Genomic DNA, 55,831 nt, shown 5'->3' on the forward strand with positions numbered 1-55,831 from the left:
TGGCCACCAACGCGACCAAGTACGGGGCGCTTTCGGGCCCCGCCGGGCAGGTGCGGCTGAGCTGGACGGTGGACGAGCGCGGGCCGCGAGCTCGGCTCTCGCTGGAGTGGCGCGAGTCCGGCGGGCCCGCGCCGCGGCCGGGCCTGCGCGAGGGCTTCGGCACGCGGCTGCTCACCCGGGCGGTGAGGGCGCAGAGCGGGGCGACGTCGGCGCTGGAGATGACGCCCGACGGCGCGCACTGGCGGGCGGCGTTCGAGGTCTGACATGATGGGGCGGTCGATGGAGCCAGAGGATACGGGATGCGGGTGACGCGGTTGGGTTGGGGCGTGAAGCAGAGCTTCCGGGCCTATGTGGAAGGCTCGGGCGGGTCGATCGCGATGGACGGCGGGGCGGCGCGGGCCGGCGACGGGACGTTCGTGTTCGAGGCCACGCCCGACAGCGATCTGGCGCTGGACGGCGGCGCGCTGTCGGGGACCGGGCGGTTCGCGGGCAAGCTCGTGTTCCAGGCGCACGGCGGGCTGCTGTCGGTGACGCTGACCGATCCGTGGGTGGAGCCGGCCGGCGACGGCTGGGTGCTGTCCATCGCCGAGACGGCCACGCGGCGCACGGCCATCGCCAAGCTGGGCGCGGTCGAGGGCGGCGCGCTGTCGGCGGCGACCACCCTCGACGGCATGATGATCCTGGGCGACCACTATCCGCCCGGCACGCAGCTGGATCCGGTGTCCCTGTCGTGACCGTCCTCATCACGGGCGGGACCAAGGGGATCGGGCTGGCCATCGCCCGGCATCTGGCGCCGCGGGGCGAGCCGCTGGTGCTGGGCTGGCAGGGCGACGAGGCGGCCGCCCAGGCCGCGGTGGCCGAGCTGGGCCCCCTCGCCCGCGCCGTCCGCGCCGACGTGGGCGACGCGGGCGCCTGCGCGCGGCTGGTCCGCGAGGCCGGTGAGCTGGAGGGCGGCCCGCTGCACATCGTCCACAGCGCCGCCGCGATCTATCCGACCGCCCTGCTCGAGGCCGACCTGACCGCCTTCGAGGGCGCCATCCGCACCAACGGGCTGTCGCTGCTCTACCTGGTCCAGGCCGCCCTGCCCTGGCTGGCCCCGGGCTCCAGCATCGTCTTCATCTCCAGCGCCGGCGCCCGCCAGGTCCTGGCCAACTACGCCGCCCTGGGCTGCGCCAAGGCGCTGGCCGAGAGCCTGATCCGCTACCTGGTGCCCGAGCTGGCGCCGCGCGGCGTGCGGATCAACGCCGTGGCGCCGGGACTGGTGGCCACCACGTCTGTGGCGAAGATGGCGGGCGGCGAACAGGCCGCCGAACGCGTGCTGGACCGCGGCGCGCGGGCCAATCCCTCGGGGCGCCTGGCCGAGGGCGCGGACTATGCCGCCGTGGTCGACTTCCTGCTGGGCGACGGCGCCCGGTTCGTCCAGGGCCAGGTGATCCACGCCAACGGCGGGGCGTACGTGCCGGCGTAGGGTTGGGGAACCCCGAGATACACGAAAGGGGCCGTGCCCGCCCGGCCCGCGCAGCGGGCGATCATGCCTCGGAAGATGGGGAACCACGGACCATCACGGACCATCGCGGACGCGCGGCCTCACCGTCCGTGATGGTCGGTGATGGTCCGTGGTCGAACAGGATCGAAGGCGCCGCTTCGCGGCCTGGGGCTGGCCCGCCCCATCCGTGAAATCCGTGAAATCCGTGGTTCCAAGGTCGGCGGGCGCCGGGGTCAGGCGGAGTCCGAGACGGGAACGTCCGGGGCGTCCGCCGGGCCGGCGTCGGTGTCCGCCGACTCGCCCGGCGGCCAGTGGATCCGGTGGTCGGGGGCGCGGGGCTGCGCCGGCGCGGGCTCGGGATCGTAGGGCGGGTCGGGCAGCTCGCGCCACCGGTCGGCCAGCCGCCGGGGCAGGCCCAGCACGCGGGCGGCGTGGCGCACCACGGGCTCCAGCTCGAAGTCCAGGAAGTCGGGCTGGTCCCACCAGTCGTCCAGTTCGCGGTCGAAGCGATGGACCATGGCGGTGTGCACGTTGCGGCTCTTGTCGGCGACGGCCCAGCTCATCCGGCTGACGGCGGTCTGCAGGTCGGTCACGCGCGAGGCATGGGCCAGCTCGTCGGGATCGGGCGCGGGCCAGGGATCGGCGTCGTCCTTCAGGGCGACCGCGGCCTCGCGGGCGGCCATCCAGGCCTCATGCTGGGCCTCTTCGCGCGCCGCCTTGGCGCGCTCGGTCTTCACCCGGCTGAGCAGCGCCAGGCACTGGCGCATCGAGCGGGTGGCCCGGACGTAGGCGCGGGTGAAACTGCCGATCTCGTCCACGTCCTCGGCCGTCATCGCCTTTTCATGCAGGCGGCGGGCGAGCACGAGGTCCATCCTGGCCGCCTCGGCCAGCATCAGATCCTCGTCGAAGACGTCGGGCGTGGACATGCTCAGGAGTGAAACACCGCCCTACGTCAGATTCGGTCATAGGTGGGGGTTGGAGGCGCGGATTTTTTGCGGGCGGGGCGGTGGTGGGCGGGGTCGCCGCCGGTGACCGGCCGGGGCGGGAACCCCGGATTTCACGGATGGGCCCAGCCCGCCCGGCCCGCGCAGCGGGCGATCAGGCCTCGGAAGATCGGGAACCACGGACCATCACGGACCATCACGGACGCGCGGCCTCACCGTCCGTGAGGGTCGGTGATGGTCCGGGGTCGAACAACATGGAAGGCGCTGCTTCGCGGCCTGGGGCTGGCCCGCCCCATCCGTGAAATCCGTGAAATCCGTGGTTCGAGACGACGCCGTCAGGACGTCTCGGGGCCGCTGACATTAGCGGTGCCTTAGGCGGATAATGCGCCGCCTTGGGTCGCGCATCTGCCAGACGTCAGGTCGCCGTCCTCGAAGATGCTAAGGCATTGCTGTGCAACCCGAGCCCAATCGCGCTAAAGGCTGAGTACGTCGCAAGCTCCACCATAGCGGGTTAAAGCTCCGTTGATCCCGACCAGCCTTCATGACGGAATTCAACTTGCGCTGGATGCGCTAGTGGCTCAGCGAATGGCCATGCTGATCGGCGCGGGCCTCTCCATGGCTGAGCCCAGCAAGCTCCCCAGCGCATGGGAACTCGCTCAGAGTGCGAAGGCGAAGTACACAGCCCAATGGGGCGGGACCCGCCCTCCGTTACCAGACGATATAGACAAACAAGCGGACTACTTCTTCGCCCGTAACGAGCTTCAGACGATCTACTTGTCGACCTTGATCGACAAACACGCCTTCGCCGCTCGTCCCAACGAAGGCCACGACACAATCGCCGACCTGATGTTGTCGAAGGCTGTGCAGGCCGTTGTGACCACCAACGTGGACGAGCTAATCGAGCATGCCGGCCACACGATCTACGGTCAAATTGAGTCAGCCATCGATGGCATCTCGATTGCTGCGTTCTCCCCGGAAACAGTCCCGCTATTGAAAATCCACGGCTGTCGTCGGATTGACTGGCTGAATACGATCTGGTGCACAGGTCAATTGCCATTTAACCCTGTAAAAGATCGCGTTACTACCGGCGCTACGTGGATCCAAAACAAGTTCGTAAACCGTGACATTTTGATAATCGGATACTGGACCGATTGGGACTATCTCAATTCAGTCGTGGATAGCGCACTAAATGCAGTAAATCCGTCGCGCGTTATCGTCGTAAACTCGGCCGATGCCGCCACATTCCCAGAAAAGGCAAAGTCTCTATATGACCTAGGCACGAGAGCCACGAACGGCTTCTACCATGTTCAAGTATCAGGCACGGAATTCCTCGCGGGCCTTCGGCGGATGTTCTCACAGCGCTTCATCCGCATTGTCCTACAGTCCGGCAAGGAGGACTTCGAGGACCAAAGGGGCACGCCTCCCAATGCCGCCTGGCTGGAGCCAGCAACAGCGGACAACGTCTCTCTCTGGCTTATGCGTCGCGACCTACTCGGATGCCGGCCAAATGCACCGGCGGAGTCAAGCACACCCCCCACCGAGCCCCTGTTGGGACTTACGCTTCTCGAGCTTCAAGCTGCCGGAGCGACCGCCGAGGGGCCCTGCTGGCGACTAAACGGCAGCTTGATCAGGGTCCTTCGGACCCCAAACCAACTGTTGCACAAAGCAGAGGCGATGTACGATGGCGATCTAGCCCCAGTGGTTGCGTCCGATTTTGTCGTAGCTGTAGGCGCACAATCTACCGCGCTTCCGCCGAGCATCGCGCGAGGCGGCGGCACGGCGTCAATTGCGCGAACATCCGGCAGCACTTGGCTTAGCTACGGCGACGCCAAGGCGGAGTTTGGACTATGAGCACACCCAGAAGCGAGGCAATTCGTTCTCTACGGGCTAGCGGCTTCGACATTATTGAAGACGCGGCCGAAAATTCCATCAGCTTCGAGAATGACAGCGTTCTAGGTTTTGCGATATTTTATGCAACGGCCAAGGACTTGCTGGAGGGATGGACGACCGCCACAGAAAAGATAATAGCGAAACATCAGTTCGAGCTTCGCATGGCTGGCGCGAAAGCGTGGAATACATATGCGTTACTAATAGCCGAACAAGACCCAGCAGGTCCCGAGGCCATTGCACTGAGTCTTGTTGAAGAAGACCTCTCCGGCTTCAGGAAGATCGCGAGGGCAGGCTGCGGTTCGCCTGCCGAGCTTAACCGCGCGTTGTTACCCCTACTCCCCTTACAGAGTTCACCAGCTCTGGAGGCCGTAGACAGCCGCCTTGAGGTTCGGCTGCGTGCGACCGAACTTGCAGCACCTATACTGGAAGCATTCCTTTCGGACGCCGACGAACAGGTCGTTCTCCAGCTCTTGGAGCAGGAAGGATGAGGCTACGCTACGTTGAAGTATCGGGATTCCGAGGATACCGCGATCTGGTGCGAATAGATTTTGCTCCCGGGTTCAATATCATTGATGGCCGAAATGGAGTCGGTAAGAGCACGGTGTTCGATGCAGTCGAGTTCGCGCTAACAGGCGAACTGACTAAGTACGATGGTGCAAAAGCGGCAGGCCAAAGTGTCGCAGACTATATCTGGTGGATCGGCGACAACGCCCCTCCGCAGGGTAGATACGTCGAAGTCGCCTGGACAAACGACATCGAGGACTACGTCATTCGACGGACGCCCCTCGACCCAAAGGATCACAACGTAGCAAGTAATCTTGTCCACGCGCTAACAGATTCTTCTCTAGCACCTGACGCGCCACTATCGCAGTTGTGCGCATCCACTATCATACGAGATGAACATATTGCCAGCCTGAGCCTCGACCTGAAGGAGACGGAGCGCTACGCACTGCTGCGACAAGCAATCGGTGCGACAGACGCCGAGACGTGGATTGCGCGCGCCGCAAGAATATCTGCCCAAGCAAAGCGCAAGCGGGAAGCTCTCCAGGTTGAAGTATCAAACTTGGCCAATGAGCTTGCAAACGCGTCTCGTCGCATTGATGAGCTTAGGTCTTCCCTGGCCACCGACAGCGCCCTAGCTGACGCGGCGTCTCGCCTACGTGTGCGCATGGGAGCGCCCAGTCTCACGATTGAACACGTCAGCACGTCGGCCCGGAGTTGGGTTGCCACCGCCCAACTGAGATTACGCGAGTTGCGAGCGCTACTGGACGGGTGGGGTGCCTACGAGAGTTCAAGGGGAGAGCTCGATGCAATCGAGCTTGAAATCGGATCTTTGGAGAAGGACGTAGAAGCGGCGCGGGCGGAATTGGCTGAGTTAGTCGCGCCGACTTTAGCGGAGGCAAGTTCTCAACTTGCCAACCAAGCGCGCGAGCTCCTTTCGCTGATCCGTGACGGGCGGCGGCTTGGCCTAGTGGAACACCATTGCCCGCTATGCGCCGTGGAGCACACCCCGGCGAGCTTTGAGACCGGCCTAAAGAATGCCGAGCAAGCCGCCACAAGGATTGACGCTTTCGCGGCCGAACTCGCGCTGCGCGAACAGGAGTACGCACGTGCGGAGTCCCAGCTTCAAGAAGCCGTCGCCTCCGTGGAGGCTGCCAATGGCCGCCTCGGGAACCACAAGTCCTTCATTGAGGATTTCGAGCGTCGACTAGAGGTTGCGGGCGTCAAGGGTGCCCCGGTTGAACGGGTCCGGCTAGTCGCGCGGCAGTTGGAAGTGGACCTCGCTGCGAGCGAGCGCGACCTTCAGATTGTCGACACCATTCGGCTAAACGGTGAACTGGCGCGCTCGACCCAGTCAGAGGCGATGGCGAACGACCGCCTACAGAAGGGACAACAGCGGCTTGGGAGGGCCCGCAAGGCAGAGTCCAACGCAGCAGCTCTACATGACGCCGCCCGCAGAGCAGCAACTGAGACGCTTGACCTAAGGATCAGTCGCATACTGCCCCTCATGACGGAACTGTATACGCGCCTAAAGCCTCACCCGGTCTGGCAGGACATTGATTACTCTATTCGGGGAGACCTACGGCGATTTCTCACACTCCGCGTCGGGGAGGACCTGAATCCGCAGTTTCTGTTTTCCAGCGGTCAGCGCCGCGCCACGGGACTCGCCTTCCTGCTCTCGATAAACCTCTCCCTGACCTGGAGTCGATGGAGATCCATCCTTCTAGACGACCCAGTTCAACACGTTGATGACTTTCGAACCATTCATTTGGCCGAAGTCTTGGCCCAGCTTGTTACGTCCGGCAGGCAGATCATTTGCGCCGTCGAGGATCCAGCTTTGGCGGACCTCATGTGCAGGCGCCTCCCTATAGCCGAGGTGGGTTCAGCCGCTCGAATGACACTCGCGCCAAATAGCGAAGGCCACCTCAAGCTTGCCAGGTACGACGAACTGACACCGCTTCCTGCTAGAGCGCTCAGAGTGCCGCCGAATGAACTAGCGAGCTGAGACCTAGTCCCAGCGCCCTCAACAGCGACTGCAGCCTGAAACGCTCTGTCGCTGCGGAGAATACGGTGACAGGAGTACTATTCCACGGGGCTTGCCGGCGGGGGGTTCGGGGACACGATACCCAATCCCTCAGCGCGGCTAGTCCCCTGCGCGCTCCGCAATCAGGCGGGCGAGTTCGCGGGTCATCGTTTGGTGCTTTGCGCTGCCAACGAGAACGCGCCAGCTTCCGCGCACGTGATGTTCGGGCAGTCGCGCTCGCAGCCTCGACCTAAAGGCCTTTCCATTCGGCAGGCCGGCATGCCGCGCCATCTCTTCGGCGTTGGTGAACCGCTCGATCATGACGCCACCATAGGACCAATACGGCGAGAGAGTAGTTTCCGCCCCGGGGACATGAAAAGCGCCCTCGCGCGGGGCGCGAGGGCGCTTGGATCGCCGGCGACAGGCACGAGAAGCCGGCGATCGTCTGGGGGCGTCGGGATCAGGCGAGGCTGGCGGCCGTTCTGCGGCGGCGTATCGCGTAGCCGGCTGCGCCGAAGCCGACGAGCATCATCGCCCAGGTGGCCGGCTCGGGGACGGCGCCGGTCGGGGTGTCCACGCCGTTCAGCGAGAAGGCGACGGTCATGTTGGCCGGGTTGTAGGTGACGTTGCGCCCTTCCAGCAGGAAGTCGGTTCCGACCGCGCGGCTGTGACCTGGGGTGGCCGTCTGGTAGACCGGCAGCAGGTTGCTGTAGCCCGCAAAGCGGATCCAATAGTTGCCGGGCCCCACCTGCCAGTTCGCCAGCGAGAACTCGACCAGCGAATTGCCGCCGTTGCCGGCGTTGCCCGGCGCGGCGGCGACGGACGTCGGCGCCGTGTAGTCCTGATAGATGAGCGGATTGAGGATGCCGCCCGTCCCGTTCCTGGCCGGCAGGCCATCCCCGCCGTCGGCGAAGAGGGAGATGGTCATGGCGTTCGCCGGGCCGGTGACCAGGACGAAGGCCTTGTCGAGCGTCTCCTGCGAGCTCAGCGAAAAGCTGGCGAAGACGGCCCCGTACCCCGTGCAGCTGGAGCACAGCATGGTGTTCGTGTCGCCGGCCGTCGCGTAGTTGGGGAAGGATTCGAACACGATCCCCGCCTGAGCCGGGCCCGCGCCGGCCGAGAGGGCCGCGAGTGTGAGGGCCGATACCGCCGCCGCCGTCCTGAGAATGCTCTTCATCTGCCAACCCCTGCTGCCCGCCGCACCCCGGCGGTGAAATGGAACCGACCCTTGGTCCGATCGCCGGAACGCGGGCATTCGATGCGAGGACCGGCGAACCGGCGCCTTCATTGGTGAATCGGAATCCGGCGGGAAATCTGGTCACGAAATTTTCGTTGATCTTGCCGAGCCTGGCGGCGCTCCTCCGAAGCGGACGGCGGCGCGCCGGATTCGGGGACAACGACGTGTCGGAGACCGAGCCTACACTGACGGACCTGTGGGCTGGATTTTCGCGCGGCGACGCGAAGTCCCGCGACGCGCTGCTCAGCCTCTACTACGGCGAGTTCCGCAGGATCGCCCGGCGCATGCTGAGCGGCGACGCCGAGCGGATGCGGTTTCAGCCGACCGACCTGGTGCACGAGGCGGTCATCCGGATCATCGCCGGCGCGGGCGTGGCGGTGCGGGACCAGAACCACCTGCTGTCGCTGGCCGCGCGGGTGATGCGCGTGACCCTGATCGACGAGGTGCGCAAGTCGAAGGCCGCCAAGCGCGGGTCGGTGGTCACCCTGTGGCCCGACGCGCACGAGGCGGCGGCGCCGGCGTTCGAGATCGACGCCTTCGACGAGGCGCTGGCCCGGCTGGCCAAGGTCGAGCCGGAGGGCGCGAGGATCGTCGAGCTGCGGTTCTTCGCCGGACTGACGCTGCCGGAGATCGCCACGGTGACCGAGCTGTCGGAGAGCACCGTCCAGCGCCGGTGGCGCACGGCGCGGGCCTGGATCATCAAAGAGCTCAAAGACCCCGACTGACCGATGGATGTCGAGACCGAACGGCGGGTTCTGAGGCTCTTCGAGGAGGCGCTGGTCTGGCCGTCGCGGGTGCGCGAGGCGCGGCTGGCCGAGCTGTTGGGCGACGAGCCTGAGGTTCTGGCCGCCGTGCTGGCGATGCTGCGGGCCGACGACGCGTCGGCGCTGCTGCCGACCCAGCCGCCCGAACCCGCCGCCTTCGTCGACGATGCGCCGATGCCCGAGCGGATCGGCAACTACCGGCTGGTCGAGGAGATCGGCCGCGGCGGCATGGGGCTGGTCTATCGCGCCGCGCGGGACGACGGACTGTTCGACCAGCAGGCAGCCATCAAGGTGATCCGCCGCCACGTGCTGTCGGGCGCGATGCACGAACAGTTCGCCACCGAGCGACGCATCCTGGCGCGGCTGCACCATCCGCACATCGCCCACCTGCTGGACGGCGGGGTCAGCGAGGGCGGCTCGCCCTACATCATCATGGAGCTGATCCGCGGCGTGCCGATCACCGACCATGCCCGCGACCACGGCCTGGACCTGGCGGGGCGGCTGGCCCTGTTCCGGGACGCCTGCGGAGCGCTGGAGTACGCGCACCGCGAGCTGGTGGTCCATGCGGACGTGAAGCCCAGCAACGTGATCGTCGCCGACGGTTTCGGCGTGAAGCTGCTGGACTTCGGCATCGCGCGGCTGATCGGCGACGGCGCCGCGGTCGCGGGCGGCGCCCACACGCCCGGCTATTCCAGTCCGGCGCGCCGGTCGGGAGAGCGCGCCACGCCGGCCGACGACGTCTTTGCGCTGGGGGTGCTGCTGGAGCAGCTGATCGAGGGCGTGGCCGGGACCGACGCGGACCTGCGCGCCATCGCGGCCAAGGCGAGGTGCGACGACGTCGACGGGCGGTACGGCGCGGTGAGCGAGCTGATCGCCGACCTGGATCGCTGGCGTCGGCACGAACCGGTCAGCGCCCGGGCGCCGGGCCGCGGGCGACGGCTGCTGCTGCTGTGGCGGCGCAACCGGGCGCCGATCGCGGGCGCGGCGATGCTGGGCCTGTTCGCGATCGCCATGACCATCCTCTACCTGCAGGCCAGCGCGGCGCGGGATTCGGCCGAGCAGAGGTTCGCCGAGACGCGCAGCCTGTCGAACTTCCTGGTCCGCGAGGTGGTCACCGACCTGGAGACCATGCCGGGCTCCGGGCCGATGCGCCAACGGATCGCCGAGCGGGCGCGGGTGGCGCTGGAGAAGCTGAGCGAGGTGCCCGGCGCGCCGCTGGACCTGCGGGTCGAGACCGCCAACGCCTATGCCCGCGTCGGCGAGATCCTGGCGGCCGAGGACCTACGCGACGTGATGGACCCGGCGCGCGGCGACGCGGTGCTGGCGCGGGCCGAGGCGTCATTGCGGCGGCTGCTGGCCCAGGCGCCCGACCGCGCCGACCTGCGCCTGTCGCTGGCCCAGACGCTGTATCAGCGGGCGGTCTTCGCGGCGGAGGCGAAGATCGACCAGGGCCGGGCGTTCCGCCGCCTCGACGAGGCCGAGGCCCTGCTGGCGGGCCAGCCCGAGAGCTTCGCCGCCCGCATGGCAGCCGTCCGCACCCGCCTCTTGCGGGCCGACGCCTACAACACCGAGACGCGGTACGCCGAGGGCATCGCCGCGTCCCGGGCCGCGCTGCAGCTGGTGTCCGCGACGCGCGCCGCCACGCCGCGCCAGACGGCCGATCTGGCGCTGGTGCGCGAGCAGGCGAACACCATGATCGGCGACGCCGTCTGGTACGGGGGCGATCCGGCCGCCGCCCTGGGCGCGTACCAGGCCGGCCGCGCCGCGCTGGAGGATCCCGCGCTGGGGTCGGACGTGCGCGTGCTGAAGCGCCGGGCCTACACCACCTTCACGGTGGCCAGCACCCTGTTCGGGCTGGGCCGGATGACCGAGGGGCTGGCCCTGTCGCGGGCGGGGCTCTCCGAGTTCGAGCGCGTGCGCCGCTTCGACGACAGCGCCAGCGCGCGACGCATGGAGAACATCGTGCGCGAGGAATACAGCTACGAGCTCCAGAACACCGGCCAGATCGCCGAGGCCTATCGGCAGAACGACCTGGCCATCGCCGGCTATCGCGAAAACGCCCGGATGCAGCCCAACAACTACCAGGTCCTGCGCGCCCTGCCCGTCGCCCTGCGGCCCTCGGGCGAGATGTACCGCGACACCGGCAAGCCGCAGAAGGGCTGCGAACGCTTCCGCGAGGCCGACGCCATCTGGACCCGCCTGGCCCGGGAAAACCGAGTCAGCGCCTTCGACCTGGGCCACGACGTCCAGCTGATCAAGGCGCGCCTGACGAAGTGTCCCGCCTGAGCGGTTCGGGAACCACGGATTTCACGGATTGGGCCGCGAAGCGGCCGTCACTTCAGCCGCGGAGAGGCGCGGAGACCCCCTCCACCGCTTCGCGGTTCCCCTCCCCCTGTGGCGGAGGAACGTGGGTGCGCTGCAGTGCATCCCCGTGCGGCGGCGTGCAGCGAGCGGCGTTGAGCGGAACCTGCCGGAACACCTGAACCCCTCTCCGGGTTGCCCGTTCGGACCCGGGCTGGCCGGGGATGGAGGGTGCTGTGATCTGGAAGTCGTTCGGATGTGCGCTGCTGGGCGGCGCGGCGGTGGTGCTGGGGGCCGGTGGGGCGCGGGCCGAGGTGTTCGGCGGGGTGGAGTTTCCGCAAGGCGCGATCTCGTTCGCCGATGTGGTGGTGAGCTATCTGCCCGGGCTGGAAGGGGCCGATCCCACGGCGCCGCACCAGGGCGCCGACAATGCGCTGGGGCCGCCGAACTATAACGGCGTCAACAGCTGCGCCAGCCAGGCGGCCTGCAGCTTCGTCTCGCTGGGCGTGGGCGGGGCGCTGGTGCTGCGGTTCACCGACAACCTCCTGACCGGCTCGGACAGCGACGCCGACGACCTGTGGATCTTCGAGGTGGGCCCCGACGTGGAGGACACCACGGTGGACGTGAGCGTCGACGGGATCACCTGGCTGTCGGTGGGCAAGGTGACCGGGAACACCCGCGGCATCGACATCGACGCGTTCGGGTTCAGCTCGAGCTCGGCGTTCTCGTTCGTGCGGCTGATCGATGTGGCGAACGAGGGCGGCCAGAGCGGCGGCACCGTGGGCGCCGACATCGACGCGGTGGGGGCGATCTCGACCCGGCCGCAGACGGCGGTGCCCGAGCCTGCGACCTGGGCGATGATGATCGCCGGCTTCGGCCTGGCGGGCGGGGCGTTGCGGCGGCGGCGGGTGGCCTTGGCCTAGGCTGAGGGGCGGTGACGCTGCTTTTGGAACCACGGAAGACACGGAAGGACACGGAAGGCGGGTCGGTTCGCCTTCCGTGTGTTCTGTGTTTTGCGTGGTTTTGAGATCGGCGCGGCGCGCCCGTAGGCCCCCGCCCTTTGAGGGACGGGGGCCGCCGTTCGGCCGTCAGCGGCGATAGTCGTAATAGCTGCCGGGACGGTCGTAGCGGTCGTGGCGGTCGTTGTCGTTGAGGGCGCCGCCGATCACCAGGCCGATGAGGCCCGAGGCGATCGCCGCCATGACCACGTCGCCGTTGTCCGAGCGGTAGTAGCGGTAGCCCGGACGGGGCGGACCCAGGTTGTAGCGGCGGTAGTCGTCGATCACGTAGCCGCGCTGGCGGTAGTAGGGATAGACCTGCCCCTGGCGCCAGCGGCCGTCGCCGCGGTAGCGGTCGCGGCCGTAGGCGTGGCCGTGACCGCGACGGTTGTCGTAGCGGTCGTACTGGTCGGGGCGGCCGTCGCGGTCGCGGTCACGTCCCCACTCGCGGTAGTCGGGCCGGCCGTCGCGGTCGGAGTCGCGATAGCGCTGGTCGTAGACGCCGCGGTCGTAGCCGCGATCGCCGTAGTAGGGCTGGGCCATGGCGGCGCTGCTGGCCAGGGTCATGGCGGCGGCGGCGGCGCCCAGGATAATCTTCTTCATGTCAGGCCCTCCTTGGCCAATGCCCCGCAATCTACGGGCGGCCGTCTGAACGGGCCGGGGCGCCGGCGTTCAGCGGGGGTTCACCGGCGCGGGGCGGCTGGACAGCCAAACGGCGCGCCATCCGGTGGGATGACGCGCCGCCTTGGTTGCGTGTCGTGCTAGACCTTTGGCCGCCGCTTCCGAGGGACGGGAGAGTCGGCGACGGCCGCCGGTCCGCCCACATAGGCGGCCGGCGGCTGAACCCACGATGAACTGTGGCAGAGCTTGGCGTTGCGGCATCTGGTCGGCGCGCCCAGGCCGGTGCACACAGGTTTCAGTGTCGCGAGTCGGGGCGTTTCGCGTGGTGAGGGGATCGGGAGAGACGTTCTCGGACGAGGCGTTCGCCGCGATCCGGGCGCATCCCGATTTCCGGGCCGCCGTGGAAGGACTGGCGCGGGAGAACCTGGCCAACTACGCCGGCTGGAGCATCTCGGAGCGCTGGCTGCTCAGCGACCTGGGGCGCGCCTCGCTGAGCGGCGCGGCGATGATGCTGGACGCCCTGTTCGACGGGTTCACCCCGGCGCACCTGATCCAGTCCGCGCTCGCCAACCGCACCTGCAGTGAGGGCCGCGCGCGCCACTATCTACGCCGGGCCCTGGCCAACGGCTTCCTGACCCGCGACGATGCGGGGACGCTGCGGCTGTCTCCCCGGATGCACGACGTGATGGGGCGCGGCATCGCGGCCATGATGCACGCCGTCGCACGGCTTGACCCGGGGCTGGCGCACCTGCGCGACATGACGCGCGACACGCCGTTCACGCGGCGGCTGGCGACTCAGATGGGGCTGAACACGGTCGCGCGGCGCGACCTGTTCGTGGGGCCGGACAAGCCGGTGCTGCTGTTCCTGGGCCGCGACGGCGGCTCGCGGATGATGGAGCAGCTCATCGCGGCGCAGCCGGCCGGGCGGTCGCGCCTGCTCGAACGGGCGCCGGTGTCTCAGCGGGCCCTGGCGCAAGGGGCGTTCGTCTCGCGCACGCACGTCGCCCGCCTGCTGGCCGACGGCGAGGCCCGCGGGCTGTTCCAGGCCCAGGCGTGCGGGATGGTCGTGGCGCCCGACCTCAGCGAGGATGTCGAGCGCCACTATGCCCTTGTGCTGGAAATGGCCCGCGTGTCGGCGCACGCGGCGCTGACGGGCCAGGACTAGCGCCCTACTTGGGCTCGCGCACACAGGCGAACTTGTCGACCGCCAGGTCGGACGAGTCGCGATAGGCCTTCACATAGGCGTCCCAGGCCGCGTCGCGCTTGTCGCGCGGCACGCCGGGCGAATCCATGTGGATCGAGACGTACTCGGTTTCCGAGGCTGTGAAGCCCTTGGACATGTCGCCGTTGATGACCGCGCCCACCACCAGCCGGTTCGAGGCGATGCCGTGGCCGCGGTACCAGGCCAGGTGATCGCGCGCGGCGGCCTCGAAGGCGGCCTTGGCGCCCGGCTTGACCGTGCTGACGCGCACCACGACCAGCTGGCCGCCCTTGCACAGGTCGGCCGGAGAGGCGGCGGGCGCGGCCTGGGCGCCGGCGGCGGCGGCGGCGAGCAGCAGGCCGCAGGCCAGCGCGGCGGTGAGACGAATGGACATGATGTTCCCCCGAATGGATCGACGCCCCCAGGCTTGAGCCAACCGGCCCGACGCGGAAGTGCACAAATTTGCAGGTGGCCCGGGCCCCTCGGCGGCGGGTAAGATCAGCAGCTCGCCGTTGCTCGCGATCACGCCCAGTTGGTCGGATTGTCCCCGCGCTACGCATGGAGAGTCCGGGGACGGATGCCCGCTGCCCCGACGAGGCCTTCCACCGAGACGCCTCGCGGATCGGGCGTGTGTGATTTCTCACAACTTTTGGGTGTTGTACGGCGCATCGGAGTTGCAGGGGTAGGCCCGACTGTCGGGGCGTTCAGCGTCCCCGAAACCCCTCGCCTGCCGCGGACGCCCCGTCGCCGCGGCGCGCCGCCAGCAGATGGATCGTGCCCATGACCGCGACGTCCCCCCAATTCCGCTACTGGGTCGATATGGCCCTCGAATGCGTGCGCCGCGACCACACCCAGAAGATCAGCGCGGGCGACCAGCGCGGGCCAGTGCTCAGCGCCCGCGCACTCGGCCTGGCGCTGGGCGCCCTGCACGACATGGCGGCTGCCGGACCGGGTGGAACTCCGATCCTGCCCGTCGCGCCCGCCCCGCCCCCCGGCCCCGCCGTGGTCGCCGCGGCCGCCGCCTGCCACGAAGTGCTGGTGCGCCGCTACCCGAAGCAGCGGGGCCTGCTGGACTCGGCCTGGCGGGACTGGGTGGAGTACCAGAAGCTGACCGGCATCGGCCCGGCGGAGACGGCGGGCCGGGCCCATGGCGTCGCTGTCGATGTGTTCGGCGCCAACGATCCGAACTGGGCGCTACCCGACCAGTACAAGCCCACCGACGCGCCCTACACCCATCAGCTCCCCGACCACGAGCAAGGCCAGGGCTTCGCGGGCGGGATCTGGGGGAAGGCCAATCCCCTTGTGGTTCCCGTGGTCCCGGGCTTCCCGCAACCGCCCAGGGGGGATGCGCACTACGACGCCGACCTCACGCTGGTGAAGGCCAAGGGGCACTGGAACCGCGCCTACGGCGGCCCGAATGGGCGCGACCTGAACGAAGAGCTGATCGGCATCTACTGGGGCTATGACGGGCCGGCCGCGCTGGGCACGCCGCCGCGCCTCTACCTGCAGGTCGTGCTGGAAGCGCTGGACAACCTGGAAGCCCGGTCCAACGGGGCACTGGGCGCGAGCGAGGAGTTGCGTCTGGTGGCCGGCGTGGCCGTGGCCATGGCCGACGCCGGCATCAGCGCCTGGCATTACAAATACAACCCCGCGCACCTGATGTGGCGCCCCGTGGTGGGCATCCGCAAGGCGGGCGGGGCGGCGGCGGATCCGGCCTGGCTGCCCCTGGGCCGCCCCGACACCAACGGAACCGGACAGTACCTGACGCCGAACTTCCCGGCCTACCCGTCGGGCCACGCCACCTTCGGCGCGGCGGCCTTCCAGGTGACGCGCCTGTTCCTGGCCGAAAAGAAGCTGGCGAACTTCGATGCTCAGGGCGTGGACGATATCGCCTTCGACTTCGTCTCCGACGAGTTCGACGGGCGCAACACCGACCCGCGCACCAACGTCCCCCGGGTTCACGTGACCCGTGGCTACGACAGCCTGTGGCGAGCGATCGTCGACAACTCGATCAGCCGGGTCTTCCTGGGCGTCCACTGGCAGTTCGACGGCATCACCACGAAGGATGGCGCGGGCTCGAAGTTCGGCGTGCCAGCCACGCCGGCCGACACGGGCCAGATGGGCGGGGTCTGGCTGGGCGCCAAGATCGCCAATGCCCTGGCGGTGCAGAAGCTTGGCGTGACGCCCCCGACGGTCACCGCCTCAAGGCTGGCCGTCTAGCCTACCAGGCGCACACCCAAGGCCGGGGACACAGTGCCCAGTCCCCGGTCACGGCGCGCCGGACAGGGAGTTTCGGGGACGGGAGTTTCGGGGACAGCATACCTGTCATCGCTACCTGGCTCTGAGCGTCCTGCTCGCCGCCTGCCCTCTCCACCACCCGCTCTTCGGCCTGCGGCCTCGGCGGGCGGTCCCCCTCTCCCACCGCTGTCGCGTTGGGAGAGGAACGGCGTGTGCGCGGCGCGGACGCCCCTCCACCGCGTTCCGCGGTCCCCCTCCCCCTGCGGGGGGCGAGGACCTACGCCTTCGGCCTGAACCGCTTGTTGGCCGGGAAGCCCTTGGGAGCCAGTTTGCCGGCGCTGGCTCTGCGGCCCGACCATTCCTGCCAGTCGGGCCAGACGCGGGTGCGGCCCGAGGCGTCGACGGTGGTGAGGCCGTCGGGCGACTTGAAGGCGGTGAGGTCGCGCAGGCCGCCCTCGCGGTAGGTCTGGAGCTTCACGCCTTTGCCGCGCGGCATCTCGGGCAGCTCGGCGGCGGGGAAGATCAGCAGCTTGCCGTTGTCCCCGATCACGCCCAGCTGGTCGGCTTCGCCCAGCGCCACGCAGGACAGCGCCGTGCCGTTCAGGACCTGCTTGCCGGCTCTCCGGAAGGCGATGGCCTCCTCTTCCGGCAGGATGAAGCCGTAGCCTTCCTTGGAGGCGAGGATCCGCTTCACGCCGGCCCGGTGAGGGAAGATATCGATGATGCCCACCTTGTCGTCGAGGTCGATCATCAGGCGCAGCGGCTCGCCGTGGCCGCGGGCGCCCGGGAGCTTGTCGCAGCCCAGGGTGAAGAAGCGGCCGTCGCTGGCGAAGATCAGCAGCTTGTCGGTGGTCTCGGCGGGGACCAGGAACTGGAGCTTGTCGCCTTCCTTGAACTTCAGCTCGGAGGGGTCTTCCACGCGGCCCTTGGCGGCGCGGATCCAGCCGCGTTCGGAAAGGATGATGGTGATCGGCTCGCGCACGATCATGGCTTCCAGCGCGGCCTCGGTGTCGATCTGCGGCGCGTCGGCGAACGTAGAGCGGCGGACGTTGAGGTCGGCCAGCTGGGCCTTCGTGTCTTTCAGCCCCTGCCCCACCAGCTTCCACTGGGCCTTGTCGGAGGCCAGCATGCCGACGATGCCGTCGCGCTCTTCGCTGAGCTCGGCGTGCTCGCGGCGGATTTCCATCTCCTCCAGCCGGGCCAGCTGGCGCAGGCGGGTGTTGAGGATGGCGTCGGCCTGGATCTCGGAGAGCTGGAAGGTCTCGATCAGCTTTTCCTTGGGCTTGTCCTCGTAGCGGACGATCCGGATCACCTCGTCCAGATTGAGGTAGGCGATCATCAGGCCGTCGAGGATATGCAGCCGGGCCTCGATCTTGGCCAGGCGGTGGCGGGCCCGGCGGACCAGGACCTCGCGGCGGTGGTCCAGGAACGCGACCAGGGCCTGCTTGAGGTTCATCACCCCGGGCGTGCCGCGGGCGTCCAGGACGTTGAGGTTGACGCTGAAGCGGGTCTCGAGGTCGGAGAGCTTGAACAGGCTCTCCATCAGGACGTCGGCCTCGACGTTGCGGCTCTTGGGCTCGAGCACCAGGCGCACGTCCTCGGCGGACTCGTCGCGCACGTCGCCCAGCAGCGGAGCCTTCTTGCCCTCGATAAGCTCGGCCAGCTGTTCAACCAGATCGGCCTTCTTCACCTGATACGGGATCTCGGTGATGACGATCTGGTACATCCCCTTGCCCAGATCCTCCTTGGTCCAGGTGGCGCGGACGCGGACGCCGCCACGGCCGGTCTCGTAGACGCTGAGCAGGCTGGATCGCGGCTCGACGATGACGCCGCCGGTGGGGAAGTCCGGGCCCTGGACGTGGGTCATCAGGGCCTCGACGCTGCTGTCGGGATCGTCCAGCAGCATCAGGCAGGCGTCGATCAGCTCGCCGGCGTTGTGTGGCGGGATCGAGGTGGCCATGCCGACCGCGATGCCGGTCGAGCCGTTGGCGAGCAGGTTGGGGAAGCCGGCGGGCAGGACGACGGGCTCGTCGTCCGAGCCGTCATAGGTGGGCTTGAAGTCGACCGCGTCCTCTTCGATGCCGTCGAGCAGCAGCGTGGCGGCCACCGTCAGCTTGGCCTCGGTGTAGCGCATGGCCGCGGCGTTATCGCCGTCGATGTTGCCGAAGTTGCCCTGGCCGTCGACCTGCGGATAGCGCTGGGCGAAGTGCTGGGCCATGCGGACCAGGGTGTCGTAGATCGACTGGTCGCCGTGCGGGTGATAGCCGCCCATCACTTCGCCGACGACCTTGGCGCACTTGCGGGCGGCGGCGTCGGGGTTCAGCCGCATCTCACGCATGGCGTAGAGCACGCGCCGCTGCACCGGCTTCAGGCCGTCGCGGACGTCGGGCAGCGCGCGGTCGGTGATGACCGAAAGGGCGTAGGCGAGATAGCGGCGCGAAAGGGCTTCCGACAGCGGCTCGTCGATGATGCGGTCGCCATCGCCGGAACCTGGCGGGGTGGTGTGGACAGTCATGAGCCCTCTCTAGCGCGCGTGGGGATTCGCGTCGCCGGGCACAGCGCCGCGATCCACAGGGCGACGTCATGACGGGGGCGTTATGCGGCCCGCCCGGAGAATCAGCGCGTGTTTAAGCGGGGATTAAGGGGCGGCGCGCGAGGATGCCTGCGACGTCTTGAAGCAGGGACCCTTCAGAAGAAGGGACTGTCCGATCACCAGCCACCCACCCAGCGCCAGCTTCCGTGACGCCCAACCCGTGGCGCCGCCGACCCGCGTGCGGTGGCGGCCCGGGGCGGCGTTCCTGCTGGCGACCGCCCCGCCGAAGGTGAACGTGGGGGCCTGGTTCGCCCTGGCCGTGGCCGTGCCGCTGCTCTTGCTGGCGCTGGCGGCGGGGATGACCCAGGTGGGCGCGCCGCGGGCCGCGGCCTTTGTCGTGACGCTGCTGCTGGCGCCGGCCGTGGTGCTTGCGGTGCGCGCCCTTGAGATCGGCCGGCACGCGCCGAGCGAGGCCGAGGCGCGCGATCAGGACCTGGCCCGCGCCTTCTGCCTGACCACCGGCCAGGCCGTGGGCTTCCTGTTCGTGGTGATCCTGGGCGCGCCGTTCAGCCATGAGTCGGTGGCGGTGGGGCTGGCCATGGCGGGCGCGCCGCTGATGCTGGCCGTGGTGCGGGATGTCTGGTCGCGGGTGTTCCGGCCGATGGAGGAACGCGTCTCGCCGCCCATGAAGGCGATGGCGAGCCGCAACTGGACCCTGGAGTGGGCCGAGAGCCAGAAGCAGACCTCCGAGACCGAGGGCCACATCATCACCGCGCTGATCGCCCAGGTGGTCCAGCCGATCGCCCGGCCGGACGCTCCGGTGACGCTGAAAGTCTCGCCGGTCGCGCCCGACGAGGCCTGGATGCGGGGCGGCTCGCGCCGCCCCATCCCGGTGCGTCAGAACGGCAGCGGCTGGACGTCGGGCTCGACCCAGCCCCGCCGCGCCGTGGGCGCGAAGAGCACGGCCCTGGTCCAGTAGGCGAACAGCCAGTCCGACCGCCCGCAGGGGCCGGCCAGCAGCGCATCCAGGTGATCCGACAGCGGCGTGTCCGGGCGCGTCGCGAGCTGGGCGGCCGCGGCCCGCAGCGACGCCTGGGTGATGGTCTCGTGGTAGCCCTCGGTGTCGGTGTTGGCGACGCCGGTGGCCTCATTGTAGGCGCGGATCAGGCCGGGCATCTCGCGGCAGGCGTCCATGCCGGGGCGCGACAGCAACCACACAGCCGCCGCGAAGTGGGCGGCGTGCGTCCACTCGGGCTTGGGCAGCGTGCAGTCGATGACGCCGCGGGCGATGCGCTCAATGTCGGCGTCGGTGAGAGAGGGTGGCATGTCAGAGCTCCTGTTGGGGGCTCGGCGGGGCCCAAATACGAAAACCCCGCCGGAGCGGGGTTTGCGGATCGCTGGGACCGGACCTCAGGCCGACCGACAGGCGCACGCAAACACCGCCCGGAAGGGGCGCTGCTGGCTGTTGGCCTGGTTGATCTTCCCGAAGGTCATGGCGGCGCTTCTAGGGGCTTGGCGGGCGGACGGCAAGGCGGTTGACGGTTACGTTTACTCATGTAATCGATAGGTGGCGTACGGGCGTAATCTCGGAGTGACCCCATGGCCGCCGACCTGCTGGACACCCTGGTTCGGACCAACCTCGCAGCGGCCGCGGCGATCCTGCTGGTCCTGTTGCTGCGGCGCCCGGTGCGGCGATTGTTCGATGCGCGGGCGGCCTATGCGTTGTGGCTGACCGTCCCGCTGGCGATGGCGGCCAGCCTGCTGCCCCGCCCGGAGGCCGTCGCGATGCTGGAGCCTCTGACCCTCACCGCCGACGCGGTCGCCAGGGCGGCCCCCCTCCCCGCGATCCCGGGCCTGATAGCCTCCGTCCTGGTGGCGGCCTGGCTGGGCGGGGCGCTGTTCGTCGGCGGGATGCTGGCGCGTCGGCAGGCGCATTTCATGGCGGCGCTGGGGCGGCTCTCGCCGGGCGAGGACGGCGTCCTGCGGGCCGAGCATCCGGCGGTGGGCCCGGCGGTGATCGGCGCCCTGCGGCCCCGCATCGTGACGCCGGCCGACTTCGAGACCCGCTTCGACGCCGAGGAGCGCGCACTGATCCTGAGCCATGAGGGCGTGCACCTGTCGCGCGGCGACGGGCTGGTGAACGCCCTGGCGGCGGCCATGCAGTGCGTCTGCTGGTTCAACCCGCTGGTCCATGTGGCGGCGCGGACGCTGCGCATCGACCAGGAGCTGGCCTGCGACGCCGCCGTCCTGGCGCGACACCCGCAACAGCGGCGGCGCTACGCCGGCGCGCTGCTGAAGGCGCAACTGGACGCGCCGATGCTGCCGGTGGGCTGCCATTGGCCCGCCTCGGGAGAGCACCTGCTGAAGGAGAGGATCGCCATGCTGAAGAGCCCCCTGCCCGCCCCCTCGCGCCGGATCGCCGGCCTGGCCGCGGCCGCCCTCGCCAGCCTCACGGCGGCGGGCGCGGCCTGGGCCATTCAGCCCGCGCCCTCGCCCGCGCGGGTGACCGCCGCGCCGGTCTGGATCTCAAGGCCGGACGGGGCGGATATCGCCAGCGTGTACCCGACGGGGGCGGCGGCTCAGAAGCTCGCCGGCAACGTCCTCATGGCCTGCCATGTCGAGCAGGACGGGAGCCTGTCGGGCTGCAAGGTGTTGCGCGAAACGCCCGTCGAGGCCGGCTTCGGCGAAGCCGTCCTGAAGGTCGCCCACCGCTTCCAGATGGCCGCCACCGACCGCGACGGCCAGCCCACGGCCGGAACCGACGTGCGCATTCCCATCCGCTTCGTCGTCCCGCAGTGATCGCCGCCGAACCGCCGCCCGCAGCGGAGGCCGTGGTCGTCAGCCGCCGCGAGAGCAGCGAGGTGGTGGTGTCGCGCGACACCCCGCTGGTGCTGACCAAGGCCGGCCAGCGCGAACAGGCGTTCGTACGACAGGCGATCTTCGTGACCACCTCGCTCAGCCTCACCCGGCCGGGGGGCGAGGCGCCGGCGTTGGACAGCTGGCGCTGGGCGCATCAGGCGTTCCTGCAGCGACAGGTCTGCTTCAGCTCGATGACCGGACTGTTCGCCTGCGCGGAGGCGTCGGTGCAACCGCTGACCGACGCGGAGACCGGCGAGGCGCCGGTCTCGCCGGTCGATCCTGAGGCCGCGCCGGAAAGCGAGGCCGCCCGCAAGCGGCTGGCCGACGGACTGAAGCCCAGGGCGACCGCCCTGTTCGACGCCGACCGCAGGCAGCACGTCGAGCCGATGCTGAAAGCCGCCGGCGTGGTCGCGGCGCGCCGTTGACGGCGATTTTGCCGCACGTGGTGAAGCCGCGTTACCAATTCCCTTTCACCGCGGCTTAAACGGGCCGGGCAAGCTTGGCCGGATGTTGATCGCGCCTCCCCGGCTGAACGTGGGGGCCTGGCTCACGCTCGCCGTGGCCGGGCCCACGCTGATGCTTGCGGCCGCGCTGGGCGCCACGTCCGGCGGGCTCGCGCGATCGGCAGGCATGTGGGAGGCGGTGCTGCTAGCGCCGGCGATCGCGCTGGCGCTGCGCTCGCTGGAGCGCCGCAGGGCGATCGCGGCGCAGGGTCCGGAGCGGTTCCTGGTCGCGGCGTTCGCGCTGAGCGTGGCCGAGGCCTCGGGCGTCCTGATGGCCGTGCTGATGGGCGCGCCGCTGCCCGGGCAGGCGGTGGCCTGCGGACTGACGGTGGCGGCGGCGCCGCTGGCGCTGGCCGTGGCGGCCGATCTGGCGCGGCGGGCCTTGCCCGACTTCTCGCTACAGCCGACCGGCCTCGCGCAATCGCTCTATCAGCCAGACGCGGGCGGGCGGCAGGGGGCGGTTGAGCGGGCCGAAAATGTTCTGTTCAAGGAAATGGCCGGTCAGCTCGAGGCCCGCGCCGATGTCGCCGGCGCCCAGCCCCGACTGGGAGGAGAGCAGGAAGCCCGGCAGGGCGAGCAGGCGGTCCCTGTAGGGCTCGCCGGCGTCGCGGCTGACAGCGCGGCCGGTGCGGGGGCTGACATAGATCAGGTCGTCGAGGCCGCCGGTGGCGGCGCACTTGCTGAGATCGAGGCCGAAGCCCAGGTCCTGGAGCAGGCCGGCCTCGAAGCGGACGAACACCGCCGGCCAGATCTCGGGGATCAAGAACGCCCCGCTGAGCGCCTCGAAGGCGAGGAAGGCCCCCGGATGTGGCTCCCGCTCCGGAAGCGCGCCGGCGGCCACGGCCGCCGCGGCGGCCATCCCCGCGAGCGCCAGTGGATCATCGAAGAGCGCTGCCGGCCCCTCACCCTGGGGCTCCAGGGTCGCCGAGCCCAGCTGTTCGCTGACCCGGGCCCGATAGCGGACGAGGCCGCGCGCGCCGGCCTGGAGATAGGGCCGCATGCGCTTGGAGGCGCCGCCGGCGACGTGGGCGGCATAGCGGCCATGCTGGCGGGTGAGCAGTTCCACGATCGCCCCGGACTCGCCGAAGGCGCGGGCCGAGAGCACGAAGGCGTCGTCGGAGAATTCCATCGCATCAAGCTGTGGGCGCCCGCGGAGGAAATCCAGTCCCCCATCTCGGATGCGGCCGTGGCGATGGATGCGGCGCTGGCGGAACTGCGCAGCCTGCTGGCCGCCTACAAGTCGAAGCTGGTCGTAGAGGACGCGGCGCAGGCGGCCTGACGCGAGCCTTGCGGCGGCGTTGGCGCGTCAGCGCCGCTATTGGACCACGAACCACACGAACCACACGAATGGGTTCCACGGCTCACGGCTCGCTGTCGGTATTCGAGCCCTGTTCGTGCGGTTCGTGTGGTTCGTGGTCAGAAATGACAGCGCCTGCGGCGCGCGGGGCGGCGAAGGCTGCTGACAGATTCTGGCGCGGGGGCGCGGCATAGTCGGGGGCGCAACAGCAGGGAGCGGCGGGGATGTATGTTTGCGGGCTGGTGATCCCGGTGCCGGAGGACGCGATGGAGGCCTATCGCGCCTGGGCCGAGAACGGGTCGGCGTTCTTCCGGGAGTACGGGTGCGTGGAGATCGTGGAGTGCTGGGAGGACTTCGTGCCCGAGGGCAAGGAGACTGATTTCCGCAAGGCGGTGGCGGCGAAAGCCGGCGAGAAGATCGTGTTCACCTGGCAGGTGTGGCCCGACCGCGACTTCTTCCAGGCGGCGGAGGCGAGGATGCACGACGATCCGCGCATGGACTCGGCCGGGACGCCGCCGTTCGACGCCAAGCGGCTGATCCTGGGGTGCTTCTCGCCGCTGGTGACGGTGGGCCGGAGCTAGCGCCCTACTCCGGCGGTTCGCGGCGGCGTTCGCGGTACCAGGCCAGCTGTTCACTGGTGGCCAGCAGCTTGCCGTCGCGGCTCCAGTAGCTGGAGCGCTCGTCCGACGCGCCGCCGGCGCCGACGCGGCCTTCGCACTCGATCAGGATGTAGTCGTCGCCGATGGCGGCGAGTTCGTAGCTCGTCGCGTGCAGGTAGACAGTGAGCGACAGCGTGGTGGTGCTGACCGACATGCCCAAAGCATAGAAGGCGCGCGGGGCCGAGTTGTCGGTGACCATGCCCAGCAGGGCCTTGTCCCAGGGGCCGCGGCGCGAGCGGACCCAGGCCAGCGACCGCGAGTCGGGGCCGGGCTTGGGCGGGAAGCCCTCGGCCGAGCGGCGCTCGAACGCCTGGGCGCCGAAGTGCTCCGAGCCGCCCGGCATGGTGTCGGGGCTGGGCAGGGTCTCGGGCTCGGGCGCGGCCGGCATGGACGCGAAGGCGAACGCCGGCGTATCGGGCCGGCGCGCCATGGTGACGATGGCGTGGACGCCGACCTCGCCGGTGGCGGCGATGCAAACCTCCACCTCCCAGACGCCGATCGAGCCGCCCTGGCGCAGGCGTCGCGTGCGGACCAGCAGGTCCCCCGAGGGCAGAGCCGCCGCATAGGTCAGCGTGATCGACAGCGGCTCGCCCACCGCCTGGGGCTCAGCCTCCATGACCCGGACGGCGAGACCGATCGCATAGCCGCCCCACAGACCGCCGCCCGGATTGCGCCACTCGGGACCGGCGTGGGTGGTCCAGCGCCCAGGGCCGGCGGCGGTGAGGACCATGGAATGGGAGGTAAGGCTCGAACTCATGGCGCCGCTACTAACCGCAGGACGCTAGGTCACGAAACGCCTTCTCCCCCCACGCGACGTCCTGTCGCCGCATCGACGAGGCCCGTGAAACTTTTTTCGCGATGAAGTGGCCCCGTTTCCGGCGGTCCCACGCATCTCCCTCTGACAGCCGGATCCTGTGGTGGGGGATGGCGGGTGCAAGTGGAGACTTCCATGACCGGTTTCGAGTTCTCTAAACTGAAGGGCGCCGCGGCGGCGCTGGCGCTGGGGGCGGTGTTCGCGGCAAGCGGCGCGCAGGCGGCGACCCACGTGCTGAACCTGACGGGCAGCGCGACCAACGTGTCGACCAGCTCCTTCATGTTCGGCAACACGCTTTACGAGACCGGCTTCCTGGAGCTTTCGGGCTTCACGCCCTTCGAGCTGGCCGACGGCGACGATGTCCAGGTGACGGTCACCATCACCGACGGGAACTTCACCCTGCCCGTGCGTGATTTCATGTACTTTGGCCTGAATTTCTCCGATATCTCGGGCGGCGCGCAGCCGACGACCTCGTCGTCGAATGGCCAGTTCTCGTTCGATGGCGGGCCGAACGTGGGCGCGGGTTGCGGCAACTGCACCAGCCTGATCACCTACGTCGAGGGCCAGCCGCTCTCGTTCTCGAGCCTGTTCGCGACGGGGTCGTTCTCGATGAGCGAGCCCTATCAGATCAACAGCGTCACGGTGAGCTACCAGGTGAACAATGCCGCGGTGCCGGAACCCGGCACGTGGGCGCTGATGATCGCCGGCTTCGGGGGCGCGGGGATGATGATCCGCCGCCGTCGCCGGATCGAAGACATGGTCGCGGCCTAAGCCCGACCGACCGAACGACCACGACGGAAGACCGTGCACTCTCGTCGGGGTCTGACGCCACCCGTTGCTAGCGACGGGTGGCGTCCGCGTTTCTGGGGCCGCACCAGCGGGCCTTGGCTTCGCGCAGCAGCTTGAGCGAGCCGGAGTCGTCCACGGCCGCGTAGCGACCTGTGCGCTGAAGGTCGGCGAACACCGTCTCTGCGGTATCGTAGCTGCGGCAGGCGTCAGCGGTGCGCCCCGCGCTCGCCTGCACATCCCCCAACTCGGCCAGGGTCACCGCGTAGTCGCGCGCATGCATCGCCACGCCCGAGCGAGCCGCCATGCGGCCGCGCCGCGCCTCAACCACAGCCTCCAGGATCGGCACGGCCTCCAACGGACGCCCCGAAGCCGCAAGGGCCTGGGCCTCTGCGCTCTCCAGGATTTCAGCGGCGCGGCCCGCGTCGGTGTCAGCCGGATCAAAGGCCACGACGGCGCGGGCCTCGGCCGCACCGAGCTTGAGGATTCTGACCGCCTCGGCGACCTGGCCGACGCCGAGAAGCGTCGTGCCCAATGCCCAGCGCGAGCGTGGAAGCTGGCGAACGACCGTCGGATCGTCCGGCCAGCGGCGAGCGGCCTCCTCAAGAAGCGCCATAGCCCGGCGATAGGGTGCGACGGCAGGCTCAGCGCCCTCCGCGTAGTATATGCTCTCTGCGATCAGGTCCTGCAGGGCGGCGGTCGTGAGGAGCGCCCTGAGCGGGTCGGCCGGCGCGGGGGCGGCCTGGCCGGCGCGGCCGGCGGCGATGGCCTCGCGGTAACGCCCCTGCCAGACGCGCAACGCCGCCATCTCCAGATGCCAGTCGCGCTCGAGATCCCGCAGAGGCGCCCCGGGGTCGAAGATCAGGGTGCGGGCCTCCGCCAGGTAGCGCTCGGTGACGGCGAAGTCATTGTCGATCATGACGACGACGTGCGCCTGGTCCAAACGCGCGCGGGCGCGCAGGCGGCGCCCCGTTTCGCCGGGGATCGCGGTGGCCAGGGCATAGGCGGTGGCCAGGTTCTTCTTGGCCTGGTCGGTCTGGCCCAGGTTGGGGCGGCCCGGGCGGCCTTGGACTTCGGCCAGGCGCAGCAGGCCCCGCACGGACTCGGCCTTCACCTCCAGCGGCGCATCGGGACTGCGGGCCAGGCGGTCGAGGTAGGCCTGGGAGACGCGGGCGGCCTCGATGCGCAGCTTCAGCGAGCGCGGCTGGCGCTCCAGCCGGTCGCCCAGGTCGAACAGCAGGTAGCGGGCCGCGCCGCGCGCCGGTGCGATGCGGGCGCGGGCCTCGGCGCGGGCCTGCTCGGCGCGGATGTAGTTGATGGTGGACACGGTGGTGGCGGCCGAGAGCGCCAGGATCGCCGCCGTGACCAGGCCCACGCCCCAGCGGTGACGGCCCACGAACCGGCGGGCGCGGTAGAGGGCGCCGTCGCCGGCCCGGGCCTGGACGCCGAAGCCGTCACGCCAGCGGACCAGATCGGCGATCAGGTCGGCCACGCTGCCATAGCGGTCGACGGCCTCGTGGGCGCGGGCCTTCGCGATGATGGCCGCGAGATCGGCGTCGGCCGACTTCCCCGCCAGCCCCTCCAGCACCAGCCCCAGGGCGAAGACGTCGTCGGCCACCACGGGCGCGGCGCCGGCGATCCGCTCGGGGCTGGCGAAGTCGGGGGTCATCGGCGACAGGCCCTCGACCTCCTCGCCCAGAAGGCGGGCGATGCCGAAGTCGAGCAGCCGCACCCGGCCGTCAGCGCCGACCAGGATGTTCGACGGCTTGAGGTCGGCGTGGACGATCAGTTGGGCATGGGCGAACTGCACCGCCTCGGCGGCCTGGACGAACAGGGCGACCGCCTCGCGCAGCGGGCGCTCGGCGCAGGCCGCGTCGATCGGGCGGCCGGCGACGTGCTCCATCGCCAGCCAAGGCGTGCCGTCGGGCAGCACGCCGCCGTCGATCAGGCGGGCGATGTTGGGATGCTCCAAGCGCGCGAGGATGCGCCGCTCTTCCGCGAACCGCCGGGCGGCCAGCGGCGCCAGGTGGCTCCACAGCAGCTTCACCGCGACGGTCTGGTCGAACAGCCCGTCGCTGCGCTGGCCGCGCCAGACCTGGCCCATGCCGCCCTCGCCGATCTGCTCGACCAGGCGGAACGGGCCGACCTGTTCCGGTGGCGGGCCCAGGGGCCTGCGTTCGGAAGGGAACTCGGTGGGCATGGCCCGCCCGGCGCCTGCGTCGCTGCGCTCCAGCGCCTCGACGCGCTGCACCACCGCAGGGTCGATCCGGGCCAGGAGGCGCTGGCGATATCGGGCGTCGTCGGGCCGGTCGCTCAGCCGCTCGAACAGCGCCAGCGCCTGACGCTCCTGTTCCGGGTGGGCCTGCTCAGGCCTGGGCGGGGGCAAGGTAGTCGATGAGCCAGGCGCGGGCGGCCTGCCAGCGGCGCTTCACGGTGCGCTCGGGCAGGCCCGTGGCGCGGGCGGTCTCCTCGACCGTGAGGCCCAGGGTGAAGCGCAGCTCGACCACGCGCGCATGCTCGGCGGAGAAGGCCTCGAGCGCGGCCAGGGCCCGGTCCAGGTCCTCGACGTCGACGACGTCGTCCTGCTGGCCGCCCGGAAACTGGGTGACGATGGCGGGCGCGACGCGCTTGGCGGCGCGGAAGCGGCGGGCCTCGTCGATCAGCACCCGGCGCATGGTGCGCCCGGCGACGGCCAGCATGTGGCCCTCGTCGGCGATCTTGCCCGGCATCGACTGGATCAGGCGCAGCGAGGCCTCGTTGACCAGGTCGGTCGGCTGCAGCTTCAGGCGCATGCCGTCGCCGACCATGATCGCGCGCGCCATGCGGCGCATGTCCTCGTAGCACGCGGCCAACAGGCGCTCGTAGGCGACCGGCTCGGCGCCTGCGATCTCATGGTCGGGATTCGTGACGCGCCCCATGGCGCCATTGTTCATCGAACCGGCGCTTCGACAAGGAGAGGCTCGCGGGGCGCGAGAGGAACTCGCCCGGGACGCTAGGCCTTGGGGTCGTCCTTGCAGGGTTCGTAGGCGCCATCGACCCGAAAGTCCCACGCCGCCTCGATCTTGCCCTTCACGTCGGGGTCGAGCTCCTGGGCCTTGCACCAGTCGTCGCGACCTTCCTTCAGCTTGTCCTGGCCGCCGCGGGCCAAGGCGCGACCGTAGAGGGCGGCGGGACTGGCCGCCCAATAGAGCAGCACCTTGTCGAACATCTTCTCGGCATGGTCGTAGTCGCCCACCTTGATGTACAGGTACGCCCGATCGAGCTGCGTCTGCAGGATGTAGGGGTTGAGCGTCGCGGCGTGGTCGCAGTCGTTCAGTGAGCTCTCGCGCCACCAGTTTTTCGACGTGACCCTGCAGAGGCTGGCCCACACCGCAGGGTTCTGAGGCTCCCTGTCGGCGCGTAAGGCGATCTGCTCCGGCGTCAGCATGTCGATAGGCGTGTTCCGCTCGACCTGCTCGACGCCCGTCGACAGCAGCGCAATGACGGCGATGAAGCCTGCGACCCCGCCCAGGAAGATAAGCTGGCGACGGCGGAGCGCCCTCTTGGGGTCGGCATAACGGGTCCACCATCGGACAGAGTCCTCGCGCAACTCGGACCGAACCCAGGATTCGTCGGCCTGGGAAGCTCGGATGAGGCGCATGACCGCCTCCTTCTCGAACCGCGTTTCACGCCCGCCCCGCTTGGGCGGCGGCGCGGTCAGAAGCCTGTAGGCGCGGGTGTCGCGGACCTGGGCGCGGATGTCGCGGACCTGGTTGCGGTCGGTGACGCGTCGGCCCAGTTCCCTCAGGGCCGCAACCTCGCCGGGCACACCCCAGCTGTCCTGGGATTTCTGCCAGCCGAAACGGGTCAGCACCGGCCAGACCATCACGTCGCCCTTGGGCGAGATTTCGAGAAGGGAACGCGCCAGTCCGAGACCGGTGTGCTGATAGACCTCGAGGTGGTCGAGGATCGGCGACCTCAGAATGGTGTCGAGGGCGGCCAGCAACTCCTCTTCCGACCCTTCGCCAGAGGTGGCGCGGGCGATTAGCGTGCGGCAGGCCTCCCAGTGTTCCTGGAGCGGATCAGGCGCCCCGGGGCCCTCGGACGGCGAGGCGGCTGCCGCCTGTGGCGGCGGCGCAGCTTCGGAAGCGGGGCTGCCCTCCTGAGCGGCGTCGGCGTCGACCAGGACGCCGCGCTCGACCCAGACCAGCGCCATTTCGTAGGCTGCGCGCAAGCGCTTGAACGCCTCCGGGTCGTCCTCGGGATGCGTGACTTTCAGGCGCTGGGCGTAGGCGCGGCGGACGGCCGTCCGGTCGGCCCCCGGCTCCAGTCCGAGTTCGGACCAGATCTGCTGCGGCGTCACAGCTGGACCTGGCCTTCGATGCGGTCGAGAGCGCTGGTGAGCTCCTTGCGGTGATGCTCGATCGCGCGGGCGTCTTGGCCGGCGAGCACGGCCTCGAACTGGTTCATCCAGGCGGCGACCGCGGCGCGCTCATCGCCGAGCATGGACTCGAAGCAACGCGCCGCGCGGGCGAGGACCGCGAGGTTGGCCTGATCCTCGCGCGGGTGGACCTTGAGGGCGGCCAGCTTCGCCCGGCGTTCGGCGAAGTCGCTGCTGGAAGCCACGTCGTCGTCGGCGATGACCAGCTCGCGCCGCTCGCCGGTCTCGGGCACCAGGACGTCGACCTCAAGGAGGCCGTTGATGTCGTACGAGAAGCGGCAGCTGACGGCGACCTGCCCGGCGGGACGCGGCGGCACGGGGATCTCGATGCTCCCCAGATGGATGTTCTCGTTCACGAAGCGAGACTCGCCCTGGTAGACCCGGACTGCGATCACCGGCTGGTTGTTGGCCATCGTACTGAACACTTGCTCGCGGCTGGCCGGGACGGTCGTGTTGCGTTCGAGGATCGGCGCGAAGAGGCCGTCGCGGACTCCACCGTTCGGCAGATGCTCGGCCACACAGATGCCCAGCGAGTAAGGGCAGACATCGGTCAGCACCACCTCGTCGAGGGCCGCGTCGCGGGCTTTAAGGCCGGCCTGGACAGCAGCGCCGCGCGCCACGGCCTCGTCTGGATCCACAGCGCTCGACGGAAAGCGGCCGAACATGCGGGTCACTGCGCGGCGGACCAACGGCATGCGGGTGGCCCCGCCGACCAGCACCACTTCCTCCATCTCGTCGACGCGCAGGCGGCCGTCCTGCAGGGCGCGAAGCACCGGCTCGCGCAGGCGCTGAATGAGGCCCTCGGCCCAGCCTTCGAACTCTTCGACCGTGACGGTCAGCTCCTCACGGTGATCCTGCCAGGTCAGCGCGATGGTGGCGCTCGATTCAGACGAAAGGGTACGCTTGGCGCGTTCGGCCAGCGCGCGGAGCTTCTGGGTCAGCGCATCCACGCGCTGGAGCCCCATGCCCAGCGCCGCATCGAAGCGCGCCCGCATGCGGGCGACCAGGATCTCGTTGAAGTCTTCGCCGCCCAGGTGGTTGTCGCCGGACGATGCACGGACCTCGAGCACGCCCTCGAAGATCTCCAGGATCGAGACGTCAAAGGTGCCGCCGCCCAAGTCGAAGACCAGAAAGCGGGTCTCGCGGCCGCGCTCGGCGATGCCGTAGGCCAAGGCCGCGGCCGTGGGCTCGTTGATCAGCCGGTCGACCTTAAGGCCGGCGAGTTGGCCCGCCTGACGCGTGGCCTTCCGCTGCTTGTCATTGAAATATGCCGGGACGGTGATGACCGCCTCGGTGACCGGTTCGCCCAGGAACGCTTCCGCGTCGGCCTTGAGGCTGCGGAGAACGACGGCGGAAAGCTCCTCCGGCGTGAAGTTGACCTGGCCCAGGCGCACCTTCTTCCGCGTGCCCATGTAGCGCTTGAAGGCCGTGGCCGTGACCTCCGGATGAGTGACCTGACGTTCGCGAGCGGCCAGGCCCACGATGACATTGGCCTTCTCATCGACGCTGACCGCCGAGGGCGTGAGCACTTGGCCCAGGCTGTTGGGGATCATGACTGTCTGGCCGTCGCGCCAGATCGCGACCGCGCTGTTGGTCGTTCCCAGGTCAATGCCGACAATCACGCGCACCCCCACCGCGTCCGAAGTGCATGGGACGCGCCCCGCGCCGAATTTGGCGCAACTTGGGCCTCATCGTCACGCTTGTTTTTCGTCTCAGCGCGCTATTGGGGTTGTGCTTGCGCTGGTTCGCAGCGCCGGTGTGTCAGGCGTCGAAGTCGAGGCCGAGGTCGCCGTAGAAGGCGCGTTTGTCGGCCCACTTCTCGTCGACCTGGACGTGCAGGAACAGGTGGACGGGGCGGTCGAGGAGCTGGATCAGCTCTTCGCGCGACTTCTGGCCGATCCACTTCAGCGTCTGGCCGCCCTTGCCCAGCACGATGGGCCGCTGGCTCTCGCGTTCGACGTAGATGGTCTGCTCGATGCGCACGCCGCCGTCCTTGCGTTCCTGGAAGGCGGTGGTCTCGACGGCGGCCGCGTACGGCAGCTCTTCGTGGACGCGCAGGTACAGCTTCTCGCGGGTGATCTCGGCGGCCAGCAGGCGGGCCGGCAGGTCGGCGGTCTGGTCCTCAGGGTAGAGCCAGGGGCCCTGCGGCATGAGGGCGGCGAGACGCGCCTTCAGGTCGTCGACGCCCGAGCCGGTGGTGGCCGAGATCATGAAGACCTCGTCGTAAACGTCTGTCTCGAAGAGCTTTTGGGATATCGCCAGCAACTCGTCGCGCTTGACCGCGTCGACCTTGTTGAGCGCCAGGATCACCTTCTTGCCGGCCTTCTTCAGCCCTTCGACGATGCTGTCGACGTCGATCTGGGCGCGGCGGTCGGCGGGCTTGTCGCCCAACTGGGCGGGGGCGTCGACCAGGTGGACGATGGCGTCGGCGTCCTCGGCCCCGCCCCAGGCGGCGCGGACCATGGCGCGGTCCAGGCGGCGGCGCGGCGCGAAGATCCCGGGAGTGTCGACCAGCACGATCTGGGCGTCGCCGTGCAGCGCCACGCCGCGGACGGGGAAGCGGGTGGTCTGGACCTTCTGGGTCACGATCGAGACTTTTGCCCCGACGAGGCGGTTGGTCAGGGTGGACTTGCCCGCGTTGGGGGCCCCGATGATCGCGGCAAAGCCGGCGTGTTGGTCAGTCATAGCTTTCGGCTCGCCTCGGATTCCACGCCTTCGCGCTTCAACAGCATGGTCTGGGCGGCCAGCTTCTCGGCGGCCTGGCGCGAACCGCCCTCGCCGCGCTCGGCCTCGAAGCCTTTGACGCGGACCTCGACGGTGAAGATGGGGGCGTGCGCGGGCCCGGTGCGGCCGACGACCTCGTAGGCCGGCAGCGGCAGGCCGAGCCCTTGCGCCCACTCCTGCAGCTGGGTCTTGGGATCCTTGGCGCGCGGGGCGTCCACGTTGGCGAATTCCTCGGCCCAGAATTTCTCGAAGAAGGCCTTGGCCGTCTCCAGCCCGCCGTCGATGTAGAGCGCCGCGATCAGCGCCTCGCAGGCGTCGCCCAGCACCGCGTCCGACTTGCGGGCGCCCACCTTGGTGGCGCTGGCCGACAGGCGTAGCGCGGCCGGCAGGCCGGCCCGTTCCGCGGCGCGGGCGCAGGCGTGATAGTTCACCAAGGTGGCGAGACGCTGCGACATCTCCCCTTCCCGCGCGTCGGGATCCAGCGCCATCAGGCGCTCGGCAGCGCAGAGGTTGAGGACCCGGTCGCCTAAGAACTCCAGCCGCTCGTTGTGGCGCACATCGCGCGCGCCGTCGCCGACGCTGGCGTGCGTCAGCGACCGCTCGAGGAGGTCGCGGTCAGTGAAGGTGTGACCGATGCGGCGCTCGAGCTCCTCGACCGCCGCGACCCTCGCATTCATAGGGGCCGCGCATTCATTTCAGCACTTTGAAGAACCGGCTGGGCCGCGCATCCAGCACCCACGTCCAGGGCTTGAAGATCGAGGCTTCCGGCTTCCAGGACAGCAGGATGATCTGGGCCTTGCCCACCAGATGGTCGGCCGGGACCATGCCCACGCCCATGGCGGCGGGCGGCACGCGGCTGTCCGACGAGTTGTCGCGGTTGTCGCCCATCATGAAGTAGTGGCCGTCGGGCACGACAAAGACGTCGGTGTTGTCGAGGTCGCCGTCGGGGCCCATGTCCTGGGTGGCGAAGGTGCGGCCGGTGTCGAGGCGCTCCTGATAGCGGGCGATGTCGCGCTCGAAGCCCATGACCATCGTCTTGGACGGCGACAGCGGCTCGCGGGCCACCAGCTTGTCGTTCACGTACAGCAGGCCGGCGCGCATCTGCACCCGGTCGCCGGGCAGGCCGATGACGCGCTTGATGTAGTCGGTGCGCCCGTCGCTGGGCAGCTTGAAGACCACGATGTCGCCGCGCGCCGGCTGCTGCGCGAGGATGCGGCCCTCGAAGAGGGGCGGGCTGAACGGGATCGAGTGCTTGGAGTAGCCGTAGCTGTACTTCGACACGATCACGTAGTCGCCCTCGTAAAGATTGGGCTCCATCGAGGCCGAGGGGATCGTGAACGGCTGGAAGAAGATGACGCGCAGAACGAGCGCGATCAGCAGCGCGTAGACGATGGTCTTGACGATCTCGATCGTCTCATGGAGCGCACCGGACTTTTCAGGCTGCGCGCTCTGCACGTTGTCACTCATAGGTCATCCCTGGGAGCTTCGGCGTCCCGAAGCGGGTGTCTGGGTAGCTGCTCCCTAGCCGATGAGCAAGTTCGGCGCCCGTGAACATTGCGACATGGGACGAACGGTCACCACGATGTGGGCGGCCAGAGCGGAACCACGAAATCCACGAAATACACGAAAGGGCGGGCCACCCCCGATGCCGCGGAGCGGCTTTCCGACTTGGAAACACAGAACGGAGGCTTCTCCCTCGGTGTGCTTCCGCGGCCGTCTTGGCTCTCGGGAGCTGAGGAGGATCGCCCGCTGCGCGGGCCGGGCGCGCGTCCTTTCGTGTATTTCGTGGATTTCGTGGTTCCTCTCGCACGCCCGGACAGTGGCATAGCCCCTTCTCCGCAACTGGACCGGTGACAGGCCGGCGGCGCGGCCTACATAGGCCTATGCCTCGCGAGTCCCTGCCCCCGCTGCACCTGCTGCTCGCCCTCGTGGTGGTGGCCGTGTGGGGGACGAATTTCGTGGTCATCAAGTGGGGACTGGCCGACTTTCCGCCGCTGACGTTCGCGGCGCTGCGGTTCGCGTTCGCGGTGCTGCCGGCGGTGTTCTTCCTGAAGCGGCCCGCTGTGCCGTGGTGGAACCTGGCGGCCTATGGCGTACTGATCGGCGTGGGCCAGTTCGGCATGCTGTACATCGCCATGACCCATTGGATCTCGCCGGGCCTGGCGAGCCTGGTCGTGCAGACCCAGGTCTTCTTCACCATCGGCTTCGCCATGCTGATCGCGGGCGAGCGGGTGAAGGGCTTCCAGATCGTGGCGCTCTTGCTGGCCGCCTCGGGCCTGGGCTGGCTGATGATCCATACCAATGCCGAGGTGACGCCGCTGGGGCTGGGCCTGGTGCTGATCGCGGCGCTGTCGTGGGCCAGCGGCAACACGGTGGCGCGCGCCGCCGGCTCGGTGAACATGCTGAGCTATGTGGTCTGGGCCAGCATCTTCTCGGCCCCGCCCTTGTTCGCGCTGGCGCTGATGTTCGAGGGCTGGCCCGCCTTCTCGCAGTCGATCGTCCATGCCGACGCCAGCGCCTGGGCCGCCGTGCTCTGGCAATCGGTGGGCAACACGATCTTCGGCTACACCGCCTGGGCCTGGCTGCTGGCGCGCCACCCGGCGGCGACCATCGCGCCGCTGTCGCTGCTGGTTCCGGTGTTCGGGATGGGCGCGTCGGCGGTGATGCTGGGCGAGCCCCTGACCGGCTGGAAGCTGACGGCGGCGGCGCTCGTGCTGGGGGGCCTGGCGCTGAACACGCTCTGGCCGATCCTGCGCCGTCCGGCGGTCAAGGCGGCCTGAGGCCATCGCCCGTTGCGGAAACACGCGCCGACTGGCCGCCTCGGTCGCACCCGCTAGACTGCGCGCAGACGAACGGCGGGGATCAGGATGCCGACACGTGAGACGGTCGAGGCCTTCGTGGCGCAGGTGCTGAGCGGCGCGCACGTCGAGGCGATCCGCGACTGGTACGCCGACGATGCGACCATGCAGGAGAACCAGGGGCCGCCGCGGGTCGGGCGCGAGGTGCTGATGGAGCACGAACGCCAGGCCCTGGCCCGCTCGGCCGGCGTGGCCACCGAGCTGGTCTCGCCCGTGATCGTGGACGGCGACCGCGTCGCGATCCACTGGCGCTTCACCTTCACGTCGAAGTCGGGTCGCGAGACGAGCTTCGAGGAGGTCGCCTGGCAGGTGTGGCGCGGCGACAAGGTGTGGCGGGAGCAGTTCTTCTACGATCCCGCGCAGATGCAGCGGGCGACGGCCGGCGCGGTCTGAGCGCAAATCCGCGCAGACACCCCTAAGGGATCGTCATGGCCGGGCTTGTCCCGGCCACTCAGATACGCGGCGATCGCCGAGAGCGCATGGCGTCAACGCTGCGGATCGCCGGCCAGCGGCGGCGCTTCTGGGTGGCCGGGACAAGCCCGGCCATGACGTTCAAGAAGGGGGTGGAGGCTAAGCGGCCTCGGCGCCGCGTTTGATCGCGGCGAGGCCGGCCCGCATCCAGGTCCCATAGGGCCCGTTGAGGAAGGCGAGCTTCAGCAGGAAGCCGCCCAGGCCGACGCCCAGGAAGCCTGGGAACGCATCGCGCTTCAGCTCGAAGGAATAGGTCCAGACCAGCCGGGTCTTGTCGCCCTGGGCCGTGTAGTGGAAGTCGCCCAGGCCGTAGCGGAGCGGCTTGGCGGCCGGCGTGGTGTAACCCCAGACCACATAGCGGAAGCGCCAGTCGGTCTCGGTGCGGTTGTTGACCAGAACCTGCTCGGTCACGGTCGTGTCGTCGGTGAGGAACACCAGGTGGCGGCCGCCCACCGGGCCGAAACCGTCCGGCGTCAGCGCAAGCGTGTCGGCCACGCCGGGCAGGCCGCCGGCCGCGGGGTGCCGTGCGCTGAGCGGCATGACGTCGACCGCCTCAACCACCTGGGCGAAGGGCCGGTCGATGACGACCTCCTCGACGCGGCTGACGAGCTTTTCAGGCCCCGCCACCGGCGGGTGCGGCGTCTCGACGAAGCCCGCCGGCGGACGGCGGGTGGCGACGGTCTCGGACAAGGGCCCCTCCCCTTGGACTGGCGGCGGCTACTTGATCTTGATGGTCGCCGCGCCCTGCGGCCCGACGACCTCGAAGCTGTCGCCCGACTTCTTGTCCTTGGGATACTCCACGCACTGCTCGTTCGGATCAAAGTTCGATTTCGTGCAGAGCTTTTCGCCGTCGATGCGCCACTCGCCGGTGACCTGGCCGTCCATGGCGGTGAACTTGCCGTCCGGCGTGTAGGTCACGTCGATGTCCATGCCCTGGACCGACAGGACGATGCCCTTGGTCGTCACCTCTTGTAGGGTGCCGGCGACGGCGGGCGTGGCCAGCGCCAGGACGGCGGCGGCGAGCAGAAACTTGCGCATGAAATCCTCCCAGGTCTCATCCGGCCGGGAGCCTACACCCGTTTCACGCGTCGGGTAGCGCCTCGATGATCACGAAGGCCTGGGCGTAGGGATGATCGTCGGTGAGGCTGAGGTGGATCACCGCCTTCATGCCGGGCGGGGTCATCTCCTGCAGGCGGGCCAGGGCGCCGCCCGTCAGCTGCATGGTGGGCTGGCCCGAGCGCATGTTGACCACGCCCATGTCGCGCCAGAAGACGCCGCGGCGCATGCCGGTGCCCAGGGCCTTGGCGCAGGCCTCCTTGGCGGCGAAACGCTTGGCGTAGCTGGCGGCGGCGTCGGCCTTGCGGTCGGAGCGCGTGCGTTCCAGCTCGGTGAAGACGCGCTCCTTGAAGCGGTCGCCGAACCGCTCGAGCGAGTTCTGGATGCGCCGGATGTCGGAGAGGTCGGAACCCAGGCCGAGGATCATGCGGCCTTCACCGCGCGCGCCTCGTCCATGAGCGCCCGCATGCGCTGGATGGCGGGGCCCAGGCCGATGAAGATGGCCTCGCCGATCAGGAAGTGACCGATGTTGAGCTCCATGATCTCGGGGATCGCCGCGACGGGCTTCACCGTCTCGTAGTCGATGCCGTGGCCGGCATGGACTTCCAGTCCCAGCTCGTGGGCCTTGGCGGCGGCGGCCTTCAGGTTGCGCAACAGCGCCTCGGCCTGCGGCAGCCGCTCGCGCACCGCCTGACAATAGGCGCCGGTGTGCAGCTCGACCACCTGGGCCCCGACCGCCTTGGCGGCCGCGACCTGGGCCTCGTCGGCGTCGATGAACAGCGAGACGCGGATACCGGCGGCGGCCAGCCGCTGCACCACCGGCTTGATGGTGTTCTGGCCGCGGACCACGTCCAGGCCGCCCTCGGTGGTGACCTCCTCCCGGCGCTCGGGCACCAGGCAGGCGGCGTGGGGACGGTGCGCCAGCGCGATGGCTTCCATCTCGGACGTCACCGCGCACTCGAAGTTGAGCGGCCGGCCGCGGCGGCGACAGATCACGGCCAGCGCATCGATGTCGCTGTCCGAGATGTGGCGGCGGTCCTCGCGCAGGTGGGCGGTGATGCCGTCGGCGCCGGCGGCCAGCGCCATCTCGGCGGCGCGCATGGGGTCGGGATAGCCCTCGCCCCGCGCATTTCGCACGGTGGCGACGTGGTCGATGTTCACGCCCAGTCTCAGTCTGCTCATACCGTCGGACCTCAAAATTCGAGCGACCATCTTACCTCCCCCGCGCAGCGGCGGGAGGGGTACCGGTCGCCGAGCGCAGCGTAGAGCGACTGGTGGAGGGGGCGAGCCCCACCTTCAGCCGATCGACCAGACCAGTTTGAATCTCGTGGAGGAGGTTCGCCCCCTCCACCATCGGCTCTTCGGCCGATGGTCCCCCTCCCGCCGCTCCGCGGGGGAGGTAGATTCACCCCCGCAGCCGCTTCGAGCCCGGCTCCTCGGCCGGGATGGCGGCGAGTTCGGGCGGGATCTCGTCGGGCGCGTAGGACGGCACGTCGACCGTCGCCAGCGCCACCAGGGGCCAGCCCACATCGGCCTTGCCGCCCGAGCGATCGACGATGCAGGCGCAGCACAGCACCTGGCCGCCCGCCGCCTCGATGGGTTCGACCGCCTCGCGGAACGACCCGCCGGTCGTGATCACGTCCTCGACCACGACCACCTTGGCGCCCGGCGCGATCTTGAAGGCGCGACGCAGCTTGAACTTGCCGTCCTCGCGCTCGACGTAGATCGACGGCACGCCCATGGCGCGGGCGACTTCGTAACCGGGAATAATGGCGCCCACGGCCGGCGCCACGATGACGTCGGGTTTACCAAACTGGGCCTCGATCTTCGCCGCCAGGGCCCGGCAGAGGCGTTCGGTCCGATCGGCGTACTGGAAGACCAGATTCTTCTGCAGGAACATCGGCGAATGCCGGCCGGAGGCCAGGATGAAATGGCCTTCGCGCAGGGCGCCGGCGCCGCGGAACTCTTCGAGGACGTCGTCTGTGTTCATGGCCCCCCATTAACCGGCTCAGGCCGATTTGTCGCGACTTGGTAACCCACTTTCGCAACCGGCCCTTAGCCCGCGGAGCCTAGCGTGCGGGCTGCAACTGACGGGGAACCAGTGGCCTTAACGCGCGTCGACCGTGCGCCCGATCCTTTGGAGCGGAGCGTCTTTCCGGAGGACTTCCCGGAAGGCCTGAAGCCGCGGCTGCGCCTGTTCCTGTCGGTCGATCTGGTGGGCGCCACCCGCTACAAGCAGTCGCGCAACCTTTGGCGCCCCGAAATCCTGAGTTTCTACAGAGACTTCGATTTCATTCTTCAGAGCGAATACCGCACCTTCGTCCAGAGCTACGGGGCGCCGTTGGATCCGCCGCAGTTCTGGAAGAGCAACGGCGACGAGCTCCTGTACGTCTGCGAGCTGACCAGCCTCAGCCACGCCCAGGCGCTGATGCACGTGTGGCTTTGGGCCCTGCACAGCTATCAGCTGAAGCGCGATCCGACCGTCGAGCACCTGGAGGTGAAGTCCACCGCGTGGATCGGCCTCTTCCCGGTGCCGAACTCGGAAGTCTTCTTCCGACGGGGCGGCGCCAGCTTCGACGACGACCTCGCCCGCGATGCCAGCGTGGTGCAGTCGGAACTGCGCGATGAGTGGTACGCCAACCCGACGACGCATTCGATCACCCGCGAGTTCGTGGGCCCCTCGATCGACACCGGCTTCCGGCTGACCGCCTGGGCCACGCCCAACCGGCTGATCCTGTCGGTAGACCTGGCCTTCCTGCTGACCAGCTCGGACCCCTCCGGGGTGAGCCCGCTGTCGCTGCGGCTCAGCGGCCAGGAAAAGCTGAAGGGCGTGATCGACGAGCAGCCCTACCCCACCATCTGGATCCCGGTGGGCGGTCAGGGCTGGGGCGGCGCCGACGGCGGACCCGTGGTGACCGACCGCGCCACGATCCGCTCGTACTGCGAGGCGGTGATCGAGCAGAACTACAGCTCCATCACCCCCCTGTTCCTGGGCGAGAGCGAGGCGGCCTATGAGTGGGTGCCGCAGTACATCCTGACGCGCATCCTGAAACACTGGGAAGAAGAGATCCGCCACCGCGACGAGGTGACGAAGGTGGTGCGGCTGGACGGGCTCTAGGTCCTGTGGACACTTATCGTAGCCACAAGACGATGGCGGCGAGGGTGACGATGGCGAGGTAGTTGCGGGCGGTCTTCTCGAAGCGGGTGGCGACGCGGCGGAACTGCTTGAGCCTTGAGAAGCAGCACTCGACCAGGTGGCGCTGAGCATAGAGCTGGGCGTCGAGGGGGTGCTTGATCGCGCGGGATGGGTTGTTCGGTATGACGGCGATCGCGCCCTTCTCAGCGATCTTCTGGCGCAGGCGATCTGAGTCGTAGGCGGTATCGGCCATCACTACGTCGGCGGCCAAGCCTTCGATCAAGGGTTCGGCCTGGGGTGCGTCGCCACGATGGCCGGCGGTGAGGCTGAACCGGACAGGACAGCCCAGGCCTCTGACCGCCATGTGGATCTTGGTGCTCAGGCCGCCGCGGGAGCGGCCAAGGGCCTGATCTTCAGACCCCCCTTTTTCGCGCCCGCCGCATGCTGGTGGGCGCGCACGATGGTCGAGTCGACGATCAGGTACTCGAAGTCCGGATCGTCCGAGAGCGCCTCGAAGATGCGCCACCAGACCCCTTTGGCGCTCCAGCGGCTGAAGCGCCGAAAGACCGTGTTCCAGTCCCCGAACACCTCGTGCAGGTCACGCCAGGGCGAACCCGTCCTGACGATCCAGAGCACGCCCTCGACGAACATCCGGTTGTCCCGACCCGTCGAGCCCTTCTGATCCGGCCGCCCGATGATCAGCGGCGCGATCCGCTCCCACTGCTCATCGCTCAGCACCAGTCGATCCATCACACCCAAGACCGCCTCCAAAAAGCAGTCTTGAATCACGCTTCGGACCCAGCGTGAATCCTAAGAGTCCACAGCTCCTAGCCCTTCGTCCGCTCGACCTCTTCCACGCTGGGGTTCGCGCGGAGCGCGGCGGAGATGTGGGTCAGGTGGCGGGCGTCGTTGACGTCGACGTCGATGTCCACGTCGAAGAAGTCGCTCTGGCGGTGGTGCATGCGCAGCTGCACGATGTTGCCGCCGGCCTCGCCGATGATCGTGCAGACCTGACCCAGGACGCCGGGCGAGTTGCGGATGGTCGCGGTCAACCGCGCCCGGGCCGTGGCGTTGCGCTCGGCCTCGGGCGTCCACTGCATGTCGCGCCAGAGTTCCTCGCGATCCTCGTACTCGGCGAGCTTCTCGCAGGCGATGGTGTGGACCGTCAGGCCGCTGCCATCGCCCTCCAGGATGCCCACGATGCGGTCGCCGGGCACCGGCGAGCAGCAGGCGCCGAAGTGGATGGTCACCCCCGGCGTCAGGCCGCTGCCGCGGACATAGAGGCGGGCCTGCTTGCCCTCGGTGATGTGGCGGCGCGCGGTGGCGGCCTCGCGCTCGGCGGCCTTGAGACCGGGGAACACCGTCTCCAGCACCTGGGCGGGCGTCGCGCGGCCTCGGCCCACGGCGTCGAACAGGTCTTCCTCGGTCGCCGCGGCGAAGCGTTCCAGCGCCGGACGCAGCGAGACGTCCTTGCGCGACTTGCCGGCGGCGTCGAAGGCCTGGTCCACCGTGGCGCGGCCCAGGCGGACGAACTCCTCGCGCTCGGTCTGGCGGATGTGGCGGCGGATGGCGCTGCGGGCGCGGCCGGTGATGGTGAGACTGCGCCAGTCGGGCGGCACGACGGGCTTGCCGCCGCGGATCACCTCGACCACGTCGCCGTTCGACAGCGTGGTGCGCAGCGGCTTCAGCTCGCCGTTGATCTTGCAGCCGATGCAGGTGTCGCCGATGTCGGTGTGCAGCGCGTAGGCGAAGTCGAGCGGCATGGCCCCGCGCGGCAGGCTGACCAGCTGGCCCTTCGGCGTGAAGACGAAGACCTGGTCGAGGTACATCTCGAGCTTGGCGTGCTCGACCAGCTCCTCGGCGTCGCCGCCGTGCTCCAGCACCTGGACGAGGTGGCGCAGGTTGACCAGCGGGTCGCGGCCGCCGGCCTCCTTCTGGGCCTCGGGATCGAAACCGTACGACTTGTTCTTGTAGCGCCAGTGGGCGGCCACGCCCTCTTCCGCCACCAGATCCATCGCCTCGGTGCGGATCTGCATCTCGATGCGCATGCCGCGGTAGCCGACCACCGTGGTGTGCAGGCTGCGGTAGTTGTTGCGCTTGGGGGTCGAGATGAAATCCTTGAACCGCTCGGGCACCGACGGCCAGGCGCGGTGGATCACGCCCAGGGCCCGATAACAGTCGTCCTCGGTGTCGACGATCACGCGGAAGGCGTAGATGTCGCTGAGCTGGGAGAAGCCGATCGACTTGCGCTGCAGCTTCCGCCAGATCGAGAACGCGTGCTTCTCACGGCCGAACACCCGGCTGGGGATGCCGGCGGCCTCCAGCCGGTTGGTCATTTCCTGGCTGACGGCGGCCACCGCCCCGCCCTGTTCCGTGCGCAGGATCTCCAGGCGGCGCAGGATGGCGTTGCGGCCCACCGGGTTGAGGTGGGCGAAGGCCAGCTCTTCCAGCTCCTCGCAGATGCGGTGCACGCCGATCGAACGCGCCAGCGGGCCGTAGATGTCCAGGGTCTCGCGGGCGATCCGCTCGCGCTTGGCGGCCTGCTTGATGAAGTGCAGCGTCCGCATGTTGTGCAGGCGGTCGGCCAGCTTCACCAGGAGGACGCGGACGTCCTTGGAGATGGCCAGGATGAACTTCCGCAGGTTTTCGGCCTGGCGCAGGTGCTCCTGGGAGAGTTCCAGCTTCGAGAGCTTGGTGACGCCCTCGACCAGCTCGGCGATCTCGTCCCCGAACAGCTCGGCGATCTTCTCGCGGGTGGCGTCGGTGTCCTCGATGACGTCGTGCAGCAGCGCCGTGACGATGGTCTCGGTGTCGAGGCGGTAGTCGGTGAGGATGCCCGCCACCTCGATGGGGTGGGCGAAGTAGGGGTCGCCGGAGGCCCGCTTCTGCGAGCCGTGCTGGCGCATGGCGTAGACGTAGGCGCGGTTGAGCAGCGCTTCGTCGGCCGAGGGGTCGTAGCTGCGGACCTTCTCGATCAGCTCGAACTGGCGGAGCATCCGCGGGCGCACGCCGGACCCCGGCGGGGCCTGGGGCCCAGGCGCAGGCTTGGGCGCTGCCTCCGGCATGGGGGCCGCCGCCTCGGAATTCGGAACGTCTTCAGGGGTCGCGGCGCGGGGCGCCGCTTCAGTGGTAAGAGGGTCTGCGCCTTCGGGGCTCAGTACCGCTCCTCCTGGCCGCCGTCACGGTCGCTCTGCAGGGCGCGAACCAGTTCCAGCTCGCTCATCTGCATGTGGGTCGGATCGGCCAGCAGGGCGAGGGTTTCGGCCTCTTCCTCGGCCTCCGAACGCTCATCGACGCGCTGCAGCGTGCCGATCAGGGTTTCCTTGAGTTCGTCGGCGTCGACGACGTCGTCGGCGATTTCGCGAAGGGCCACGACCGGGTTCTTGTCGTTGTCGCGATCGACCATGATCTGCGAACCGGCCGAGATGGCGCGGGCGCGATGGGCCGACAGCAGAACCAGCGAAAAGCGGTTCGGGACCTTTTCGATGCAGTCTTCGACGGTGACGCGAGCCATGGAGTCTCTCAGGGAGGGGAGATAGAACCCGCTAAACTAGTCGGTCGGGCGTCATTGTGCAACGCCGCAAAGGTCGCGGCGCCCTCGACCCGGCCCGAGCGCGTCGCCCCATACAACCCGACCTTCGCCGGCGGACGGAAATCTAAGGCACGACCGGCCGCGCATCCGCCCCGACCTGCGCCCCGGCGGCGAGGTCGGCGGCGGTGCGCCGAAGCACCGGATGCGCCCACTCGGGCGCGATTTCGGCCAGCGGGCCCATGACGAAGAGGCGCTCGTGGGCCCGGGGGTGTGGAAGAATGAGGCCGGGCGTGTTCAGCACGTCGCGGCCATAGGCGATGAGGTCGAGGTCGAGGGTGCGGGGCGCGTTCCGCCGGGCCCTGTCGCGGCCCATTTCAGCCTCCAGATCGAGCAGCGCCTGCAGGACTTCCTGCGGCCCGGCGTTCGCCTCGACAAGCGCGACGCCATTGCGGTACTCAGGATCATTCGGATCGGGCCAGGCGGCCGAGCGCCACCAGCCCGACCTTTTGAGGATTTTCAAACCCACCGCCGGGAAGCGCGCCAGAGCCTCCTCCAGCAACGCTTCGGACGAGCCGTGTCCGCCCGCCAGGTTGCTCCCGAGCGCAATGACGACCGCCCGGTCCGGGTTCAGGATTTTAGTTGCGATGACCTTCTACCCCACGGACCGGCTGGCCTTGTTCATAGACGGGGCCAACCTCTACTCCGCCGCCAAGAACCTCGGCTTCGACATCGACTACCGGAAGCTGCTCGAGGAGTTCAAGAAGCGCTCGGTGCTGGTGCGCGCCTACTACTATACGGCGCTGGTCGAGAACGAGGAGTACTCGCCGATCCGGCCGCTGGTCGACTGGCTGGACTACAACGGCTATCGCCTGGTGACGAAGGCGGCGCGCGAGTACGTGGACGGCGCGGGCCGCAAGCGGTTTCGCGGCGACATGGACGTCGAGATCGCCGTCGACATGCTGGAGATGGCCGAGCACGCCGACCACATGGTGCTGTTCTCGGGCGACGGCGATTTCCGCAAGCTGGTCGAGGCGGTGCAGCGGCGCGGCAGCCGGGTGACCGTGGTCTCCACAGTGAAGAGCCAGCCGCCGATGGTCAGCGACGAGCTGCGCCGGCAGGCGGACAACTTCGTCGATCTGGCTGACCTCGCGGACATGATCGGGCGGCCCGCACGCCTGCCCAAGTTCATCTCCGAGAACCGCGCCGGCCACCACGTGGAACGCGACGATGCCGAGCATTGAGGCTCCCGCTGAGGCGCCGGCCGACTGCCCGCTTTGCCCTCGGCTGGTCGCCTATCGCGAGGCCAACAGGATCAGCGTGCCGGGCGGCTTCAACGGCGCCGTGGCCTCGTTCGGCGACCCGAACGCGCGCTTGGTGGTCGTGGGCCTGGCGCCCGGGCGGATGGGGGCCAACCGCACGGGGCGGCCCTTCACCGGCGATGGCGCGGGCTGGATGCTCTACGACACCCTGCTGAAGACCGGCTTCGCGAAAGGGACCTACGAGGCGCGTCCCGACGACGGGATCGAGCTGGTGGACTGCATGATCACCAACGCCGTGCGCTGCGCCCCGCCCGGCAACAAGCCCGAGACGGCGGAAGAAGCGGCCTGCCGGCCATTCCTGACCGCCCGGCTTGGCGCCCTGCCCCGGCTGAAGGTGATCGTGACCCTGGGCGACGTCTCACGCCGCAACGTGCTGCGGGCGCTGGGGCTGAAGGCGTCGGCGGGGATCGCGGGGCATGGGACCGAGTTCCCGGCCGGACCCTACACCGTGCTGAACAGCTATCACTGCTCACGGCTCAACACGAACACCGGGCGGCTGACCGGCGAGATGTTCGAGGCGGTGTTCCGGCGGGCGCGGACGATCATCGAGACTTAGCTGACGACTTGGCGAGCAAAGGCAGGACATACGGCGGCGGAATTCGGCCCTCCGTCCGCTGATGAATTGACGCGGCGCCCCTGGCGGATAACGGTCGCGGCCTTCGCCAGAAACGGATTCCCAGTTTGCGCACCTCGATGCTCGCGTTCGGCCTCGCCGCCGCTCTCCTCGCCACTTCCGCAATCGCCGCGCCGCCCAAGGTCGATCCGGCCCTGCGCGAGCAGGCGCTGGAGATCCTGACGACCGGGATCGGCTATCGCACGGTGACGGGCAGCGACCAGTTCGTGCCCTACGCCGAGTACCTGAAGGGCAAGCTGGTGGCGGGCGGCTACAAGCCCGAAGAGGTCACCGTCGAGCCGTTCGGCGGCGCGGCCATGCTGATCGCCCGCTATCCCGGGACCGATCCGAAGAAGCCGCCCATCGTGATCTCGGGCCACATGGATGTCGTGGAAGCCAAGCCCGAGGACTGGACGCGCGATCCGTTCAAGGCGGTGGTCGAGAACGGCTACGTCTACGGGCGCGGCGCCTCGGACAACAAGTTCGACGTCTCGACCATGGTGGCGCTGCTGGCCAAGCTGCGCCGCGACGGCTGGAAGCCGGGCCGCGACGTGGTGCTGGCGCTGTCGGGCGACGAGGAGACCAAGATGGTCACCACCGCCGAGCTGGCGCGCCGGCTCAAGGGCGCCGAAATGGTGCTGAACATCGACGGCGGCGGCGGCGGGCTCAAGGACGGCAAGCCGATCTCGTACGGGATCCAGGGCGCCGAGAAGACCTACGCCGACTTCACGATCGAGGTGACCGACCCGGGCGGGCACTCCAGCCGCCCGACGCCGACCAATCCGATCTACCGGCTCTCGCGGGCGCTGGACCGGCTGGCGGCCTACGAGTTCCCGGTGATGTGGAACGAGATCACCCTGGCCTCGGCCGCGGCTCGCGCCGAGAACACGCCCGGCGAGCTGGGGCGGGCCCTGAAGCGGTTCGCGGCGAACCCGAAGGACGCCGAGGCGGTCAAGGTCCTGGCCGCCGACCTCAGCACCAACCCCAGCCTGCGCACGACCTGCGTGGCCACGATGATCAACGGCGGGCACGCCACCAACGCCCTGCCCCAGCGGGTCACGGCGAACGTGAACTGCCGGATCTTTCCTGGCACCCCTTCCGAGAGCATCCGCCAGGAGATCGCCCGCGTGCTGGCCGAGCCCACCGCGACGGTGACGCGGGTCGCCGACGACGGATCGGTGGACAGCCCGGCTTCGCCCCTGCGGCCCGACGTCGTGGCGGCGGTGAAGAAGGCGGTGCACGCGCGCTATCCCGGCATTCCGGTCGTGCCGTCACAGGCCTCGGGCGCCACCGACAGCATGCACTTCCGCGCGGTCGGCATCCCCAGCTACGGCGTCTCGGGCATGTTCGGCGAGGCCGGCGAGTCGTTCGCGCACGGCCTGAACGAGAAGGCCCCGCTGGCGACGCTGGACGGCAACCTCTTCCACTACGAGTCGATCCTGAAAGACCTGGCGAAGTAGTCAGCTCAGCAGGTCGCGTGCCGCCTTCGCGTTCTCAACAATTCGCAGCAGCTGGCTGGCCGTGAGGATGACGGCCGCAGCTTCTGCGGGGCTTCTGAAGTTTACGACTCTATGGGAGTGCGGGTTCTTTAGAGCCCCCAACGCTCCCGCGAACAGATCCATCATACCCTGCTGCTCGCCTGCTTCAGCATCCAAGTCCGCGAGTGGACCTGGCTGGTCTGGCCCTGGCTTGAAGGCCCATCTCGCCATCTTCACGCCAGGCCAATCGGGTTGCGCACCGCTTGCTTCCCTGGTTGCGATCTCGACCTGCCGCATCGCTTGGAAGGCGGCTGTGTCGTACTCACCGCGGAGAAAGGAGCGCCAGACCTGGTCCGCGATGGCCGGGTGCACCAAATGCTTCGGCAGCGCCTTAGCGGCTCGATAGTGAGCAACTTCGTCTGCCGACTCAGTCAGTGCCTCGGCTCGCCGGGATAGGATGCGCCAGCCATTGTTGCCGTTGGTGCCCTCTTCGCGGACCAGGAGGACCTCGCTCTCCAGCCAGGAAAGTGCCTCCATGACGGCGCGCTTCACCTGCATGTTTCGAGACCCGAATGGAGCCTCTTGTTCTCCTACAGAGGGGTTTAGCTCGTTCACGAGGCTACCGATGTTCAGCCCCCCGGACATTCGATTTGCTTGCCTCTCTCGGAGCTGTGGGAGCATCGCCAACCCGAGTTCTTCTGGAGTGAGGGCCAGCAGACCCTCAGCGTCATCGCCGAACAACCGAACCAGGCCGCGCATCACATCCCCTCCCCAACTTCGAGATGAAGATGGTTGTTAAGCTTCCGCTGTGAAGGTCACGCACTGATTTCCCTTCGCTTCCGCCACGGCGCCACTGTCATCCTCCCCTCACAGAACATGTGATCCGGGAGGATACCGACATGCACGACCTGATCATCCGCGGCGGAACGATCGTGGACGGAACCGGCGGCGAACGCTTCGTGGGCGACGTGGCGATCGACGGCGACCGGATCGTGGCCGTCGGCAAGGTGGAAGGGTCCGCGAAGCGCGAGATCGACGCCTCGGGCCTGATCGTCACCCCCGGCTGGGTCGACATCCACACCCATTACGACGGCCAGGCCACCTGGGATCCGGTGATGGCGCCCTCGTCTTGGCACGGCGTGACCACGGCGATCATGGGCAACTGCGGCGTGGGCTTCGCGCCCGTGCGGCCCGGCGCCGAGAACTTCCTGATCGAACTGATGGAAGGCGTCGAGGACATCCCGGGCTCGGCCCTGGCCGAGGGGATCGACTGGAAGTGGGAGAGCTTCCCCGAGTACCTCGACGCGCTGGAGGCCAAGCCGCGGGCGATCGACGTGGGCACCCACGTGCCGCACGCCTCGGTGCGGGCCTATGTGCTGGGCGACCGCTGCAACACCGACTACGAGCCCAACGCCGACGAGATCGCCCAGATGGCGGCCATCGTGCGCGAGGGCGTCGAGGCCGGCGCCCTGGGCTTCTCGACCAGCCGCACGCTGCTGCACAAGGATCTGAAGGGCGTGCACATGCCGGGCACCTTCGCGGGCTCGGACGAGATGCTGGCCCTGGGCATGTCCATGAAGGGCCTGCGCCACGGCGTGTTCGAGATGGTCTCGGACCACCTGGGAGACGACGACGAGTGGATGTGGGTGAAGGGCTTCGCCCAGGAGACCCGCCTGCCCGTCACCCTCGTGGCCACCTCGGCCGGCGCCTACGAAGGCGACAAGATGTACAACATCGCCGAGGAAAGCCGCCGCCACGGGATGGACATTCGTCCGCAGATCGCCGGGCGCCCGACGGGCATCCTCCATGGCCTGACGTCCAGCTTCCACGTCTTCATGGCCTCGCCCACCTGGAAGGCGAAGCTGGCCGACGTTTCGCTGGAAGAGCGGCTGGCGCTGATGAAGACGCCCGAGATCCGCGCGGCCCTGCTGTCGGAAGACAGCCCGCTGATCCGCGCGGCCATCGGCGACGGCCAGGCCGGCGACCTGGCTGTGGCGTTCGGCGGCAGCCTGCTGTGGCGGATCTTCCCGCTGGGCGAGCGGCCGAACTACGAGCCCGATCGCGAGGGCAGCGTGGCGGGCCTGGCTGAGGCGGCCGGCGTGCCGCCGCTGTCGATGATGTACGACCTGCTGCTGCGGGACGAGGGTCGCGAACTGTTCTACCAGCCGCTGGGCGGCTACGTGACGTACAACTTCGACTTCTTCCGCAAGAACATGCAGCACCCGAACGTGCTGTTCGGGCTCTCGGACGGCGGCGCGCACTGCGGCGTCATCGCCGACGCGGGCATGCCGACGTTCATCCTCAGCTACTGGGCGCGCGACCGGGTCAAGGGAGACCGCTTCCCGCTGGAGTTCCTGGTGCGCAAGCTGACCAGCGACACGGCCAAGGCCTACGGCCTGAACGATCGGGGACAGCTGAAGCCCGGCCTGCTGGCCGACCTGAACATCATCGACTTCGAGAAGCTGAACCTCGACCGGCCCGTGGCCATCCACGACCTGCCCGCGGGCGGGCGCCGGCTGGTGCAGAAGGCCGAGGGCTATCGCTACACGGTGAAGTCCGGCCAGGTGACCTTCGAGGACGGCCAGCACACGGGCGCCCTGCCCGGCGGCCTGGTCCGCGGCGGCCGCGAGGCGGTGATCCTGCCCCTCGCCGCCGAGTAGGGGGCGGCAGAGTAGCGACGTCCCTCCCCATCAAGGGAGGGAGACTAGAGCGTGACCGCGCTTAGCTGAATCGGGATTCCGGGTTTGGGCGGATCATGATTCAAGATGTGGGCTGGATGGGAGGCCAGCTCGCATGGGTCGACCCTACTCGCTTGATCTGCGGGATCGAGTGGCGCGCTTCGTGGTGGCGGGCGGGACGTGCCGTGAGGCGGCGGAGCGGTTCGGGGTCGGGGTGGCGACGGCGGTGCGCTGGTCGCAGCGTCTGCGGAGCGAAGGCAGCGCCGCAGCGCGGCGGATGGGCGGTCATCGGCCGCTGGTGCTGGCGGGCGAGCGGGACTGGCTGCTGGCGCGGATCGCGGAGCAGCCGGACCTGACGCTCCGGGCGATCCAGGCCGAGCTCGCCGACCGCGGCGTGGTTGTGAGCTACGACGCGGTGTGGCGTTTCTACCTGCGCCAGGGCGTGACCTTCAAAAAAAAGCCTGCACGCCATCGAGCAGGACCGACCGGACGTGGCCAGGAAGCGGGACCGCTGGCGACGCCATCAGGGCCGGCTTGATCCGCGCCGCCTGGTCTTCATCGACGAGACTTGGGCGAAGACCAACATGACCCGCACCCACGGCCGCTGCGCGCGTGGCCAGCGGCTGGTCGGCAAGGTTCCTCACGGCCACTGGAAGACCCTGACCTTCCTGGCCGCACTGCGATGCGATCGGATCGACGCGCCCTTCGTCCTGGATGGGCCGATCAACGGCGAGTGGTTCCGGGCCTACGTCGAACAGGTCCTCGTCCCGACGCTCGCCCCCGGCGATGTGGTGATCATGGACAACCTCGGCAGCCACAAGGGCAAGGCCGTCCGCCAGGCCATCCGGCGCGCCGGCGCGCACCTGATTTTCCTGCCGCCCTACAGCCCCGACCTGAACCCCATCGAACAGGTCTTCGCCAAGCTGAAGACCCTCCTGCGCAAAGCCGCCGAGCGCACCGTCGAAGCCACCTGGCGACGCATCGGCCTCCTCCTCGACCACTTCTCAGCCGCCGAGTGCGCCAACTACCTCGTCAACTCCGGATACGCTCCATGCTGAAGCGGTCACGCTCTAGCGCCAGTACCGATACCGCCAGGCCTCGCCGAACCCGGCGCGGCGGTAGAGGTTCTGGGCGGGGTTGTTCTCTTCGACCTGGAGGAAGACGCGGTCGACCTGGCGGGCCTGGGCGGCGGCGCCGAACAGGGCCAGCAGGCGGCTGGCGAAGCCCGCGCCTCTTCGATCGATCGAGGTGCGCATGCCGTGGATGCCCGCCCAGCCGTAGCCGAAGGTCACCACGCCCACCGCAACCGTCCGGCCGCCCTCGCGGACGGCGCCGTAGAGGGCGTCGGGCGACTCGGTGAGCCGCTTCACCCGGTGCGCGCCGTCGATGGGATCGAAGCCCTCGCCCAGGAACACCTGCCCCCAGGCCGCGTCCGGATGGTCCAGCAGGTCGGCGAACGGCGCGGCGAGTTCGGCGACGCTGAGCGCCGGCGCCGTCATCACGACCGTGGTCTGCGCGCTGTGGTAGCCGCGGCGCAGGATCTCGGCGGTGAGCGGCTTCAGGCCCTGGGCCTCGGCGATCCGGAAGGCGGGGCGCAGGTTGCGCTCCTTGTAGACAGCTTCCACCGCCGACAGGTCCGAGGCGTCCAGATCATGGCGCAGCGGCACGGCGCTCTTGGCGCGGTTGATCGAGCCATCGTCCAGGGCCACCAGCCACCCGCCGATCTCCAGCACCTCGGGCGGGGCGACGCCGGCGACGGTGGCGCGCTCCAGGCTCTCGATGTCGGCCGCGTCCAAGGTCAGCCCTTCTCGCGCATGAGCCGCGCCTTGTCGCGCTGCCAGTCGCGCTCGGCGACGGTCTCGCGCTTGTCGCGGGTGTTCTTGCCCTTGGCGAGCGAGATCTCGAGCTTCGCCAGCCCCTTGTCCGACCAATAGAGCTTGGTCGGGATCAGCGTGCGCCCTTCCCGCTGCACCGCGCCGATCAGCTTCTCGATCTCGCGCCGCTTCAGCAGCAGCTTCCGGTGACGCCGGGGCTCGTGGTTGAAGTGCGGGCCAGCCTGGGCGTAGGGCGGGATGTCGGCGTTGACGAGGACGATTTCGTTGTTCTCCACCGCCGCATAGCTCTCGGCGATGTTGGCCTTGCCGTTGCGCAGGCTCTTCACCTCGGATCCGGTGAGCGCGATGCCGCACTCGAAGCTCTGCTCGAGGAAGTAGTCGAACCGCGCGCGCCGGTTCTCGGCGATCAGCTTGCCGGCGGCCATCAGACCAGCCCTGCTTCCCGCATCCCGACCAGCACCTCTTCACGGGCGGCGTCCGAGCACGGGGTGATCGGCAGGCGGCATTCGTCGGCGCAGAGGCCGAGCTGGGCCAGCGCGAACTTTGTCGGCGCCGGCGAGGCGTCGGCGAACAGCGCCTTGTGCAGCCGGATCAGCCGGTCCTGGCCGTAGAGCGCGTCCTGGTAACGGCCCGCCATGGCGTCGTTGTAGAATTGCGAGACCAGCTCGGGCGCGACGTTGCAGGTGACCGAGATGCAGCCGTGGCCGCCGTGGGCCATGTAGCCCAGGCCGCCATCATCGTTGCCCGACAGCATCACCCAGTCCTCGCCGCACTCCAGGCGCTGGAGGCTGGCGCGCGGCAGGTCGCCGGTGGCGTCCTTGATCCCCACGATGTTCGGCAGCTTCGCAAGGCGCGCCAGGGTGGCGTTGGAGATGTCGACGCTGGTGCGGGCCGGCACATTGTAAACCAGCACCGGCAGCTGCACCGCCGCGTTGATCGCGGCGTAGTGGGCGTAGAGCCCCTCCTGGCTGGGCCGGTTGTAGTACGGCGTCACCACCAGCGCCGCGTCGGCGCCCACCGCCTTGGCGTGCTGCACCAATTCGATGGCCTCGGCCGTGGAATTGGAGCCGGCGCCGGCGATCACGGGCACCCGCCCCTTCGCCGTCGCGACGCAAAGCTCCACCACGCGGCGGTGCTCCTCATGGCTGAGGGTCGCGGTCTCGCCGGTGGTGCCGACGGGGACGAGCCCGTGGACGCCGCCCGCGATCTGGCGCTCGACAAGGGCCACGAAGGCGTCTTCGTCGACGGCTCCGTTGCGGAACGGAGTCACCAGCGCCGGGAGGACGCCGCGGAAGAGGGGTTCGGACATGTGTGGGTTTCGAAGCAAAAGGCCGTGAAAATGCCGCCTAGTGAGGCGACGTTCAGATTTGGCCGGACAATATGTGAGCGTGGGCCACGCCCGCAATGTCGATTCGGTGCATCTGCTCAGAGGTCCCCATGTCAGGGGGAACAAGGTTGAACCCGAAGATCCGCAATACCCTGCTCGCCGGCTGCGCCATTCTGGTGGCGACGACCGTCGCGCGCGCCCAGCCCACCGACCCCATCGGCGACCTGCTCAGCGGCGCCCGTCTGCCCGACGCGCCGCAACCCTATGTGCGGGCCAGCCAGACCGTCGCGCAGCCCCTCAGCAGCTCGGATCAGGCCCTGTATGCGCAGGGCATGGCGGCCGCCAAGCGCGGCGACATCGGCGGCGCAAAGTCAGCGATTTCAAGCCTTTCCGACCCCGTGGCGCGCAAGCTCGTCACCTGGGCCATGGTCGACGTGAACGCGGAACGGCTCAGCTTCTGGGACGTGGACGCCGCCCGCCGCGACCTCGCCGGTTTTCCCCGCGGGGCGCGCCGTCAGGTGGCCGCCGAACGCCTGCTGGAGACCTCGGGCAAGTCGCCCGCCGAGATCGTCGCCTGGTTCGGGGCCGAGGGCCCGCAGAGCGCCCAGGGCGCCATGGCCCTGGCTTCGGCCTACCGCAGCCTGGGCCGCCAGGCCGAGGCCGGCCAACTGATTCGCACCTGGTGGACGACGCGCAGCTTCGAGAGCGACGTTCAGCGGACCATGCTGACGCGGTTCGCCGACGTGCTGACCGTGGACGACCACATCCGCCGCACCGACGTCCTGCTCTATGGCGCGCAGGGGCCGGCGTCGCGCGACATGATCACCCTGCTGCCGGCCGGCGAACAGGCGGCCGCCCTGGTGCGCATCTCGCTGCGCGGCGACTCCGAGGCGGGCTACGCGTCCCTGACCCCGGCCGAGCAGGCGAGCCCGGGCGTGGCCTTCGAGCGCGGGGGCTATCTGCGCCGCAAGGGCCGCAACCCGGAAGCCATCGCCGAGTTCGCCAAGGCCTCGGCGCCCGCACTGACGCCCGAGCATGCCGACCGGGCCTGGAACGAGCGCTATCGCCTGACGCTTGCCGCCATCAAGGACGGCGACTGGCGCGCCGCCTATCAGGCTTCGGCCAACACCGGCCTCAACCAGGGCTCGGACGCTACCGAGGCCGAGTTCTACGCCGGCTGGATCGCGCTGAGCCGCCTGGGCGACCCCGTCGCCGCGGAGCGCCACTTCGCGACCATCGATCGCATCGGCTCGTCGCCGATCACCAAGGCCCGGGCGCTGTACTGGCAGGGCCGCGCCGCCGAGGCCCGCCGCGACACCACCGCGGCCGAGAACTTCTATTCCCGCGCCTCCGAGCACGGCACCACGTTCTACGGCCAGCTGGCCGCGGAGAAGCTGGGCCTGCCGCTGGTGCTCCCCAAGGACCCCGTCCCGACCGACGCGGAGCGCGCGCGCTTCGAGAGCCGCGACGCGGTGCAGGCGATGCGGATGCTGGCCGACCAGGGGCAGCGGGACCTGTTCCGGGTGTTCGCGCTGCACCTGGACGACGTGCTGCCCGAGCGGTTCGAGCAGGCGCTGCTGATCGACGCCATCCGCGGCTACGGCGACCAGGACACCTCGATGAAGGCGGCGCGCGGCGCGGCCCAGCGAGGTTTCATCCTGGCCGACCGCGCTTATCCCTACCGCACCCCGCCCAGCGTGGCGGGCGCGCCTGAACCTGCGCTGGTGCTGGGCGTCACGCGCCAGGAAAGCGGCTTCGACCCCGGTGTCCGATCGGGCGCCGACGCCCGGGGCATGATGCAGCTGCTGCCCTCGACGGCGGCGATCGTGGCCCGGCGGATGGGCGTGGGCTACTCGGCCGCGCGCCTCTATGAGGCCGACTACAACATGCAGCTGGGCTCAAGCTTCTTGGGCCAGCTGGTGAACCAGTTCTCGGGCTCATACGTGATGGCGGCGGCCGGCTACAACGCGGGCCCGGGCCGCCCGGCCGCCTGGGTGAACATGTGCGGCGACCCGCGCGCTGGGTCGGTGGACCCGCTCGACTTCATCGAGTGCATCCCGTTCTCCGAGACCCGGAACTATGTGATGCGGGTGCTGGAGAACATGACCGTCTACCGCGCCAAGCTGAACGGCGGCTCGGCCCCGATCACGCTGTCGCAGGACCTCAAGCGCGGCGGCTACGGCTACGCCACCAGCTCCCAGGCCGTGGCCAGCAGTTCGAACTAGGGCCTGTTGAGATTCAAGATTCTCGAAGGCGGCGTGGTGTGATTCAAGCTGCGGATGGAACGATTCGTTTTGACCGACGCCCAGTGGGCGAAGATGGAGCCGCACTGCCTGGGGAAGCCGAGCGATCCCGGGCGTAGCGGCGCGGACAACCGGCTCTTCATCGAAGCCGTCCTGTGGATCGCCCGGACCGGAAGCCCATGGAGGGATCTTCCGCCCTCGTTCGGCAAGTGGAACACGGTCTACACGCGTTTCCGCGACTGGCGTGACGCCGATGTTTTCACACGGCTTTTCGACGCCTGCTCGGACGAGCCGGACATGGAGTACGCCATGGTCGACGCCACCATCGTGAAGGTCCATCGCCACGGGCAGGGCGCAAAAGGGGGACTTCGAGCCAGGCCATCGGGCGCTCCAAGGGCGGCATGACCACCAAAATACTGGCGCTCACCGACGCGCTCGGAAACCTGGTCCGTTTCGTCCTGCTGCCCGGTCACCGCTTCGACACCG

52 protein-coding genes and 2 pseudogenes (2 of these 54 cut by a window edge) are annotated in these 55,831 nt (G+C 69.1%); 26 read left to right on the plus strand and 28 right to left on the minus strand.

Translation table 11 applies throughout. The annotated features are described in order from the left end of the window. The 3 genes in view from ACQ66R_RS02490 to ACQ66R_RS02500 are tightly spaced (at most 36 nt apart) and all read left to right on the plus strand, a layout consistent with a single transcriptional unit that may run on beyond the window. Positions 1-263: the 3' portion of a sensor histidine kinase gene (locus ACQ66R_RS02490; RefSeq protein WP_430418945.1), read on the plus strand. Its footprint begins 700 nt before the window's first position; the window shows 263 of its 963 coding nt (coding positions 701-963); its start codon lies off the left edge, out of view; the stop codon is at positions 261-263. A gap of 36 nt (positions 264-299) precedes the next feature. Then, positions 300-734 (plus strand): HtaA domain-containing protein, encoded by a 435-nt coding sequence (locus ACQ66R_RS02495; protein ID WP_430418947.1) that lies wholly within the window; start codon positions 300-302, stop codon positions 732-734. Further along, a complete protein-coding gene (locus tag ACQ66R_RS02500) occupies positions 731-1,468 on the plus strand; it encodes an SDR family NAD(P)-dependent oxidoreductase (RefSeq protein ID WP_430418949.1) in 738 nt (245 codons plus the stop codon). Before ACQ66R_RS02495 ends, ACQ66R_RS02500 begins: the two co-directional genes overlap by 4 nt. A 251-nt stretch (positions 1,469-1,719) precedes the next feature. Here the strand turns inward: ACQ66R_RS02500 and ACQ66R_RS02505 are convergent, their stop codons facing one another. Further along, entirely contained in the window at positions 1,720-2,412 is a 693-nt protein-coding gene (locus ACQ66R_RS02505; RefSeq protein WP_430418951.1) for a hypothetical protein, read from the minus strand. 603 nt (positions 2,413-3,015) lie between these two features. Here ACQ66R_RS02505 and ACQ66R_RS02510 point away from each other — a divergent pair. The 3 genes from ACQ66R_RS02510 to ACQ66R_RS02520 are packed head-to-tail and all read left to right on the plus strand — an operon-like array spanning position 3,016 to position 6,826. After that, the gene (locus ACQ66R_RS02510) at positions 3,016-4,281 is read left to right on the plus strand and encodes a hypothetical protein (protein ID WP_430418953.1); all 1,266 of its coding nucleotides are present in this window, start codon (positions 3,016-3,018) and stop codon (positions 4,279-4,281) included. Further along, positions 4,278-4,808 (plus strand): hypothetical protein, encoded by a 531-nt coding sequence (locus ACQ66R_RS02515; protein WP_430418955.1) that lies wholly within the window; start codon positions 4,278-4,280, stop codon positions 4,806-4,808. The genes ACQ66R_RS02510 and ACQ66R_RS02515 overlap by 4 nt, the downstream gene beginning before the upstream one ends. Continuing rightward, positions 4,805-6,826 (plus strand): AAA family ATPase, encoded by a 2,022-nt coding sequence (locus ACQ66R_RS02520; protein ID WP_430418957.1) that lies wholly within the window; start codon positions 4,805-4,807, stop codon positions 6,824-6,826. Before ACQ66R_RS02515 ends, ACQ66R_RS02520 begins: the two co-directional genes overlap by 4 nt. Positions 6,827-7,304: 478 nt before the next feature. On the opposite strand, the gene ACQ66R_RS02525 is transcribed toward ACQ66R_RS02520, so the two are convergent. Then, a complete protein-coding gene (locus ACQ66R_RS02525) occupies positions 7,305-8,021 on the minus strand; it encodes a PEPxxWA-CTERM sorting domain-containing protein (protein ID WP_430418959.1) in 717 nt (238 codons plus the stop codon). A gap of 224 nt (positions 8,022-8,245) precedes the next feature. Between ACQ66R_RS02525 and ACQ66R_RS02530 the strand changes: the two genes are divergently transcribed. The 3 genes and pseudogenes from ACQ66R_RS02530 to ACQ66R_RS02540 all read left to right on the plus strand — a co-directional run. Next, positions 8,246-8,806, plus strand: a complete 561-nt coding sequence (locus ACQ66R_RS02530; protein WP_430418961.1) for an ECF-type sigma factor — start codon at positions 8,246-8,248, stop codon at positions 8,804-8,806. 3 nt (positions 8,807-8,809) lie between these two features. Further along, the gene (locus ACQ66R_RS02535; protein WP_430418963.1) at positions 8,810-11,131 is read left to right on the plus strand and encodes a protein kinase domain-containing protein; all 2,322 of its coding nucleotides are present in this window, start codon (positions 8,810-8,812) and stop codon (positions 11,129-11,131) included. Between the two features lie 842 nt (positions 11,132-11,973). Beyond that, positions 11,974-12,069: pseudogene (locus tag ACQ66R_RS02540) on the plus strand (PEPxxWA-CTERM sorting domain-containing protein); the annotation flags it as partial. A 165-nt stretch (positions 12,070-12,234) separates the two neighbouring features. Here ACQ66R_RS02540 and ACQ66R_RS02545 read toward each other — a convergent pair. Beyond that, positions 12,235-12,747 carry an RcnB family protein gene (locus ACQ66R_RS02545; RefSeq protein WP_430418965.1) on the minus strand — a complete coding sequence of 171 codons (513 nt, stop codon included), beginning with the start codon at positions 12,745-12,747 and terminating at the stop codon, positions 12,235-12,237. Between the two features lie 340 nt (positions 12,748-13,087). Between ACQ66R_RS02545 and ACQ66R_RS02550 the strand changes: the two genes are divergently transcribed. After that, the gene (locus ACQ66R_RS02550; RefSeq protein ID WP_430418967.1) at positions 13,088-13,930 is read left to right on the plus strand and encodes a hypothetical protein; all 843 of its coding nucleotides are present in this window, start codon (positions 13,088-13,090) and stop codon (positions 13,928-13,930) included. A gap of 4 nt (positions 13,931-13,934) precedes the next feature. On the opposite strand, the gene ACQ66R_RS02555 is transcribed toward ACQ66R_RS02550, so the two are convergent. Further along, a complete protein-coding gene (locus tag ACQ66R_RS02555) occupies positions 13,935-14,360 on the minus strand; it encodes a hypothetical protein (protein ID WP_430418969.1) in 426 nt (141 codons plus the stop codon). 386 nt (positions 14,361-14,746) lie between these two features. Here ACQ66R_RS02555 and ACQ66R_RS02560 point away from each other — a divergent pair, with 386 nt between their 5' ends. After that, positions 14,747-16,186 carry a vanadium-dependent haloperoxidase gene (locus ACQ66R_RS02560; RefSeq protein WP_430418971.1) on the plus strand — a complete coding sequence of 480 codons (1,440 nt, stop codon included), beginning with the start codon at positions 14,747-14,749 and terminating at the stop codon, positions 16,184-16,186. A 295-nt stretch (positions 16,187-16,481) separates the two neighbouring features. Here ACQ66R_RS02560 and parC read toward each other — a convergent pair whose 3' ends face one another. Beyond that, positions 16,482-18,719, minus strand: coding sequence for a DNA topoisomerase IV subunit A (gene parC, locus ACQ66R_RS02565; RefSeq protein WP_430418973.1), 2,238 nt, complete (start codon positions 18,717-18,719; stop codon positions 16,482-16,484). Between the two features lie 238 nt (positions 18,720-18,957). On the opposite strand from parC, the gene ACQ66R_RS02570 reads away from it, so the two are divergent. Further along, positions 18,958-19,716 (plus strand): hypothetical protein, encoded by a 759-nt coding sequence (locus ACQ66R_RS02570; protein ID WP_430418975.1) that lies wholly within the window; start codon positions 18,958-18,960, stop codon positions 19,714-19,716. Here ACQ66R_RS02570 and ACQ66R_RS02575 read toward each other — a convergent pair. Next, positions 19,635-20,063 carry a hypothetical protein gene (locus tag ACQ66R_RS02575; protein ID WP_430418977.1) on the minus strand — a complete coding sequence of 143 codons (429 nt, stop codon included), beginning with the start codon at positions 20,061-20,063 and terminating at the stop codon, positions 19,635-19,637. The genes ACQ66R_RS02570 and ACQ66R_RS02575 overlap by 82 nt on opposite strands. 273 nt (positions 20,064-20,336) lie before the next feature. Between ACQ66R_RS02575 and ACQ66R_RS02580 the strand changes: the two genes are divergently transcribed. Both ACQ66R_RS02580 and ACQ66R_RS02585 read left to right on the plus strand, forming a co-directional pair. Beyond that, complete coding sequence (locus tag ACQ66R_RS02580) at positions 20,337-21,536, plus strand: TonB family protein (RefSeq protein ID WP_430418979.1); 1,200 nt, start codon at positions 20,337-20,339, stop codon at positions 21,534-21,536. Further along, positions 21,533-22,021: a hypothetical protein gene (locus ACQ66R_RS02585; protein WP_430418981.1), complete on the plus strand. Its 489-nt coding sequence runs from the start codon at positions 21,533-21,535 to the stop codon at positions 22,019-22,021. The genes ACQ66R_RS02580 and ACQ66R_RS02585 overlap by 4 nt, the downstream gene beginning before the upstream one ends. 475 nt (positions 22,022-22,496) lie before the next feature. Here ACQ66R_RS02585 and recO read toward each other — a convergent pair whose 3' ends face one another. After that, the gene (gene recO / locus ACQ66R_RS02590) at positions 22,497-23,228 is read right to left on the minus strand and encodes a DNA repair protein RecO (protein ID WP_430418982.1); all 732 of its coding nucleotides are present in this window, start codon (positions 23,226-23,228) and stop codon (positions 22,497-22,499) included. A gap of 392 nt (positions 23,229-23,620) precedes the next feature. Between recO and ACQ66R_RS02595 the strand changes: the two genes are divergently transcribed. Next, entirely contained in the window at positions 23,621-23,977 is a 357-nt protein-coding gene (locus ACQ66R_RS02595) for a DUF1428 domain-containing protein (protein ID WP_430418984.1), read from the plus strand. A 4-nt stretch (positions 23,978-23,981) separates the two neighbouring features. On the opposite strand, the gene ACQ66R_RS02600 is transcribed toward ACQ66R_RS02595, so the two are convergent. After that, positions 23,982-24,812: a thioesterase family protein gene (locus ACQ66R_RS02600; RefSeq protein ID WP_430418986.1), complete on the minus strand. Its 831-nt coding sequence runs from the start codon at positions 24,810-24,812 to the stop codon at positions 23,982-23,984. Positions 24,813-25,004: 192 nt separating this feature from the next. Between ACQ66R_RS02600 and ACQ66R_RS02605 the strand changes: the two genes are divergently transcribed. Then, positions 25,005-25,640, plus strand: a complete 636-nt coding sequence (locus ACQ66R_RS02605; protein ID WP_430418988.1) for a PEPxxWA-CTERM sorting domain-containing protein — start codon at positions 25,005-25,007, stop codon at positions 25,638-25,640. A gap of 67 nt (positions 25,641-25,707) precedes the next feature. Here the strand turns inward: ACQ66R_RS02605 and ACQ66R_RS02610 are convergent, their stop codons facing one another. From ACQ66R_RS02610 to lepB, 7 genes are all read right to left on the minus strand, one after another. Beyond that, a complete protein-coding gene (locus ACQ66R_RS02610) occupies positions 25,708-28,041 on the minus strand; it encodes a protein kinase domain-containing protein (RefSeq protein WP_430418990.1) in 2,334 nt (777 codons plus the stop codon). Continuing rightward, a complete protein-coding gene (locus ACQ66R_RS02615; protein WP_430418992.1) occupies positions 28,022-28,573 on the minus strand; it encodes an ECF-type sigma factor in 552 nt (183 codons plus the stop codon). The genes ACQ66R_RS02610 and ACQ66R_RS02615 overlap by 20 nt, the downstream gene beginning before the upstream one ends. Before the next feature lie 74 nt (positions 28,574-28,647). Further along, positions 28,648-29,997 (minus strand): hypothetical protein, encoded by a 1,350-nt coding sequence (locus ACQ66R_RS02620; protein WP_430418994.1) that lies wholly within the window; start codon positions 29,995-29,997, stop codon positions 28,648-28,650. Continuing rightward, positions 29,994-31,697, minus strand: coding sequence for an Hsp70 family protein (locus ACQ66R_RS02625; protein WP_430418996.1), 1,704 nt, complete (start codon positions 31,695-31,697; stop codon positions 29,994-29,996). The genes ACQ66R_RS02620 and ACQ66R_RS02625 overlap by 4 nt, the downstream gene beginning before the upstream one ends. Before the next feature lie 139 nt (positions 31,698-31,836). Further along, on the minus strand, positions 31,837-32,760 hold the full coding sequence (gene era, locus ACQ66R_RS02630) for a GTPase Era (protein ID WP_430418998.1): 924 nt from the start codon (positions 32,758-32,760) through the stop codon (positions 31,837-31,839). Continuing rightward, on the minus strand, positions 32,757-33,476 hold the full coding sequence (gene rnc / locus ACQ66R_RS02635; protein WP_430418999.1) for a ribonuclease III: 720 nt from the start codon (positions 33,474-33,476) through the stop codon (positions 32,757-32,759). Before rnc ends, era begins: the two co-directional genes overlap by 4 nt. Before the next feature lie 13 nt (positions 33,477-33,489). Beyond that, complete coding sequence (gene lepB / locus ACQ66R_RS02640; protein ID WP_430419001.1) at positions 33,490-34,266, minus strand: signal peptidase I; 777 nt, start codon at positions 34,264-34,266, stop codon at positions 33,490-33,492. 416 nt (positions 34,267-34,682) lie between these two features. Here lepB and ACQ66R_RS02645 point away from each other — a divergent pair, with 416 nt between their 5' ends. Together ACQ66R_RS02645 and ACQ66R_RS02650 are read left to right on the plus strand one after the other, a co-directional pair. Then, complete coding sequence (locus ACQ66R_RS02645) at positions 34,683-35,579, plus strand: EamA family transporter (RefSeq protein WP_430419003.1); 897 nt, start codon at positions 34,683-34,685, stop codon at positions 35,577-35,579. An 87-nt stretch (positions 35,580-35,666) separates the two neighbouring features. Continuing rightward, complete coding sequence (locus ACQ66R_RS02650) at positions 35,667-36,050, plus strand: nuclear transport factor 2 family protein (RefSeq protein ID WP_430419005.1); 384 nt, start codon at positions 35,667-35,669, stop codon at positions 36,048-36,050. A gap of 177 nt (positions 36,051-36,227) precedes the next feature. On the opposite strand, the gene ACQ66R_RS02655 is transcribed toward ACQ66R_RS02650, so the two are convergent. From ACQ66R_RS02655 to pyrE, 5 genes are all read right to left on the minus strand, one after another. Beyond that, positions 36,228-36,818 (minus strand): hypothetical protein, encoded by a 591-nt coding sequence (locus ACQ66R_RS02655; protein WP_430419007.1) that lies wholly within the window; start codon positions 36,816-36,818, stop codon positions 36,228-36,230. A 27-nt stretch (positions 36,819-36,845) separates the two neighbouring features. Then, complete coding sequence (locus ACQ66R_RS02660) at positions 36,846-37,166, minus strand: hypothetical protein (RefSeq protein WP_430419008.1); 321 nt, start codon at positions 37,164-37,166, stop codon at positions 36,846-36,848. 43 nt (positions 37,167-37,209) lie between these two features. After that, on the minus strand, positions 37,210-37,611 hold the full coding sequence (acpS, locus tag ACQ66R_RS02665; RefSeq protein WP_430419010.1) for a holo-ACP synthase: 402 nt from the start codon (positions 37,609-37,611) through the stop codon (positions 37,210-37,212). After that, positions 37,608-38,366 (minus strand): pyridoxine 5'-phosphate synthase, encoded by a 759-nt coding sequence (locus ACQ66R_RS02670; RefSeq protein ID WP_430419012.1) that lies wholly within the window; start codon positions 38,364-38,366, stop codon positions 37,608-37,610. Before ACQ66R_RS02670 ends, acpS begins: the two co-directional genes overlap by 4 nt. Before the next feature lie 223 nt (positions 38,367-38,589). Further along, a complete protein-coding gene (gene pyrE, locus ACQ66R_RS02675) occupies positions 38,590-39,174 on the minus strand; it encodes an orotate phosphoribosyltransferase (protein WP_430419014.1) in 585 nt (194 codons plus the stop codon). 111 nt (positions 39,175-39,285) lie between these two features. On the opposite strand from pyrE, the gene ACQ66R_RS02680 reads away from it, so the two are divergent. Beyond that, entirely contained in the window at positions 39,286-40,302 is a 1,017-nt protein-coding gene (locus ACQ66R_RS02680) for a hypothetical protein (RefSeq protein ID WP_430419016.1), read from the plus strand. 13 nt (positions 40,303-40,315) lie between these two features. Here the strand turns inward: ACQ66R_RS02680 and ACQ66R_RS02685 are convergent. The 4 genes from ACQ66R_RS02685 to folK all read right to left on the minus strand — a co-directional run bounded on the left by ACQ66R_RS02685 (position 40,316) and on the right by folK (position 44,498). Further along, positions 40,316-41,070, minus strand: a protein-coding gene (locus ACQ66R_RS02685; protein ID WP_430419018.1) for an IS5 family transposase whose coding sequence is annotated in 2 segments (ribosomal slippage) — positions 40,316-40,737 and positions 40,737-41,070 — 756 coding nt in all. Because the reading frame shifts where the segments join, the coding sequence is not laid out codon by codon here. Between the two features lie 77 nt (positions 41,071-41,147). Beyond that, positions 41,148-43,385 carry a RelA/SpoT family protein gene (locus tag ACQ66R_RS02690; RefSeq protein ID WP_430419020.1) on the minus strand — a complete coding sequence of 746 codons (2,238 nt, stop codon included), beginning with the start codon at positions 43,383-43,385 and terminating at the stop codon, positions 41,148-41,150. 89 nt (positions 43,386-43,474) lie between these two features. Further along, on the minus strand, positions 43,475-43,834 hold the full coding sequence (gene rpoZ, locus ACQ66R_RS02695; protein WP_430419022.1) for a DNA-directed RNA polymerase subunit omega: 360 nt from the start codon (positions 43,832-43,834) through the stop codon (positions 43,475-43,477). Between the two features lie 142 nt (positions 43,835-43,976). Further along, on the minus strand, positions 43,977-44,498 hold the full coding sequence (gene folK, locus ACQ66R_RS02700) for a 2-amino-4-hydroxy-6-hydroxymethyldihydropteridine diphosphokinase (protein ID WP_430426190.1): 522 nt from the start codon (positions 44,496-44,498) through the stop codon (positions 43,977-43,979). Between folK and ACQ66R_RS02705 the strand changes: the two genes are divergently transcribed. From ACQ66R_RS02705 to ACQ66R_RS02715, 3 genes are all read left to right on the plus strand, one after another. Further along, complete coding sequence (locus ACQ66R_RS02705; RefSeq protein WP_430419024.1) at positions 44,497-45,093, plus strand: NYN domain-containing protein; 597 nt, start codon at positions 44,497-44,499, stop codon at positions 45,091-45,093. The two genes, folK and ACQ66R_RS02705, sit on opposite strands and share 2 nt — an antisense overlap. Beyond that, on the plus strand, positions 45,080-45,727 hold the full coding sequence (locus tag ACQ66R_RS02710; protein ID WP_430419026.1) for a uracil-DNA glycosylase: 648 nt from the start codon (positions 45,080-45,082) through the stop codon (positions 45,725-45,727). The genes ACQ66R_RS02705 and ACQ66R_RS02710 overlap by 14 nt, the downstream gene beginning before the upstream one ends. A 125-nt stretch (positions 45,728-45,852) precedes the next feature. After that, positions 45,853-47,244 carry a M20/M25/M40 family metallo-hydrolase gene (locus ACQ66R_RS02715; protein ID WP_430419028.1) on the plus strand — a complete coding sequence of 464 codons (1,392 nt, stop codon included), beginning with the start codon at positions 45,853-45,855 and terminating at the stop codon, positions 47,242-47,244. On the opposite strand, the gene ACQ66R_RS02720 is transcribed toward ACQ66R_RS02715, so the two are convergent. Then, complete coding sequence (locus ACQ66R_RS02720; protein WP_430419030.1) at positions 47,245-48,021, minus strand: TIGR02391 family protein; 777 nt, start codon at positions 48,019-48,021, stop codon at positions 47,245-47,247. A gap of 140 nt (positions 48,022-48,161) precedes the next feature. Here ACQ66R_RS02720 and ACQ66R_RS02725 point away from each other — a divergent pair, with 140 nt between their 5' ends. Together ACQ66R_RS02725 and ACQ66R_RS02730 are read left to right on the plus strand one after the other, a co-directional pair. Beyond that, entirely contained in the window at positions 48,162-49,922 is a 1,761-nt protein-coding gene (locus tag ACQ66R_RS02725; RefSeq protein ID WP_430419032.1) for an N-acyl-D-amino-acid deacylase family protein, read from the plus strand. Between the two features lie 133 nt (positions 49,923-50,055). After that, a protein-coding gene (locus ACQ66R_RS02730; protein ID WP_430419033.1) for an IS630 family transposase occupies positions 50,056-50,998 on the plus strand; the annotation gives its coding sequence in 2 pieces (ribosomal slippage) (positions 50,056-50,391 and positions 50,393-50,998; 942 coding nt in all). A gap of 12 nt (positions 50,999-51,010) precedes the next feature. Here ACQ66R_RS02730 and ACQ66R_RS02735 read toward each other — a convergent pair. Genes ACQ66R_RS02735 through dapA form a run of 3 tightly spaced genes read right to left on the minus strand, consistent with a single transcriptional unit; the run spans position 51,011 to position 53,084 of the window. Beyond that, a complete protein-coding gene (locus ACQ66R_RS02735) occupies positions 51,011-51,736 on the minus strand; it encodes a GNAT family N-acetyltransferase (RefSeq protein WP_430419035.1) in 726 nt (241 codons plus the stop codon). A gap of 2 nt (positions 51,737-51,738) precedes the next feature. Next, positions 51,739-52,200, minus strand: a complete 462-nt coding sequence (gene smpB, locus ACQ66R_RS02740; RefSeq protein ID WP_430419036.1) for an SsrA-binding protein SmpB — start codon at positions 52,198-52,200, stop codon at positions 51,739-51,741. After that, on the minus strand, positions 52,200-53,084 hold the full coding sequence (dapA, locus tag ACQ66R_RS02745; RefSeq protein WP_430419038.1) for a 4-hydroxy-tetrahydrodipicolinate synthase: 885 nt from the start codon (positions 53,082-53,084) through the stop codon (positions 52,200-52,202). Before dapA ends, smpB begins: the two co-directional genes overlap by 1 nt. Positions 53,085-53,230: 146 nt before the next feature. Between dapA and ACQ66R_RS02750 the strand changes: the two genes are divergently transcribed. Then, complete coding sequence (locus ACQ66R_RS02750; protein ID WP_430419040.1) at positions 53,231-55,327, plus strand: lytic transglycosylase domain-containing protein; 2,097 nt, start codon at positions 53,231-53,233, stop codon at positions 55,325-55,327. 93 nt (positions 55,328-55,420) lie between these two features. After that, a pseudogene (locus tag ACQ66R_RS02755) lies at positions 55,421-55,831 on the plus strand (IS5 family transposase) (it continues 302 nt past the right edge of the window).

The organism is Phenylobacterium sp. (assembly GCF_965284355.1).
Lineage (GTDB): Bacteria > Pseudomonadota > Alphaproteobacteria > Caulobacterales > Caulobacteraceae > Phenylobacterium.

Coding starts and splice junctions, on each gene's coding strand:
- ACQ66R_RS02495 (WP_430418947.1), top strand. CDS start 300: ATGCGGGTGACGCGGTTGGGTTGGGGCGTGAAGCAGAGCTTCCGGGCC.
- ACQ66R_RS02505 (WP_430418951.1), bottom strand. CDS start 2,412: ATGTCCACGCCCGACGTCTTCGACGAGGATCTGATGCTGGCCGAGGCG.
- ACQ66R_RS02510 (WP_430418953.1), top strand. CDS start 3,016: ATGGCCATGCTGATCGGCGCGGGCCTCTCCATGGCTGAGCCCAGCAAG.
- ACQ66R_RS02515 (WP_430418955.1), top strand. CDS start 4,278: ATGAGCACACCCAGAAGCGAGGCAATTCGTTCTCTACGGGCTAGCGGC.
- ACQ66R_RS02520 (WP_430418957.1), top strand. CDS start 4,805: ATGAGGCTACGCTACGTTGAAGTATCGGGATTCCGAGGATACCGCGAT.
- ACQ66R_RS02525 (WP_430418959.1), bottom strand. CDS start 8,021: ATGAAGAGCATTCTCAGGACGGCGGCGGCGGTATCGGCCCTCACACTC.
- ACQ66R_RS02535 (WP_430418963.1), top strand. CDS start 8,810: ATGGATGTCGAGACCGAACGGCGGGTTCTGAGGCTCTTCGAGGAGGCG.
- ACQ66R_RS02545 (WP_430418965.1), bottom strand. CDS start 12,747: ATGAAGAAGATTATCCTGGGCGCCGCCGCCGCCGCCATGACCCTGGCC.
- ACQ66R_RS02555 (WP_430418969.1), bottom strand. CDS start 14,360: ATGTCCATTCGTCTCACCGCCGCGCTGGCCTGCGGCCTGCTGCTCGCC.
- ACQ66R_RS02560 (WP_430418971.1), top strand. CDS start 14,747: ATGACCGCGACGTCCCCCCAATTCCGCTACTGGGTCGATATGGCCCTC.
- parC (WP_430418973.1), bottom strand. CDS start 18,719: ATGACTGTCCACACCACCCCGCCAGGTTCCGGCGATGGCGACCGCATC.
- ACQ66R_RS02575 (WP_430418977.1), bottom strand. CDS start 20,063: ATGCCACCCTCTCTCACCGACGCCGACATTGAGCGCATCGCCCGCGGC.
- ACQ66R_RS02580 (WP_430418979.1), top strand. CDS start 20,337: ATGGCCGCCGACCTGCTGGACACCCTGGTTCGGACCAACCTCGCAGCG.
- recO (WP_430418982.1), bottom strand. CDS start 23,228: ATGGAATTCTCCGACGACGCCTTCGTGCTCTCGGCCCGCGCCTTCGGC.
- ACQ66R_RS02595 (WP_430418984.1), top strand. CDS start 23,621: ATGTATGTTTGCGGGCTGGTGATCCCGGTGCCGGAGGACGCGATGGAG.
- ACQ66R_RS02600 (WP_430418986.1), bottom strand. CDS start 24,812: ATGAGTTCGAGCCTTACCTCCCATTCCATGGTCCTCACCGCCGCCGGC.
- ACQ66R_RS02605 (WP_430418988.1), top strand. CDS start 25,005: ATGACCGGTTTCGAGTTCTCTAAACTGAAGGGCGCCGCGGCGGCGCTG.
- ACQ66R_RS02615 (WP_430418992.1), bottom strand. CDS start 28,573: ATGGGGCGCGTCACGAATCCCGACCATGAGATCGCAGGCGCCGAGCCG.
- era (WP_430418998.1), bottom strand. CDS start 32,760: ATGACTGACCAACACGCCGGCTTTGCCGCGATCATCGGGGCCCCCAAC.
- rnc (WP_430418999.1), bottom strand. CDS start 33,476: ATGAATGCGAGGGTCGCGGCGGTCGAGGAGCTCGAGCGCCGCATCGGT.
- lepB (WP_430419001.1), bottom strand. CDS start 34,266: ATGAGTGACAACGTGCAGAGCGCGCAGCCTGAAAAGTCCGGTGCGCTC.
- ACQ66R_RS02645 (WP_430419003.1), top strand. CDS start 34,683: ATGCCTCGCGAGTCCCTGCCCCCGCTGCACCTGCTGCTCGCCCTCGTG.
- ACQ66R_RS02650 (WP_430419005.1), top strand. CDS start 35,667: ATGCCGACACGTGAGACGGTCGAGGCCTTCGTGGCGCAGGTGCTGAGC.
- ACQ66R_RS02660 (WP_430419008.1), bottom strand. CDS start 37,166: ATGCGCAAGTTTCTGCTCGCCGCCGCCGTCCTGGCGCTGGCCACGCCC.
- acpS (WP_430419010.1), bottom strand. CDS start 37,611: ATGATCCTCGGCCTGGGTTCCGACCTCTCCGACATCCGGCGCATCCAG.
- ACQ66R_RS02670 (WP_430419012.1), bottom strand. CDS start 38,366: ATGAGCAGACTGAGACTGGGCGTGAACATCGACCACGTCGCCACCGTG.
- pyrE (WP_430419014.1), bottom strand. CDS start 39,174: ATGAACACAGACGACGTCCTCGAAGAGTTCCGCGGCGCCGGCGCCCTG.
- ACQ66R_RS02690 (WP_430419020.1), bottom strand. CDS start 43,385: ATGCCGGAGGCAGCGCCCAAGCCTGCGCCTGGGCCCCAGGCCCCGCCG.
- rpoZ (WP_430419022.1), bottom strand. CDS start 43,834: ATGGCTCGCGTCACCGTCGAAGACTGCATCGAAAAGGTCCCGAACCGC.
- ACQ66R_RS02705 (WP_430419024.1), top strand. CDS start 44,497: ATGACCTTCTACCCCACGGACCGGCTGGCCTTGTTCATAGACGGGGCC.
- ACQ66R_RS02710 (WP_430419026.1), top strand. CDS start 45,080: ATGCCGAGCATTGAGGCTCCCGCTGAGGCGCCGGCCGACTGCCCGCTT.
- ACQ66R_RS02720 (WP_430419030.1), bottom strand. CDS start 48,021: ATGCGCGGCCTGGTTCGGTTGTTCGGCGATGACGCTGAGGGTCTGCTG.
- ACQ66R_RS02725 (WP_430419032.1), top strand. CDS start 48,162: ATGCACGACCTGATCATCCGCGGCGGAACGATCGTGGACGGAACCGGC.
- smpB (WP_430419036.1), bottom strand. CDS start 52,200: ATGGCCGCCGGCAAGCTGATCGCCGAGAACCGGCGCGCGCGGTTCGAC.
- dapA (WP_430419038.1), bottom strand. CDS start 53,084: ATGTCCGAACCCCTCTTCCGCGGCGTCCTCCCGGCGCTGGTGACTCCG.